Source organism: Streptomyces hokutonensis, assembly GCF_042751305.1.
Lineage (GTDB): Bacteria > Actinomycetota > Actinomycetes > Streptomycetales > Streptomycetaceae > Streptomyces > Streptomyces hokutonensis_A.
Genome location: NZ_JBHYWD010000030.1, coordinates 1 through 56980, shown reverse-complemented (window position 1 = coordinate 56980; position 56980 = coordinate 1). Strand labels below are relative to the sequence as shown.

The window sequence follows — 56980 nt, the reverse complement described above, 5'->3', positions numbered from 1 at the left end:
GAGGACCTCGACGACAGTGTCGCGTTCCACGCGTTCCGCTTCCGTTCCTAGCGCCAACGCCACTCAGGCGTGATGCCGGTGGGCGGGCCGGGCGTCCGGCCCGCCCACCGGCGCGGTGACGTGTTGCGTACAGCGCCCGGCGTGTTCTGTCAGAAAGGTTTCACGGCCCCGGTGGGAATTTATTTTCAGTTGTTCCAGCATCGACGTTTCGCTGGACTCTGTTCCGGTCAGATTGTTTCCCTCATTGGTGACGCGTTTTTTCCCATCATTGTTGTCGTGGCCGCGGCCAAGGCAGGAACACCCGCGGAGACCATCGGCGCGGTGTTCGCCGCGCGTTTCATCGCGCTGGGCGGTGTTGTCCTCTTCAGCGGTGCTCTCCTGGACCGATTCGACCCGGTGCGGGCCGCAGTCGCCGCGGACTCCACGCGCGTCGTCGCCCTCGCTGCACTCGCCTTTCTGTGGGACGGGCGGCTGGACGCCGTCGTTGTGGCCGTGGCCGTAGTCGTCGGCCTGTGCGAGGCGGTGAGCGAGCCCGCACTGCTGGTCATCGCGCCGCGTGTCCTCGACGAGACGGGACGGACGGCCGGAACCGGGCCCACCGAAGCTGCCGTGCCCGCCGACGACACCGAGGACGCCGAGGTCACCGCCGCCTACGGACTCCTGGAAGGCCTGCGCAACCTCTCGGGTATGGTCGGCCCGGCTTTGGCGGCTGCAGTGGTCGCCGGGCTCGGCTCGTCCGCCGGCGCCGTCCTCGCCGCGGCCACCTTCGGACTGTCCGCCGTCGCCACGCGCTGGGCGGGCGCGCACCTGGTCGCGGGTTCCCGGTCCGGTGTTCCGGCGCGGAAGCCGGACCCCACGCAGGATGAGCCGCAGACGTCCCGATCCGACGGAGACGGTCCTGGCGAGGAGGAGCCCTCCCTCCTGCGCTCCGCCCTGCGTGGGCTGACCGTACTGTGGGGTATCCCCTGGCTGCGCAGTGTGCAACTCCTCGCCGTCGTCCATGTGGTCTTCGCCGTCGGCCCGTGGATGGTCGCGCTGCCCGTCTTCCTGGTCGAGCGCGGTCACAGCGCCACCCTCTACGGATTCGTCCTGGGCGCCTTCGCCATCGGCAATGCCGTAGGAGCCCTGGTCGGCGGCAGGATCGGCGGCCCGCGCCGAGGCCTGTACGCACTCGCCCTGCTTGCCCTGTACGGCCTGACCGTGCTGGCGCCCGTGGCGAGCGGCTCGCTCGTACTGCTGACCGCCGCCTTCGTCGCGGGCGGTATCGGTCAGCAGGCCTTCGACGTGGCCAAGATGACGGGACTGCGCAGGGACGTACCGCAGGAACTGCACGGCCGCGCCTTCTCGGCGGACTTCTTCTTCTCCTTCGCCTCCCTGCCGCTCGGCCAGCTCCTCGGCGCCGCCCTGCTCCGCTTCGCCGACCCCCGCACCATCATGCTGTGGGGTGGCGCCCTCGTACTGGTCTCGACCGCCGCGGTGACCCTGCGCGCGGACGTCCGTCGCTTCTCCTCCGCGCCGGCCGGCGCATCCGTTCCGGCTGTGCCGACACCTCTCGTGGAACGGTGATCGGATGCCGGTGGACGTCGATCTCTTCGAAGAACACGGCGAGGTCGCGGCGCTCTGGCCGGACCGTCCCTACCACGGTCGTACGGTCGTTTGCTTCGACCGCCATCTCGACCTCAAGCCCCTGGCGCCTGGCGGCGAGAAGGCGCTGCGTGCCACCACGGACGGGAACGTCTCCCCGGCCGAACTGGTGCGCAGGCTCCCGGTCCGCGGGGTGCCCGGTGCCTTCGGCCTCGACGACTTCTGGTCCGCCGCCGCAGTCGTCGCCGGCCTCACCGACCTGGTGTGGGTGCCCAGTTGGCGGTCGTACGCGGGCTGGCAGGCGCACGCGGTGGATTCCGTGTCGCTCATCCGGACCGGTGGAACACCGACCGAACCCAGGACCGATGGGTGTTGCCTGACAGTCACCCTGTGCGGCGTCCGGCTGGCCGTCGTGCCGCCCGATCTCCTCTCCCGGCACCTGGACCGGCATGTGCACATGGACGTCGTGACGGACATCGACCTGGACTGGCTGGTCGATGAGCACGGCAGGTTCGAGCACACCGCACAGGACCTGGCCGGACTCGTCGGCGTCTGCGGCGGCGCACTGGCCGCGATGACCTGGTCGACCCGGTCCGGTTTCCTGCCCGCCGAGTACCGCACCGTGGGAACGGACGTCGCCGCCAGGCTCGGGCTGCGCGCGCGGGAGTCCTCCTTCCTGCCCACCACGCCCTGGCCGGAGGACCTGATGCTGCACGTCCACCGGGGCACCGCGGTCCCCGGACCCGGCCCGGCGGATAAGGAGGGGGGACCGGAGCAGGGCATCGCCGTCGCCCTGCACGGCCTGGCCCAGGCAGGTCTCAGTCCCGGCCGGGCAGAGGAGTGCTTCGAGCGCGCCGCCGGGTACGGCTACCGCTCCAGTTGGCTCGCCTACAAGATCGGCGCCGCCCGATACGCCCTCGGCGACCACCGCACGGCACGTGAGTACTTGAGGGAGGCCGTCCGCCTCGACCCGGAGGACACGCTCGGCGCACATGCCCGGATCATGGGCGCCCGAGCCACCCTGCGCCTGGAGGGACCGGCCGCCGCCCTGTCTGAATTCCGGGCCCTCGGGGCCGAGTTGCCGCTTCGCAGAGGGGTCTGGAAGACGGTACGGGTACTGGCCTCGGCCGAGGGGGACACGGACACGAGACGGGCCGCCGAGGGACAACTGCGGCTGCTGGACCGGCTGACCGGGCCCGGCGCCGCCGAACCGGATGCGGAGGGCGTGTGATCGACGTACTGCTCGTCATGCCGCCCGTGAGCGAAGCCGTGCAGTTTCCCTACCTGGCGCTGCCCCAGCTGACCGCCGCCTGGACCGCCCGGGGCCACACGGTGCGCGCCCTCGACCTCAACCTGGAGTACCGCGACGAGGTGCTGGTGCGCCGCGGGCCCTTTCGGGAGCGGCCGGACGACGCACCCGCGTCGACCACAGGGGACATCTACCGCAGCGTCAGCGAGCGCTACCGGTCGGATCACGGCACCCTGCTGCTCAGCACCGCCCGGGACCGCTCATCGGGTTTTGCCCAGGAGACGGCCATCCAGGCGAGCGGTCGCTATGTGGCCCAGCAGGCCGCCCGGGACGGCTGGACCATTTCCGGGACGCCCCGGCTCGGACAGCTCGACAAGCTGGTCGAGGCGGCCCGCGACACCTGGTCGGCGCGCTGGTGCACCAGCCGGCTGGAGGCAGTGCTCGATGAGGAGCGGCCGCAGGTCCTGGCCTTCTCCGTCCCCTTCTTCAGCCAAGTGGTCCCCACTCTGGTCCTGACTGGCCTGCTGAAAGTGCGCCGGCCGGACCTGAGGATCGCGCTCGGCGGACCGACCGTACAGATGTGGGCGGCCCTTCTGCAGCGCCGGACCGAAGCGGCCCGCTCCGTGGACCACTGGTGTCTCGGCCATGGCGAGGACTTCCTCACGGACATCGTGCCGCCCGGGCCCGGCAGCGCGGCGGAATCGGCCCGGGAACGGGGCCGACTGCCCGATCGGGCAGCGGACGGCCTGCGCGACGCCTTCGTGCTGAACGACCAGCAGATGCCGGACTTCGGCCAGTTCGACTTCGCCGATTACAGCAACCAGGCCCACCAGTTCCCTTACCGCCTCACCGTCGGCTGCTACTGGGGCAGATGCACTTTCTGCTCGTACGGCAACCGCTACCGCGATGCCCGGGCCTTCCAGCAGATCCATCCCGACATCGCCGCCGGCCACCTGATCGCGCTCTCCGCTCGACTGGGCATCACCGATGTGGCGGTGGCCGACGAGAACACGGGGCTACGGCACCTGCTGCGGGTCATGGAGGCGGCACGCCGACGGGGCGCCGAGCTGACCTTCCGGGCCCGGGCGCGGTTGGAGCCGGAGCTCGCCGACCCCGCCTTCTGCCGCCGCCTGCGGGAGGCGGGTTGTGTGCAGCTCTCGACGGGATTCGAGACCGCCCGCCAGGAGATCCTCGACTCACTGGGCAAGGGGCAGGACGCGGCTCACGCGGAACGAGCCGTACTGAACCTCACCCGCGCAGGCATCGTCACCAACCTGTCCTTCATGGACGGCTACGACCATCCCCACGCCGCCGACGGCTACCGCGACACCGTCGGTGTGATCCAGCGTCACCCGGCGGAGCTGGGCCTGGACACCATGCAGCTGCTGGTGGCCGAACCCGGGAGTTACCTCTGGGCGAACCGGGAGCGCCCCGACGACGAGCCCCTGGTGACCAACGAAGGACTGGCGTTCGCCGCCGGAAGGGTGGGTGGAGCGGTCATCGACGACACCGCGACCGCGGCTGCCAGACAGCGCCTGCTGCGGATGACCGTCGAGGCGGTCCCGGACGCCGAGCGGGCCGGTCGGCCGGACCTGCCGCGACGCACCGGCGGACCGCCGTCCGAGGACCGGCCCGCCGACCGTCGGCCCGCCCCGGGGCCGCCGCCGCCCGCCCGTCCGCGCTTCGCGGTCGCTCTGGAGCAGGTGGGCGGCCGCTGGTTCCTGGCGGATGTGGCCTGGCCGCGGATGGCGGTGGTCCCGCCCTCCTTGGCCCCCGACCGGGACGGCCGGTTCACGGCCGACGACCCGGCCGCCCACCACTGGCTGCACCGCATGCTCGACAAGCGCCTGCTGGTGCCGGATCCACCGGCACCCGATGACCCCGAAGGGAGGAGTGTGTGATGGAGAAACTCGGACTCGGACTGGGGATGGACCTGGTCTGGGGGGAGCGGATCGGCTTCGACAAGACCGGCTCCGGCCGTCCGACCGACCAAGTGGCCACCTTCCTCCAGCAGAACGCCCACGCCTATGACTACATGTTCGTCGCGTTCCAGCCCATCGACTACGGCCCGCTCGCCCCCGAGCGTTACGTCCCGGCGTACGACCGGCTCTTCGAGTTGTTCGGCGCACAGCGACCCCGCGCCTTCCACCACACCCTGCTCAACACCGGAAGCCCGGAGCATTACGAGCGGGCCGCGATCGCGCACTTCACCAACGCGCTGATCGACCGCTACGGATTCCGCTGGGTCATCGAGGACCTGGGCATCTGGTCCCTGGCCGGCCGCAGTCTGCCCTACCCCATGCCGCCGGTGCTCACTACGGAGGGCCTGCGGCGCTGTGTGACCGGCGTCGCCGACTGGGTGCGGCGGCTTCGCGCCCCGTTGTCCGTGGAGTTCCCCGGCTTCACCGAAGGAGGCAGCTTCCTCGTCGGCGAGCTGGACGCCTTCGCCTTCTACGACACGGTGATCCGCGAGACCGGTGCCCTGGCGACCATCGACATCGGTCACATCCTCGCCTACCAGTGGCTGATGGGACGCACGGGGGAGCGGATGTTCGAAGGGCTGGAGGCTCTGCCTCTGGACCGCTGCCACGAGGTCCATCTGTCCGGCTGCCAGATCGTCGACGGCCGCTTCCGCGACCTGCACCACGGCGTGCTGCTCGACGAACAGCTCACCCTGCTCGAGCATCTGCTGCCGCTGATGCCGAACCTGGCCGGAGTCACCTACGAGGACCCCAAGTTCACCGCCGAGGGAGAGCTGGTGCCCAAGTCGCGGCCCAACGCGGAGCGGCTGTTCACTCTCGTCCGTTCCTGGAAGGAGGACGGCGCCCGTGCCGCATGACGCCCTCAGGCACGACCGCATCCTGCAGGTGTTGGACCGCCTGCTGTACGACAAGGACTTCCGCACCGCGTTCGCCGAGGAGGGCCCCGCCGGGGACCGCGTCGCGCTCGACGAGGACATCCTCGACGCGTTCGGGCGGGTGGACGTGCATGAACTGGCACTCGTAGGACGCAACATCCGCTCCGAGGTGGTATCCGGCGGTACTGGCACGGGGCCCGGGCTCAAAGGGTCCTTCCCCCGGACGCTGGACGCGCTGCGAGAAGGGCGCGGCGTCCCGGTCAACCAGGTGGCCGAGGTATTCATCGCCTCGCCTGCTTTCCAGCGGTTCCGTGACGTCCCCTTCTCGCCGAGGGGCCGGGGGGCGACGCTGCCCGAGTGCTTCCACCTGTTCATGGCCGCGCGGCCGGAGCTCCTCGATCCGTCCGGCGAACTGGAGCCGCTCGTCCACTCCGAGGCCGCCGCAGCCGTCACCCGCGCGGTTGCCACCGGCGCCCACGCGACGTTCGACGTGGAGCTGCGTGACACGGCGTTCCACGGGGGAGTGCTGTGCGGGTTCCGGGAGTACGCCGAGGCACGCGCCGAGTGGCAGCTGAAACCGACGATGTTTCTGGCCGGAGCCGGGCGCTGCGTGATCGGTCCGGCCCGCCGCCCGCTGTTCGACGCCCTGACCACCCTCCTCGACGGCCGGCCCGACGCGCTCACGCCGTCCGTCCGGGCGTCACTGGAGGCCCGCCTGAGCTCATGGGGGCTGCGATGAACGAATCGACGCCGATCGCCGCCGTGACAGAGGCCCGGCAGCCCGACGAGATCGACCGGTTCGACCCGGAGCGCTTCTACCGCGACCACTGGCGCCGCCGCCCCTTCGTGCTGCGCGGCTGCGGCGGGAACCTCCTCGCCCCGGCCCTGGAGTGGTCCGACATCGCGGAGCTGGAGGCCCGGCTGGACGGCGACGTCTCGGAGGCCGGTGTGCATCGGCGGCCCGACGGCACGGTGCTCTTCGTCAACCAGGCCCAGCACACCATGCCCGAACTGGCCGAAGCCTGCGCACGATTGGCGGACCTGATGGGCTGGGACGAGTGCACGGCCGACCTGTCCGTCACCCGCGGCAGCGGTGCGGGGATCGGCTGCCACTTCGACCACAGTGACAACTTCGTCGTCCAGCAACAGGGTTCGAAGAGCTGGCTGGTCGGTCTTCCGGAACACACCGGCCGCGAGCGGCAGCGTAAACGCATGCTGGAGACCAAGGGGTTTGTCCCCTCCGGACGGTTCCCGGTGCCTCCCTGGCAGGTGGTGCTGCATCCCGGCGATGTCCTCTACCTGCCGCTGTTCGCCCCGCACGAGGGTGTCGAGGATCCGGACGGCTCGTCGGAGGGCTCCGTCAGCGTCTCCTTCTCGTACAACGCGCGCAGTGCGCTGGGCAGCCACCTCAAACCGCTGCTGCGCGCGCTGGCCGCGGAAGACGCCTGGTGGGAACCGCTGCCCCTGAACGGACCCGACCCGGATCGACTCGAGGAGGCACTGCTGCGGGCACTGCGCACCGCGGCCCGTTCCGTGAAGGGGGAGACATGAGGCTGAAGGAACTCGCGACCGACAGGTCCGCTGAAGGACTGCCCGACCTCGCGCTGATCGTCCTCGCCGAAGACGCCGAGGCTGTGGCCGCCAACGAACAGCTGCACCGGGTCGTCGCCCGGCAGTACCTCGTACGGCTGCTGCGCGGGATAAAGCGACTGCGCGAGGATCATCCTGACGCATCCCCACTGGTCCGGATGCTGGAGCTGGTCGACAACTGGGACGTCGACCAGGCCCTGGGCTGGGCCGTCCGACCCGATGTCACGGGCTGGACGTGGCGCAGCACCATGTCCGACGCGGACCCCGGTGAACTGCTCGACCAACTGGGCCGGTGCCTGGCCGCGGAACAGCCAAAGGTATCCGTCCACCTCGGCCCCGGGCGCACCGCAGCCCCGGTGATCACCACGGACGCCGGCGCCCGCTCCGCCCAGTTGTTCGCCTGGGCCTGCGAGGGTGACGAGGACCCGCTCGACTTCACCACCGAGCGGGCCCGAGCCTTCGCCGCGAGGGTGCAGGACGGAGCGGACGCCCTGGCTGCCGTGTGGCCCGAGGGCCGGGACATGGTCGCCATCGACATCCAGGCGTTCGCGGCACTCGGCAACCACCGCGGGCTGCGGCCGCTGAACTTCAGCATCCACGGTCTGCGCGGTCTGGTGTTGACCAGCGAGCGGCCCGCCTACATGCTCGCCCAAACGCTGGTCCACGAGGCCACCCACCAGCGCTTCAGCGGGGTCCTCGACTGCGTGGCGGTGGTGAGCAATCCGCAGGCCACACACCATTCGCCGTTCGTCGACGCGGAACGGCCGCTCGGGCACATCCTGCACGGGATCCTGTCCTTCATCAACGACGTCCGTGCCGCTGACCGCCATCTGGCGACCGAATCCGATCCGGTCGAACGAGCCCGTCTGGAGCGGTACTGCGCCCTGAAGACCGATCAGCTGCGCGTCGCCGAGAAGAATCTGCTCGAAGTGGCGGAGCCGACCGAGCACGGCGCCCGGCTCATCACGGGGTGCAGGGAAGCGATCAGCCGTCTGAACCATGCCTGACGGCACACCCCGTCGGCCCGCCTCCACACTCGACGCCGGGGAACAGGCCCTGCGCGAGGCACTTGACATGGCCCGCACCCGGCTCGGCCCCCGGGCACGGATCGTCCGGGACGAACCGGATGGGTTGTGCCGGGTGCGCATCACCCTCGGGCCCGCGCAGCACGGCGACACGCCGCAGTGGGGCGTCGCCGCTTACGACCGTACGTATCTGACGGACGAACTGCCCCTCGGCGTCAGGCAGTTGCTCGATGACCGTGCCTTGGTGGCTCGACGTCGCCCGCTGTCCGGACCGGTGTCGGGACCGACGCTGCTCACTCCGTCGGTGGCCGGGGTGCTGGTGCACGAGTGCTTCGGGCACACCAGCGAGGCCGACAACTACCTCGTCCACCGCAAGGCGCTCGGCCTGGAGCTCGGCGACGTGTGGACCCGGGCCCGGCTGACGGTACGGGACCGCCCGACGGCGCATCCCTACGCGGGCAGCTATGTCCGTGACGACGAGGGCACCACGCCCCGTACCGTCCCGCTAGTGCGTGACGGTCGCTGGACCGGGCTGCTCACCGACCGCGACACCCGCGCGCTGAGCTCGGGCCGCAGCACCGGTCACGGCAGGGGAGCGCCCGGAGCGATGGCGCCTCGGTGCAGCGTGCTCGAGGTGGATCCGGGAACACAGTCCGAAGCCGAGCTGCTCGGCGGGATCGGTGACGGCTGGGTCCTGGGCACCGCGATCGGCGGATTCTCCGTGCGCGAGCACCTGATCATCGAGGCACTGTGGGCGCGCCGAGTACGGGCAGGGCGCCCGACGGCGGAAGTCGTCGGGCCGGTGGCCGTCTGCGCGCCCAAGGCGGCGCTCGCCCGGCAGATCACGGCCGTGGGCCGCGAGGTACGGGTGCACAGCTCCCCGTACGCCTGCGTCAAGGACGGCCACGAGGTCGGCTCGACCTTGATCAGCCCCTCCTTGCTGCTGGGCCGTTGCATCCTCCGGCCGCTCGGGCAGGTGGAGCGTCTGGTCGCCCGGACGTCCCGCCCCGCGCACTGAAAGGCCCGTCTCGCAGGTCATTCGCATGCCGGATCGGGCTCCTGTGTTGCTCACCCACGAGGAAAGGGAAGCCGGCGCAAGAGTTCCCTGATCGACACGGACGAGATCAGCCACGAGGCCGACATCGTTTGGCCGGAAGACATCGACGACCTCGACAACGTCCGACAGAGCATCAACCGCCTACCCACCGCAAGGTCGGTCGCGCGATCCTCGGCCCCCACGACCGCGACAGTGAACCCGACGGCCCTGTACGCCGAAAGTGCCCCAGCCGAAGCCGTCGGCCCCCGCACCCTCGAATCCCGCGTCAAGGGTTGATTGCAAGGCCAACGTCCGAGGTGGCCCGATGAGTTGGGATGACGGGCGGGGTTTCGTGCGGGGCAGATTCAGACGGCGGTCCTGGGCGGGAGCGGACTCGGAGGAGCCGCTGACACCCGCTGGAAGCGATCGAGCTGGACGCCTTCCAGCGTCGGCACGAGCACGGCACGTAGCCAGTATCCCAACGGCGTAGGCACTTCCGCATACGCCCAGGCGTTCCGCCGTGCGGCGAACAAGGCGAACGACCCCTCATCGTGGCCTACGGCATCGGCAGCTCCAAGGAAACCGACCGCAAAACTGGTCCTGCCGGGCAACCCGCACGGATGCGCAGCGCTTCGCTGAGTGTCGTCGCCAGCCACAAGGCCCTGCCCGCCGACCGGCAGGACATCCAAGCGGCGCTGAACACCTCCACTGGCAACGAACATCACCGCCCACACCGCCGATGAACGCTGCTGTGAAGTAGCGCACCGGAACCAGTCGCCCTGGGGACGGCCACGGACGTGGACGCGGCGGTACGGGCCACCGCCGAGGCGTTCGAGACCTGGTAGCCATCGAGACCGGTGACACGTGGTACCCCTTCGGAACCGGGTTCGCCGAGTCGCTGGTCGCCTTCGCCTCCCGGCGCTGGGATTGGGACGAGGCAGGAGTCGACCGCGGTGTGATGTCGAGAACGCCGTTGGACGCATCGTTCGCCGATGAGCGGCAGGATGCGGTGTGTTCCGTAAGGACGATGACCCGGCGGGCGCGGTGAACCAGGTCCACCGCGCCCGTCCACGCCCTTGACCGTCTCACCGGGGGATCTTCCTGCGATGGCAGGACGGCGACCGTCTTCTTTCCCGTGTTGATGAGGTCCGGGTCGACTTCGCTCTCATGCGGGTACGGGCCGCAGTGGCCAGGATGCCGTTCTCCGAGTGCAGGACCACGTGCACGTCCGGCGGCGGGGGCTGCCATCCGGTTGCCGGTGGTTGCACGTCGCCTGGGCTCAACTCGCCCGGTTCCACGAGCTTTTCGACCTATCGGCCGTGGCGGCGAGTGGGTTGAGGTTGGCGGCCGACCTGTGCTGGACAGGGTTGCCGTGGCGGCCACCGCGCCAGGCCCGTACGAGGGCGAAGTCGGTGGTGATCCCGTGCTCCAGGACGTCACCTCACGGCGGATCCGCCCCGGGTTCGGCGTGAGCAGGGGTCAGAACGCTCCGGGCGTACGACCGAGGGTTCCGTCGGGGTCGCCGGGGTCGGTGCCCTTGACCTGGCCGAAGTAGAGCTCGACCTGGGAGCGGAAGCGCTCGACGGCGGCGCGGTCGCTCATGAACTTCGCGAAGGCGGCGGGGTCGGTGTTCTTGTACGAGGCCAGGGGTTTGAGGCCGGCCGGCGGGGCGACGTCGGTGCGGACGGACCAGGTCCAGGTGGCGATGGCGTTCTTCTGTACGGCCTGGGAGTCGAGCCAGCTGAGGAAGAGTTTGGCGCCGGCCTTGTGGGGTGCGTTCTTGAAGATGGTGCCGCGCTGGGCCCAGGAGTTGAAGTGCTCGGAGTCGGAGAAGACCTGGGTGCCGTTCGGGCGGGTGTCTCCGCCGACGGCGATGGAGGCGAGGTAGTCGCCGCTCGCCACTGCGGCGGCCGATCCCGGGACGCCACGGATCAACTTGGGGTTCTGCTTGGTCAGTTGGGCCAGGTAGTTCCAGCCGTACTTGTCGACGATCTGCTTGTAGCCGAAGAGCACGGCGTCGTCGTCGTTGGGGTAGGTCAGGATCAGCTTGTTCTTGAAGGCCGGCTTGAGGAGGTTGGTGGCCTTGAAGTCGCTTGCCTTCGTGGGGAGTTGCCGGGTGTTGACCAAGTAGGAGAAGGCGCCGTAGAAGACGCCGGTGTAGTAGCCGTCCTTGTCCTTGGCGTTGGGGAAGACCTTGTTCCAGCCGACGGGCTTGTACTTGAGCAGGTCGCCCTGCTTCTTCCAGCGGTCGAAGTCCTGGGTGGTCTGGAGGATCGCGGCGTCGGCGACGAGGTGGCCGGTGGCGAGCTGGTTGTCGATGCGGGCGTCGTGGTACTTGCTCAGGTCGGTGACCAGGTGCAGTCGGATGTCCGGGAACTGCTGGTGGAACGCGGCGGCCAGGCTGTCCCACTGGCCGGGGGCGTCGCCGCCCATGTAGACGGTGACCTTGCCGCCCTCGGCCACTGCCGACTTGTGGAGCGCGTTGAGCTGGTCCTGCTCGCTCGCGGTGGTGGGTCGGCGCGTGGTTGTGTCGGCCATGGCGGTCGTGGTGACCGCGGTGAGGGCCAGGGCGGTGGCGATGGCCGCGCCGATCAGCTTGTTCCGGTTCTGCATGGCGGTGTGCTGCCTTTCCTGTGCAGGCAATCGTTTGATGTTTCAAACGTTGCGATGTGCAGCACGCTACGCGCGTTTGTTTGAAGATTCAAACAGCGATCGGTAGGATGTGATCATGCCCACTACGCCACGCTGGCTGGACGCCGAGGAGCGGCGAGCCTGGCTCGCCTACGTCGAGTTCTCCACTCACCTGTCCGACCACCTGAACCGCCAGCTGCGGCGCGACGCGGGGCTGACGCACGCCGACTACACCCTGCTCGCGCACCTCTCCTCGCTCCCGGACCAGGCTCTGACCATGTCGGAACTGGCCGAGCGCCTGAGGATCACCCGCAGCCGGCTCACTCACGCGGTGACCCGCCTTCAGCAGGCCGGCTACGTGGACCGCCGCGACGACCCCGGGAACCGGCGCAACCAACTCGCCGTGCTCACCGACACAGGGCGCCGGCTTCTGGAGCGGGTGGCCCCTGGCCATGTCGAGGCCGTACGGCACGCGATCTTCGACGCGTTGACGCCGGATCAGGTCCGCCAGTTCGCGGAGATCGGCGAAGCGATCAACGCCGCGCTTCGACACGTGGACGCGGCCCAGGACGACGAAGAGGCGCTGCCCTGGCGTCGGCGGTAGGGGCGGATCGCGATACGGGCAGCGGGTTGGACGGTCATGGGGGTCGCCTGTGCCGGGAATTGTCGACGTGATCGGAAGCGTCCGACGGTCTGCATCACAGCCCCTGTCAGGTCTGTTCCGAAGCTGATCGCTGCGTTCGCGGCGCCTCACGGAGCTTCCGCATGTTCCGCCGTGTTCCGTGTGCTCGGTCCCGTGCGGCACTGGGGGCGCCAGGACTCCAGCCGTTGGACGATCATGGTCGTGAGAGGACCCGCCAACGGGAGAGAGAGGCCGTTGACCTGGCCTGCGCCCCGCCCTGACGTAGTCGTGATGGGTATCCGGATGCCCACTGCGCAGAGCGCGGATATGCTCCCCGAACTCACCGCGCGCGAGCGGGAGGTGGTCGCCGAGGTGGCGGGCGGACTGTCGAATGGGGCCTACCGGTCCGGCCTGGTCAGGGGCTCGCGCGAGTAGTCTGCCGGACGCTGATGAGGCGGGGGCGACACTGATGGAGAGTGGCAACGGTGACCATGCAGTCGAGGGGACGGCGGCGGCAGCAGGCACACGCCGTTTCCACTGTCCGTAACGGTGTGACGTCAATGGACCTGTTGGCCCGCGGTGCGCGTGGCCGTAGTCCTGCCGTTGAACACGAACAACCGGGTGGGCCGAGAATCCCGCACTGTGTGATTTTGCTGTTGGCCGTCGTGATCACGGCGTCCGAGCTGTCGTCGATGGCTCGCCGTCACGACGATTTGGGTTGATAACCTGCCCTGATGGACGAGGTGTTGGACGAGGGGCCCTTTTTTCATGGCACGAAGGCGGAGTTGTGGGTCGGAGATCACCTTACCGCTGGCTTCCGTTCCAACTATCGGCCCGACATCGTGATGAACCACATCTACTTCACCGCGTTGCGTGACGGCGCGGGACTTGCCGCCGAACTCGCCGCCGGTGACGGGGCTCCGCGTGTGTATGCCGTCGAACCGACCGGGGAGTTCGAGAACGACCCAAACGTCACCGACAAGAAGTTCCCTGGCAATCCCACCCGTTCCTATCGCAGCAGGGAACCGCTCCGGATCGTCGGCGAGGTCACCGACTGGACGCGACTGACGCCCGAGGCTCTCCAGATGTGGCGAGACCGGCTGGCCGCAATCCGTGTGGATGATCGCGCCGAAATCATCAACTAAAGGGTGCCGCGCGCAAGACCGTGAGGCTTTTCAAAATCGAGTCTGAGCAGGCGGCTCTGGCTACCGGCTTATTCGAAGGGCTGCGTACTGTCGCGCCGACAGCGAGAACGGCGACCACATCGACAACCCCTGCGAGGACGCGCTGTTCATGCTGATCGACGACCTCGACGGCTCTGACAACACCTTCGTGGTTATCCAGCCAGACGAGGACGACCCTCCTGGTTCACCTCCGTTGCGGCCCTGGACGAAGGCGGCTGCGAAGCGATCTGGATGGCCGCCCGCGACTTCCCCGGACGGCCCACCCAACACACCAGAAACCTCTAAAACACTGCCTAGTCCGCCCAGGGGAAGACTCCGGCGACGCAGATCACGTAGGTCAGCCCGTTCGGCGCGGCGCTCCGCAGGTCGGGCAGTTGGAACGACGTCGTTCCATTGCCGCCGTACATCGTGCCGAGCAGTGAGAACAGCGCCGGATACTCGCTGATGGGCAGCAGTTGCCCCATTGCCGGGACCCCGCCCGCCCGGGCCCCGGCCGCCAGCCACACCGTGCCCATCGTGCAGTCCGTCCCGCGTCCCGATGCCGCCGACGTGGTCTCGGTCCCGAACCGCGAGTCCGGCCCCGGGTCGCCCTTGTCCCCCTTCGGTCCGGCGGGCCCGACGGCACCGGTCGGCCCGGTGGCGCCAACGGGCCCGGTCGCTCCGGTGGCTCCCTTGTCGCCCTGTGCGCCGGCGGGGCCCGTGGCGCCGGTCGCGCCCGTGGCCCCGGTGGGCCCGGCCGGGCCGGTGCGCCCCGTCGCGCCGACGGGGCCGGCGGCACCGGTTGCACCGGCCGCACCGGCCGGGCCGGTGGCTCCCTTGGCGCCCGCAGCGCCCTTGGCTCCCTGCGGTCCGGTGATGTTCCAGGAGACGACGCGTTCGGCCCTGGTGCAGGACTGGTGGCGGGCGGGCTCGATGATCCGCACGGTCAGCTGTGTCTTGTTGACGCACGCGTGGACCTTGTTGTCCGAGGCCGCCACCGTGGCTATGGGCGACGCCGCGACAGCGGTTCCGGAAAGGGCGACGACGAGGGCGGCGCCGAGCACGGCGGTTCTGCGCGTCATGGGCACGGAAAGTTTCAGCGGGGCCTCACAGACAGATCGGGGTGTGTGCCCCCGATGGTGGACTCGTGAAGGAACGGTGATGATGATGCAGCGTCAGCTCAGCCGGCACAAGTTGCGGAACAGCGAACACGCCTACCTGCGCAAACGCCGTATCAAGGCGGCCGTCCCGGAAGAGAGGAACCAGGCTGCCAAGCGCAAAGAGAAGGGCAGCCGGGACGGCCGTCCCGTCACTCGCGACGCCGGTCCTGACCGTGATCGCATCATCGCCTGCCGCCGTACTCAAGTCCGAGATCGGTACCACCGCCTGGCCGACCCGGACGCAGGCATGGCAGGACGTATTCGGATGGATCGCGCAGTACGACAACCGAGAGTGGATCCACTCGACCATCGGATAGCTCACCGGCATCAGGCACGGACCCGCTGTCGGAAACGGCTCGACCTCGCGGCATGAAACGGAAGTGTCGGACCTCAGGGGGACTCCCACGGGAACGTCCGTTCTGTGTCCGACCAGCGAACACGCAGTCCTCAAGTCCGGAATGACAACAGGTTCGGAGCCAACACACACCTCGCCGCCCCACCCGGCCCACTGCGCCGCACCACACAGCCAACCCAGCCCACCGATCCACCGGCGCCGGACACACGTCTCCGCGTGAAACCTCACCCACGGAACAGACCCACCGCTCCTGCTCCAGCTGCGCAGACGGCCGGCGAGCGGGCTGGACCCGAGCGTGCTTCGGGTGCGCTCCGGCGTATGGTCGATTCAGTGACAGTTCATCAGAAAAATCCCTTCTTCGATCCGAGCACCCTTCCGTACGGATTACCGCCGTTCTCGGAGATCCGCGAAGCGCACTATCTCCCCGCGTTCGAGCGCGGGATGGTAATGGGGGGCTCTTGCCAGTGCATTGGGGATGCGTGCGCTAGCGGTGGGATCTTGGTCGGCTTCGGTGGCCTCGGAGCCGGAGGGGGTGACGGGCGCGCCTGGGCGCGTCGGTGTTGTTGGCGGCGGCTCGGGTGATGTTGCGGGCCATGCCGCCGAAGACGAGTGCGTGGAAGGGCGAGACGGACCACCAGTAGACGTGGCCGAGCAGACCGCGGGGGTGGAACAGGGCGCGCTGACGGTAACGGGTGTGGCCCTCGGTATCCGTCTCGGAGTACATCTCCAGCCAGGCCAGGCCCGGCAGCCGCATCTCCGCCCGCAGCCGTAGGAGCCGTCCGCGCTCGATCTCCTCGACCCGCCAGAAGTCCAGCGAGTCGCCGACCCGAAGGCGCTGGGCGTCGCGCCGGCCGCGGCGCAGGCCGACCCCGCCGACGAAGCGGTCCATCCAGCCGCGGACCGCCCAGGCCAGGGGGAAGGAGTACCAGCCGTTGTCGCCGCCGATGCCTTCGATCACTCTCCACAACGCCTGCTGCGATGCGTCGACCGGCGCCTGCCGTTCGTCCTCGTAGAGGCTGCCGCCTGCCCAGTCCGGGTCGGTGGGCAGCGGGTCACTGGGGGCGCCCGGCACGGAGGCCGACGACCAGCGGGTGACCACCTGTGCCTGCCGTACGCGCTGGACCGCGAGGGCGAGTGCCTGGTCGAAGGGCAGTGGCCGGCCGGGCTGGTCGGGCAGGTGGCGGGCGATGTCGTGCTCGTGGCAGATGACCTCGTGGCGCAGGGATTCCGTGAGGGGTCGGGCGATGGAGGCGGGCACGGGCGTGATGAGACCGACCCAGTGGCTGGACAGCCTGGGCGTCAGGATCGGAACGGGCACGATGAGCCGTGGGCGCAGTCCGGCGACGAGGGCGTAGCGTTGCATCATCTCGCGGTAGGTGAGGACGTCCGGCCCGCCGATGTCGAACGTGCGGTTGACGTCGTCCGGCATGGTCGCGGAGCCGACGAGGTAGCGCAGCACGTCCCGCACCCCGATGGGCTGGGTGCGGGTGTGCACCCAGCTCGGGGTGACCATCACCGGCAGTCGCTCGGTCAGGTAGCGCAGCATCTCGAAGGACGCCGATCCGGAGCCGATGACGACCGCTGCCCGCAGTACGGTGGCTGGCACCTGCGACTCCAGGAAGATCCGTCCCACCTCTGCCCGGGATCGCAAGTGGGGGGACAGGGAGCTTTCGGGCACGCCCTTCGGGGTGAGTCCGCCGAGATAGACGATCCGGCGTACACCGGCGGCCCGTGCCTGCTCGGCGAAGACGTGCGCGGCGCGGCGATCGGTGTCCTCGAACGCGGCGCCGGATCCGAGGGCGTGCACCAGGTAGTAGGCGACGTCGATGCCGCGCATGGCTGCGGCGACCGACTCGGGGTCCGTGACGTCCCCGCGAACCGTCTCGGCGTCGTCGCTCCAGGGATGGTCTCGGAGTCTGTCCGGTGAACGGGCCAGACAGCGTACCGGGTGGCCGGCCTTCAGCAGCTCCGGTACCAGGCGTCCGCCGATGTAGCCGGACGCTCCGGTGACCAGGCAGTGCAGCCGCTCGGGCCCGCGCCCGCCGGGTCCGTTCGCGGCGTCGGTCGCGTTCCGCTGTCCGTCCGCGCTCACGATCTTGCCTCCACGCGCTTGCTCCGACGCTGTTGCCCCGTCGTCCGATCATCTCCGCAACGAGGTGACCGTGCCCGTCGGGGCGTCGCGGCCCGAGGGGCCGACGAAGCCTGCGCTGTCCGGTTCCGCCGCCCCTCGGCCACGGCCCGCACGCGGTATTCGCGAGTGGCTTTCCGCGCAGCCGGGGGCCTCCCGGCGCGAACACCCTGACCTGCACCAGCTCTGATTATCCGTCGACGCCGCGATGACACGCCGCCTACGCTCCCTCACATGCGCAGCATTGTCGTGTTCCCCGCAGGGGATCGAGCTGGGACGGTCGCCCTACTCGATCAGCGCCTGCCTCAGCAGCGGGATCCGTGGACTCTGGGCGGCAACCTCTACATAAACATCGACGACGAGCAGAACGGCTACCTCTTCGCCGACTGGGATTCCGACGACGTCGCGGTCCTCGAAGCGGCCGTCGGACATCACCCGCGCTGGGCAGTGCAGATCGATGTCTCCGGGCGGATCGACGGCACTGCAGAGGTTCACCAACTGGTCGCGCTGCTGCTTGAGCATGGAGGGGTGGCCGTCGACGACTACTCCGCCCATCCCTGGACTCTGCAGGAAATCCAGTCCGAAACCGTGATCGACGGCCTGCGCTTCTTCGACTTCCGTACCTACCACGAACTCCACCGCGAGGACTGAGACGACGGACTCGATCATCGCTCAGGCAAGTTCAGAGGAGGGCTCAAGGGTCGGTGAGCAGTCCCGCGTCGTGTGCGAGGACAGCGGCCTGCACGCGATTGGTGCAGCCGGTCCGGGTGAGGATCCGGCTGATGTGGGCTTTGACCGTGCCGGCGCTCGGATACAGCTGATCGGCAATCTCCGCGTTCGAAAGGCTCGTGCCGAGCAGGTCCAGGACATCGCGCTCGGCCGGGGTCAGTTGGCCGGTTCTGCGCACGGCGGCCTCGGTGTCTTGGCCGGGTCGTACGTGTCGTTCCGGCAGCTGTCGGGTGATCCGCTTCGAGCACACGTCCGTGAGCCGAACCCAGGAGGGCAGGACAGTGTTGGCCGCAGGTGATCCGCCGGATGGGAAGAGGCGCCTGACAGACGCTCTGACGCCGGCTTTTCCCGGGGTTGTCGGTGACGGCGGCCGTGCGGTCAGAGATCGAGGACCGCGCGAAGTGCGTTGTCGACGATTTCTTGCTGCTCGGGGCCGATGTTTCCGTGCGGTGTGCCGGTTTCGAAGCGGAGCGTGGAGAGCTGCAGGAGATCGACGGCGACGGCGGAGGCATCGACGGGGGTGGTCAGACGAACGCTCATCGCTGTGTCCGGGTGCTGTGCCGGGGCATGCAGGACCAGGACGACGACAGCGCCGTACGCCTCGGCGAGTCCGTCGAGGCTGACGACGAGAACGGTGCGCGTGCCTTTGCCGGTGTCGACGTCCCAGACGTCGCCCTTGCGGATGATCACAGGGCGTCGCCTTCGCCTGCCAGGTCGAGGGGGGCGATGGAGGCGAGCTTGCGCGCGGCATCGAGGGTCATCTGACGTCGTACGGCTCGCACGATGTATTCGTTGAGGGAGGGGGCGCCGGCGGCGGCGTCGCGCAGTTGTTTGTCCATGGCGTCGGGAATCCGCAAGGTGATGGCAGTCATGGTGCCAGTTCTGGTGGCAAGAGTGCCATCACCTGCAGCACGCTCGGCCGGCCGGCCTCGGCCGAGCGTCTGTCCGCACTGCCCGCGGCCTGATCAACCGGCCGCGGTGCCGGCGACGATTCCTCGAACCCGGCGGAGCGGTGCGAGGGCTTCAGGAATTCTGCAGGTATGCCGCCAGCTTGCCGATGAGCCGGGCGGCGTCGTCCAGGCCGCGGGCCGTCTCGCCCAGGTCGCCGGCGAGGAGGTTCTGCAAGGCGTGCCCTGTTTCCTGGCCGTCCTGCCCGCTGGGGGTGTCGGACCAGGGGCCGGGGACGGTCGTACCCCGGTATCCCTCGGGGTCGCCCCCGAGGGAGGTGCGGTAGCCCGTGAAGTCGGCGGCGCCCTGTGCCGGTCCGGCGGCGGATTCGGCGGCCAGGAACTGGATCCGGGAAAGCTGGGTCTGTTCGGAGCCGTGGTTGTCGGTGATGCTCAGACGGTAGTGGGCGTAGGACGCGGGGGAGACGACGGCGTACTCCTTCGTCTCGTAGCGCTGCCTGAAGTGTTCGCGGGTGCGGGAGTCCACGGTCGTCCAGTGGCCGCCGTCGTGCGATCCCTGGAGTTCCCACTCCTCGGGATCCCGCTCGGGGGCGTCGTTCGCCGAGGTCAGCCGGTAGACGGTGACGGCGGCAGGGTGCGCAAGGGTGAAGTCGAGCACGGCGGAGTCGCCGTCCCCGAGCCATTTGCTCCGGGACTTGCTGAGCAGGTTCTCCGCGATCTCGCCCGCCGCGTCGAACTCGTCGCTCGCTTCGATGCCGACCACCGTACGCGTGATGTCCCGCAGTTCACCGGTGGGTTTCCGCACGTCGGGCCGGTCGGCGGAGCTCAGCACGACCGAGGCGGTGGTGCCTCGCCGGTCGGTCCAGGACACGCGCTCCACGGGCGCCGCCCCTCCGTCGTCGAGCAGCAACCGCAGCTCGCCGGAGGGGGACCAGGTGCTGTCATGCCCCTCCTCGGTGGAGAACCGGTGCAGCCGGGCCGCGGTCGTGCCCTCGGGGTAGGCCCAGCGGTCGGCGAGCGAGCCGCGGTACTCGGTGACCGCGCCGTCGGCAGTCCTGCGGTGTCCCAGGAAACCGGTCAGATCCGTGCGCAGCCCGATCGCCGCCTCCGAGCCGTCCGCCCCGCGCCACGCGAGGTGCGCGGGCATGGCGCGCTCGCCCATGTCGATGTGGACGAGAAGTCGGGGCGCCGGCTGCCAGGCGGTGGCGCCGGGGGAACGGACCTCGGCACTGAAGGCGATGACGGACCGGTTGGCCGCCCGGGCCGCCCTGGCGCGCTCCGCCTCGTCACGTTCGCGTGCGGGGACCACGGTGACGCCGCGCAGCCTCAGCAGTGTGTCCGAGCCCTCCGGGCTGCGGACCTCGAGAACGTTGGCACCGCTGGCCAGGAGTTCCCCCGGTGCGCTGAGGACGATGTCCTGCGGGTCGCTGTGCGCCCCGTCCGCCGGTATCGCCAACTGTTCCGCGAGGGCCTTGCCGTTGAGCAGGACGTCCATCGGAGCGCTCGTACCGAGAACGGTCACCGTGACGACGGCCTCGTCGTTCTCCTCCCGCCCGTCGACCGTGAAGTCCACCTTGATGTGACCGCCGGCACCCAGCGCGAGGTGTGAGGGAGCGATGCCGCAGCGGTGGTGGGTGACCACGGCGTTCGTGAGCTGGGCCGGGTTGGTGGAGAAATCGGCGAATACGGGTTCCATGCGTGTCCCTACGTCGTTCGGGGCGTACCGGGGTTACCGGTCGAGCTGTGCGTGGCGCGGCCTTGCGGCCCGCGACGCCTGCAAAACGTACCGGCAACCACTGACAACAGCCCTGGCGCGCCTACGAGTTGTGCCGCAACGGTCACCAACAGGACAGTGAGGCAAGGTACTTGGCGAGTTGCGGTGGGCGTCGATCTACGGGCACGGTCTCACCCTCCCCGCTCTCGTATTGGTCAAGTGCCCCCTGGTGCGAGGACATGGGCAGGCGCAGACTGCCCGGGCATCGGGTGAGGAGCGTGAGGTCTGTTCCGCGTCACAGTTCCTACGTCGTGGCAGCGACGGCAACTTGTTACCCGGGCGTAGCGGGTGGACATCTGCCCCCTCTAGGCTCTGCGCGACCACGGGGCAGTGCGCGAAAGGATCTGGCATGGGCATGATCCATCGATGGCTGAGGGGTGCACTTCTGTCCGTCCCGGCCCCCTTGCTCAATGCGGTGGCGTTGCCCGCCGCGCAGGCCGACGACGTCAATGGGCGGACGCCGGCGGGCGTGTCCGGAACCGGCAATAGCAACCAGAACCGCGACAGTTGCCAGAACGGCTTCTACGGCACCCTCGGCATGAAACCGACCGAGTGCGACGGCTACGTCAACGCGTATCCCGGCAGCGTCCTCTGCACGCCTGCCGACCTGCTCACCAAGAGCGACGGCACGCGGCACTCGGACCTAGACACCGCCGCCAAGACCAACAACCGGGCGAACTACGGCTGGCCCGCGGGCCGGGCGATCGTGGAGATCATCCCCGGCACCTTCGAGCAGGCGGTCGGCCCAGCCTCCTCGTGGTCGGACGTCGTCTACGCCCAGGCCGTCGACCCGCGCACCCGCTACAGCGACACCACGCCGCGCCCCTGGTCCGTGGTCTCCGACGCGGACGCGACCGCCCGGATCACTGACGGAGACACCGAGTGGTACGCCACCAACCACTGTCCGACTGTCGTCACTGACGCCTACGACGTCCCGCCCGCGCTCAGTTCCTCCGCCCCGTCGCCGGCCGATGCCAAGGCACGGGTCGCCCAACTCGCCGCGGACGGAGCCTCGTACATCTCCAGCGACTGGATCACCGCCCCGACCGACGGTGTGCTCGGCGAGGTGCTCACCCGTGGCTGACGCCCTGCGCCCCCGCGCGCTCCTGCGTGTCCTGGCCGTCGGGGCCGCGACGCTGGCGCTCGCCGTGTCCGGCTAGCCGGCCGGTACGGCACGGGCGGCAGCCGGAACCGATCCCGTGGCACGGGTCAACCCCTACATCGGCACCGGTGGCAACGGCGACTTCAGCGCCGGGAACACCTTCCCCGGCGCCGACGTGCCGCACGGCATGCTCCAGTGGTCTCCCGACACCACGTCACGTCCGAAGGGCGGCGGCTACAACTACTCCGACTCGGCCGTCTCGGGTTTCAGCCTCACCCATGTCTCCGGCGTCGGCTGCGACGCGGCCGGGGACCTGCCGCTCCTGCCCGTGGTCGGCTCGCTCGGCTCGGACCCGGCGTCCACGACGGAGTCCTTCTCGCACTCCAACGAGACGGCGTCGCCCGGCACTTACTCGGTCGGCCTGGGCAACAGCACGACCGTGGCGCTGACGACCACCACGCACGCCGGGATCGGCCAGTTCACCTTCCCGTCCTCCACCCAGGCGAGCCTGCTCCTCAAGGTGCAGGACACCCAGACGCCCTACGCCTCCTCGACGCTCGGCCTGTCCGGCGGCGACACGGTGACCGGGTCGATCACCAGCACCGGCTTCTGCGAGGACACCACCCCGGTCACGCTCTACTACGCGATCACCTTCGACCACCCCTTCACCGCCACCGGCACCTTCACCGGCGGTGAGTACCTGACGTTCGACACCACGAGCAGCAGGACGGTGGAGGCCCGGGTCGGTATCTCTTACACCTCGGTGGCGGAGGCCTCGGCCAACCGGGACGCCGAAGTGACCGGAAAGACCTTCGTGGCCGTCAAGTCGGCGGCGTCTGCGGCGTGGAGCGCCGAGCTGTCGAAGATCGCCGTCACCGGCGGCACCTCGGACCAGCAGAACGTCTTCTACACCGCGCTCTACCACGCCTCGCTCTTCCCGTCCGTCATCAGCGACGCGGACGGCTCCTACCGCGGCTTCGACGGAGCCGTGCACACGGTGAGCAGCGGCCACGCGGCGAAGTACGCCGACTTCTCCACCTGGGACACCTATCGTTCGCAGGCCCAACTCACCGCGCTGCTCGACCCGTCGGCCGCCTCCGACATGGCGCAGTCGGTCGTCGACGACTACCAGCAGGGCGGCACGCTCACCAAGTGGGGCATGGAGACCGCCGAGACGCACATCATGGTGGGCGACTCCGCCGTACCGCTGCTTGCCGGTTACTACGCCTTCGGCGCACGGAACTTCGACACGTCGACGGCCCTGTCCGCCATGGTCAAGGAGCAGACGACGAACACGGACGTCACCCCCGGCGTGACCTACCTGGACTCCTTCGGCTACCTGCCCACCAACTCGCTATACGGCTGCTGCCACGAGTACGCCACGACGTCCACCCAACTCGAGTACGACACCGACGACTTCGCGCTCTCGGCGTTCGCGGGCGCGCTCGGCGACACCGCCACGCAGAAGAGGTTCCAGGACCGGGCGCAGGACTGGGAGAACATCTACAACTCGTCCTCCGGCTACATCCAGCCCCGGCACTCCAACGGCCGCTGGATGGACGGCTTCAACGCCAAGCTGATCACTGGCACGTCGAGCAACGACTTCGCCGAGGGCGACGCCTTCACCTACACGCCGATGATCCCCTTCAACCTCGCCAAGCTGGCGTCCTTGGAGGGCGGCTCCTCGTCCCTGGCGTCCTACCTGGACAGCGTGCTCGGCGGTTTCCAGGGCCTGGGCAGCGTCATCGGCACCCAGTCCAACATGGGCAACGAACCGAGTATCGGGCTGCCCTGGGAGTACGACTGGGTGGGGGAGCCGTACAGGACACAGTCCACCGTGCGCGCGGTCCAGGACCAGCTGTGGACCAACACCGCAGGCGGTCTGCCCGGCAACGACGACCTCGGTGAGATGAGCGCCTGGTACGTGTGGTCTGCCCTCGGCCTCTACCCGGAGATCCCGGGCACCGCCGACCTGGCCATCGGCAGCCCGATGTTCACCTCCGCGGTCGTCACGGCAGGCGGACACACGCTCACGGTCAACGCCCCGGCGGCGGCGGACGGTTCGCCGTACGTCCAGTCGCTGAGCCTCAACGGCGGCTCCTGGAACAAGGCGTACGTACCGGCCTCGTACATCGGCGGCTCGGTTGAGCTGGACTTCGCCCTCTCCTCGTCCGCCAACACGTCCTGGGCCGCGACCAGTTCGGCCGCACCGCCGTCCTACGACGGCACCCCGGGCACCGGAGTGGCCCAGCCCAGCGGGCCGCTGACCGAGACCGCCACCGGCAAGTGCGTCGACGACGCGGGCTCGGGCACCTCGAACGGCACCGCCATCCAGATCTACACCTGCAACGGCACCACCGCGCAGACCTGGAAGGTCGCCCCGGACAACACACTCCAGGTGCTCAACGAGTGCATGGACGTGACCGGCGGCGCGACAATCTCCGGTACGAAGGTCCAACTGCACACCTGCAACGGCACCCAGGCCGAGCAGTGGCAGACGAACTCGTCCGGCGAGATCGTCAACCCGGTCTCCGGCCTGTGCCTGACCGATGCGAGCAACGGCGCCACGAACAAGACTCGGTTGACCATCGCCACCTGTACGGGCAGCACCGGCCAGCGTTGGACGCCTCCCACGTCCGCGTGACGAACGTTGAAGAAGTGGCGGCTTCGGAGTGCCGCGGCTGGTACGGCATCGCCCCCGGCGCAAGCCCCGAAGGTGCGGGTGTGACAGCTCCTGGAAGTCGGTGGGGATGCCGCAGGAACATGACAGATCGTCAGATGAGTCGGTTCCTGCGGCATCGGAAATGCGTCACTCACTCACGGCGGGCTCAGCTGAAGACGAAGGGTCCGGGCGACTGTGCGGCGTTCGACGTACAGGTGACGGAGATGCCGAAGATCACCATCTTCAGAGAGCCCTGGTAGAAGTCCAGGCTGTCGCCGACGGCCACGGTGCCGGGCAGCGGGCCGACCTTGACCGCACCGCCCGCGGGTATGGCCGGGTTTACGGTCCCGCTGAACACCCGGTTGGCGCCGGTGGAGTTGGTCATGGTGAGCGTGGAGCTGATGGAGTTCGCCGACAGGGCGAGCGGCGTGGTGATGGCGGTGGAACTGAGGGTGATGGTGGCTGAAGTACTGCTGACCTGCGTCGCGGTCAACGTGGCCGTACCGCCGCCGAAGATTCCGCAGGAGGCGGTGATGGTGGCGGAGCTTGGGGTGACGGCGGCGGACGCGGAGGGCGCGAAGGCCAGCGTCGTAGCGGCGATGACACCAGCTGTGAGTGCCGCACCGGTGACTAAGCGGTTCATGGGGATCGTGTTCCCTTCCCGTTGGTGGGAGTGCCATGTATGGGATGGCGACCCCGGGCCGGGTGGGTGCGGGCACACTGCGGGGGATCGAATGTGACGGTCCGTCAGAACTTACGATCCCCATTGATACGCCAGTAACACGGGACGACACAGTTGAAATTTGGCCGACTGTGCACGAGGGGCTGCAGATCCGATCAGTGACGTGGGTTGCCCGGTGCGCGAGAGGATCCCTCCACACCGGACTGGCTCCCTCGGCATGCACGTGACGCTTGTTCCGGATCGACCTCCTCGACCCGGCGACCTGGTGAAGGCCGCACGCGATACCCAGCGGGACGCCCAGGATCGCGCCGACGTACTTCTCGTAGGGAACGCCTGTTGCACCGGCCGACGCCGATCTGCCGCCTGCGCTCTCGTACGCGTTCCACCCTCCCTCAGCCCAGGGATGCGCTTCCCGCAGAACACGTGCCGCTGGACGCGCTGCTCGGGGGGCACGCGCACGCGGGTCCTGCCGTGTGTCCCGCGGACGGGCTGACCACGGGAGAGCTCGCGCAGGTCGTGGGGGTCTCGCTGTCCGCCGCCGGCCGGCACGCCTCGGTCCTCCGCGATGCCGAACTGACGACCGGCCGGCAGATCGGCCCGACGGTCCCGCGTACGCTGACCCCGCTCGGGGCCGCGCTGCTTCGGCAGGCGCATGGCGTGGGGCGCGAGAACGGTGATACCCCTCCGAGCCCGCCCCCGTCGTGAGAGGCATCGGACAGTACGACCGCGACCGCGACTGCGGCCGATACCGCACCGGGCACGGGAGATGAGGAATGCGGTGAGCGAGCCGAAGAAGGCCGCGCCGCTGGTGACCTGCGCAGATGATGAAGCCGGTCCGGGGGCCGGCTACGGCGACTTCTTCCGGTCCCAGCGAGGCGATTGCAGAGAGCCCCGAAATCGACGAGTTCCACTGAGCACGGGGCAGGGCCGGCTCCCGACGCCCGGAACTCGCGGGTCCAGCGTCAGCGGGGTGCGTCGGGCAGTGCGACGAGCAACTGCTTGTCCGTCACCACGGCCAGCGACAGTGTGCGATAGCCGACCGACTTGAACAAGATGGTGATCTTGCCGTCGCCCTCGCTCATGACCTCACCCTGGCCCCACTGGTCATGCTGCACGCGGACGCCCGGCAGGAAGGCGTGCTCGTCCCCGGTGGGACGCGCGGTCGTCTCCGCCGCCCGGACGGCACCTGCGGAGGCGCCCGCGCGCGTACCGGCCCGGGGCCACCGGCGCCGCCGTGCGGCCGCCTTGTTCGGATGTCCGGCGTCCCCGGACCGTCCACGCCTCAGCCCGCCCACAGGCTTGACCACCGCCGCCGTGCAGTTGTCGCACGCCGCGCACGGGACGGGGACGGAGTCGCCGAAGTATCCAAGGAGGAACCGCCGTCGGCAGTCGGTCGTCTCGGCGTACCCGCGCATCATGTCGACCCGGGACTGTTCGAGCTTGAGGTGCGTGGCGTGGACGGCGAGTGCGCTCTGCACCGCGGCGTCGACGTCGTCCTCCGCGGAGGCGCCGAGCGCGCCGGTGAAGCGGCTGCCGTCCCGTCCGGTACGGACGGCGCCGGCTTCCTCCAGCAGGTTCAGCACGGCGGACAGTGCCGTCGCACTGAGTTCGCAGTCGGCTCGGAGCCCGGTTGCGCTCACGGCGCCCCCGTCGCCGCGCAGGCGCTCGGCGACGCGGCGCAGTGCGTCGGCGTCGGGAGCGCCGGAGGCGAAGAAGCGTTGCAGACCCAGGTCCTGCGGGCGGTAGGCGAGGATCGCCCTGGCCGGTGCGCCGTCGCGGCCCGCCCGGCCTATCTCCTGGTAGTAGGCGTCGAGAGAACCGGGGACGGACGCGTGCAGCACGAACCGTACGTTCGCCTTGTCGATACCCATCCCGAACGCCGAGGTCGCCACGACCACGTCGAGTTCACCGGAGCTGAACCGGTCCTGGGTCTGGCGGCGTTCGGTGGGGGAGAGGCCCGCGTGGTAGCCGGCCGCGGACAGCCCGAGGCTGCTCAACTGCTCCGCGTAGCTGTCCGCCGCCTTCCGTGTCCCCGCGTACAGGATTCCCGGCTTCTCCTCGACGGCCGCCCGCTCCACGACGAACCGCTCCTTGGCGGCTGCGTCCTGAAAGGCGGACACGTCCAGGTGGATGTTGGGACGGTCGAAGCCGGCCACTATCTCCACCGGGTCGTTCATGCCGAGACGTTCGGCGATGTCGCGTCGTACCGGGGCCGCCGCGTTCGCGGTCAGGGCTAGCACCGGCGGATTGCCGAGCCGCTCCCGCGCGTGCCGCAGCCGCAGGTAGTCCGGCCGGAAATCGTGCCCCCAGGACGACACGCAGTGTGCTTCGTCCACCACCAGCAGCTTGGGACGGACGGCGGCGAGCCGGTCGGTGACATCCGGCTTGGCGAGCTGCTCAGGAGCGAGGAAGATCACGTCGACCGAGGAGGAGCTGATGCGGGCCCATGCCGTCTCGTTGTCGCTCTGGCGCTGCGCGGAGTTGATGGCGGCGGTGCGCAGCGCGCCGGATCCGAGCAGGCTCTGCATCTGGTCCCGCTGAAGCGCGATCAGCGGCGAGACGACCACGACGGGACCGCCGAGCAGGACCGCGGGCACCTGGTACACGGCGGACTTGCCCGCGCCGGTCGGCATGACGGCGAGTACGTCCCGCCCCTTCATCACGGCCTTCATCGCGGTCAGTTGGGCCGGACGCAACTGCTGCCAGCCGAAGACCCGACGCGCGGTGCCGCGCAGACGCCGGGACGTGAGTGTGAGCATCGTTCTCCTTGAAGCGTGAGCGTCCAACCGCTGGGTGTCTGGCGGCTACCCCGGTTCGCCGGGATATCGCCTCGCGTGATCCGGTCGCCCTTGTCGAGATCACCGCGGTACGCCCACAGCGCCCGGTGACCGACCGTAGAGATGAGTAGTCAGCCGCGTGCTGGCAGTACCGTGTCCGACGGATCCAGACCGAGATGATGGTGGAGCCTGGCTCGCAGTGCCGCGGCATCCGGGTGATCGAGTTCCTCGAAGAGCGCGAGGGACAGGGTCCAGGCTTCGCGGGCGGCTTCGGGATTCCGGGCCGCGTGGTGGGTGTCGCCGAGGTGGGCGAGGATGTCCGCCTCGTAGTAACGGTCTCCGATGTCGTGGAAGAGCGCCACGGCTCTTTCGTAGCAGGTGGCCGCCTCGCTGTGTTCGCCGAGGTGGTGGTGGGCGTATCCGAGGGTGTCCCAGGTGTGAGCCTCTCCGGAGACGTGGCCGGTGTCTTTCACCAGGATCAGCGCCTGCTCGCAGTAGGTGATGGCATGCCGGTATTCGCCCATCACCGCGTGGTCCCAGCCGACGTTGTTCAGGGCCAGTGCCTCCCAGGCACGGTCTCCGGCGGCGTGGAATCCCTGCGCGGCCTGACGTGAGTGTTCCAGTCCCTCGGTGTGGCGACCCTGTTGGGCCGAGACTTTGCCCAGTGCGAGCTGGGTGTGCGCTGTGCCTGACGGCTCACCGAGTTGTCGATACAGGTCCGCGGCGCGTTCGAGGTGGGCGCGGGCTTCTGCGGGACGGCCGAGGGCCGATGCGGCGTTGCCCATGTTGCGGTGGGCGCAGGCCTCCGCCGCTCCGTCGGCCAGTCGGCGACCGGCGGCCAGCCCGGCCGTGTGGGTGGCGGCCCAGTCGGACCAGAGCACCTGCCGCTGGTGGTAGGGCGTAAGCGCCGCCGCGAGCTGCCAGACGTGGGTGTCGAAGCCGCTCTGGACTGCCTGTTGGAGGGCGGCGAGCAGCACCGGATGCTCGGCGGTGAACCACGCCATGGCCTCCTCGCGGTCGGTCGGTTCCTCGGGGGCGACGCCGGGCTGGGCCGGGGAGGGGACAATCCGGTCCGCCGGTGGTCCGAGAAGGCTTTGCGCCCGGAGCGCGGTGTGCAGGTAGTGGTCGAGTACGCGGTACGTGGCCTGGTGGCGGTCGGTGTCGCTGTCCTCGGTGCGGGCGAGTTCGCCGGCGTAGGCGCGGAGCAGGTCGTGCATGGAATAGCGGCCCGGCAGGTGTTCGGTGAGCAGATGAGTGCGGGTCAGTTCGGCGAGCAGGATGCGAATCCGGGTGGGTGCCACGGCGGCCAGGCTCGCGGCGGCCTGGGCCGAGATGTCGGGTCCGGGATGCAGCCCGAGCTGTCGGTAGAGCCGTGCGGCACCGGGGCTGAGGGCGTCGTAGGACCAGGAGAACACGGCCCGTACCCGCGTGGCTGGATCACCGCCGTCGAGTGCGTCCAGACGGCTGCCGGTCTCGCGCAGTTCGTCGGCGAGCGTGGAGAGCGGGATGTGGGGCTCGGCGGCGGCCCGAGCGGCAAGGACGGCGAGTGCCAGCGGCAGGCCCGCGCAACGGGCCACGATCTCCGCCACGGCGGCGGGTTCGGCGGCGAGACGGTCGGCGTCGAGCCGGTCGGCCAGCAGGGACCGGGACTCGTCCGGGGACAACACATCTATGGCGAGCAGATGAGCGCCCTCGGCGGCGGCCAGGCTGGTGAGCCGGTTACGGCTGGTGACCACGACCAGGCAGCCGGGTGCACCGGGCAGCAGCGGCCGGACCTGCTCGGCATCCCTCGCGTTGTCGAGCACGATCAGCATCTGCCGGTCGGCCAGCAGACTCCGGTAGAGCGCCGCCTGGGCCTCCAGCCCTGGAGGGATGCGGGCGGGCGGTACAGCAAAGGCGTCCAGGAAGCCGCGCACCGCCTCCGCCGGGTCACCGACCGCTCCTCCGGGATCGAAGCCGTGAAGGTTGACATAGAGCTGACCGTCGGGGAAGAACTCCCGTACCCGGTGCGCCCAGTGCACTGCCAGCGTGGTCTTTCCGACGCCCGCGCTGCCCGACACGGCTGAGATCACCACAGGTGCCGAGGGCTGCGCAGTCGCGAGGAACCCGTCCAGCCTCGCGAGTTCCTCGTGGCGGCCGGTGAAACCGCGTACTGCGACGGGCAGTTGTGCGGGCGCCACTCCCCGCGGTGGCCTGGAACGTTCCGGCGGCGCGGGTTGCGGGGGAGTGGCGGGTTCTGGCAGGTTCCCGCGCAGGATCGCCTGGTGAACTCTGCGCAGCGCCGTACCGGGGTCCGTACCGAGTTCCTCCGTCAGGCGCCGTTGCATGGAGGCGTAGCACAGCAGGGCCTCGGCGTCCCGGCCGGTGGCGTGCAGGGCCCGCATCAGTTCCTCGGCCAGCGGCTCGACCAGGGGGAAATCGTCGAGGAGCGCGGACAACGGCCCGATCGTCGCAGCGGAAGCACCGAGCCGTGCCTGGACCCGGGCCCACTCGATGGTCGCGTCCACCCGTTCACGCCGCCATGCCTGCCGCATCTGTTCGGCCCACGGGCCGTCCAGCCCACTCAGCGGCTCGCCGCGCCACAGACCAAGTGCCTCGCGGAGAAGGGACTCCCGTTCGGTGTCCGGCACGCCGACGTCGTGGGCCCGGCCGACCAGGTGGTGGAAGTGGTGCACATCGACCTGATGCCGGTCGGCCTCCAGGACGTATCCGTCCGACCGGCGACCGAGCCGCAGTCCTTCGCCGGACGCGTCATCGAGCCGGGCACAGACATGACGAATCCGGGTGATGTGCGCATGGACCGAACGCCGGGCACCTTCCGGGGGGTTGGGTCCCCAGACCCGGCTGATCAGGACGTCGGTCCCCACCGGACGCCCCGCGTCCACGGCCAACGCGGCGAGCACGGTGCGTCGTTGGGGCGGACCGGTGTCCGCCCTCCCTTCGGTCAGGGAGATCTCGACTGGGCCGAGTAATCGCAGCTGCACCATGGTGTCCCTTCGAAACCTGCACTGCTTCTACGGATTTTGCTCATATCCGTGCGCTCGGCACAGCCGGAAGGGCAAAGCGTGACCACTTGTCGGCTCTGTATCGGACATCCGAGGTCGACGGTGGCGGAGATCTCGAATGGCTCCTCCCGCTCGACGATCTCGCGAGAGCGGCCGGGCAGCCGATCGGGTGTTGGGCTCGGGTGTGAGCCGGGCCGGCGCAGCTGCTGCGGTGAGGTAGTTCGGTGGAGTTTCCGAGCCCAGGAGGAGACCGGCGACGGTCGCGAATGGCCGGTTTCGGATCATCACCGATGGATGAGACCGGGGCGGCGCAGGCGATGTTCTTGTCGAACGTCGCGATGGCGGGGGTGAGTTGGGTGGTGGCCGCGCTCTGGGCCGCCTCGGTCGCCTGGGCGGCGGTCAAACGCGTCCACTCCTACTCGTTCTGCCAGTCCCTCCAGAGCGACGGCTCGTCCGGTGCGGGCCGGGGCGGCGGGAACGGCGGCGGAGGCTCCGGCGGTTCCGGCAGCGGCACGTGCTACTCCTGCGGGGGAGGCGGCGTCAGCCCCGCTGACGCGGCCGCGGCGGCGGCGAGGGCCGCGGCAGCGGCGGCGGCTGCGGCGGCAGCCCGCCGCGCGGCGATCCGCGCCCACGCCATCAAGATCACCGCGTCCATCGGCAAGGGCACCCTCACGGTCCATTCGATCTCGTCGGCTGCTCAGCCGCCTACTGTCAAGATCAATATCGGTAACTCGGTGCGCAACGCCGCCTCGGCAATAGCCGCCGGCCTTACGACGGCCGCCGTCTGCGTGGTGGCTGGCGCCTGCGCCCCACGGGACGACGAGTCGTCCACCTGCGCGGCGAACGGAGACGGGTGGGTCGACTACCAGGGCACCGACGCGTCACACGGCAACCGAGCCCAAGGCGTTGCGGCGTGCCTGACCCCGCAGTATCTGAACGATCACGCGGGATCGGCAGTGACCAAGGACATCCGTCCGCCCGGCTACACCTGGGCTCAGAGTTACGCCCGGCACCTTGGTGCCATACCCAAGACATCGGTGAACAACTGCCACCTTCTCGGCAATCAGCTCTCCGGCTCCGGGACCGACCTGAGGAACCTGTCGACGTGCGGACGGGACGCCAATGCCTTCCCGGAGCGGGGTGGGCTGGGAGCCATGGACAACATGGTTCAGTTCGAGAACCAGGTGCAAGCTCAACTGGAGAAGGGCGAGACGGTCCTGTACTCCGTACACCCCACGTATCTGGGCAATCGAGTTACCCCGGAGGCGTACGAGATGACTGCCACAACGTGGGATCAGGATGGCAACTTGGTGGGAACCACGACACGTAGCGTACGGAATCTGATGAACACGCCACGGGGCTGGCGCAATCTGGGCACGGTGGTGGACAGCCGCACCGGTGCGGACGTCCCCACGCGATGACCAATGACCAACGGATCTGATCGGTACGAGGACGCCATGCACTGGGCTGTGGAAGAACTGAGCCGCGTCATGCAGCCGCCCGCGGAAGGCGGCGACACGGTCGACTGGGGCGAGTTGCGCGCCGACACCGGGTGGGAACTCCCGGCCGACTACCGCGACTTCGTCGCTGTCTACGGGATGGGTTCGATCAGCGACTCGATCGGCATCCGCACGCCGCGCTTCGAGGATTACCCGTACGAGGACCATCTGCTCTTCCGTGCTCAGTGGCCGCCGGCGGACGGGACGCTGACCTGGGGGTCGAACGAGGCCGGTGACGACTTCCTGTGGCGGTGCACCGGAGGGCCGGACGAGTGGCGGGTCGTATTCCGACCCAGGGACCGTCGTCGGGACCACGAATACGACATGGGGATGGCCGAGTTCCTGCTGCGTCTGATGGGCGGAGTCATCCGCCCTCCGCTGGGCGCCGAGCTGGAGCTGCCAGCCACGTTCGAATCGTGGCGCGAGGAAGAAGGGCGCCTGCTCGACGAGGACGGCGATCTTGAAGGTTTCTGATGGTTGCCACCGCCCGTCTCGTCGGCGGCTGTGGGTCGTTTTCGGTGCGGGCGCTATGGCGCTTCTCGTCATAGCCGGTGCCGTAGCGCTGCTCATGCGCCCGGATGCCGGCGACGGTGCGACGCCGCCCGTCCCGGTCTCGCACGTCGACACTGCCGTCCGAGCCTGTCTCCTGACGTCCACGGACTCGGATGCGACGGGATGCCATGACCCCAACTATCCCTCCGGTCAGGGTCTCCACAGTAGGAGGGGAACCTCAGATGCCCGTAGTAGCGCCTGCTCAACGCGTCCGTCACCGTGCGCGCCGTGCGCAGGGCGCCCTCCTCTTGCGCCGAGGTCACCGCGATGTGTTGCACGAAGCGTTCGAACCTGCTGGCAGTGCTCATCGTCCTCCGATCGGACAGGCGCAGAGGAGCGTACAACCGAGAGCCACATGCTCGTGTTCAGTTCCACTCGCCGATGGAGCTCTATCAACGGGCCCGGCTCAGGTGAAGGCGTGTGAGCGGAATGCGTTGCGTACCTGCGTGAGTGGCTCGCGGTCACGGGTGAAGTAGAGCTTGTTGGTGAGTAGAGCCGCCCAACGGTCCTTGCCAGGGGAGATCCACATGCCCGTGCCCGTGAAGCCGTAGTGGACCCAGACGTCGTCGGTCTGGGCTGTGGTGCCCGGGGCCGGGTGCCAGAACAGGCCACGGGGCGGGGTGAGTTCACCTGTGTGGAGCCGCAGGGATTCTTTGACCCAGTCCGGCCCGAATCCGGGTGACTGGCTCACTCGGGCCGGGGCCAAGAGGTAGCGCAAGAACGCGGCAAGGTCGTCGAGGACGGAGAACATGCCCGCGATGCCGCACACTCCGCCCAGCAAGCGCGCGGAGAAGTCGTGTGCAGACCCCTTGAGATGGGTCTTCGTGTTGTCGTCGAGCTCGGTTGGTGCACAGCGGGCAGCGACACCAGCCGGCAACGGACCGAAGCGGGTCTGTGTCATGCCAAGGGGTTGCCACACGCGGTCGGCTGCGAGTGCGTCAAGGCTCTGGCCGGAGAGGTGTTCGGCGAGATAGCCCAGGATGAGGGCGGCGCGGTCGGTGTACTCCACGGCCTCGCCGGGCGGCCGGTGCAGGGCTTCGCGCAGGACGCCGTCGCGGACGTCCTGGGGATCGGTGCCGTAGAGGTTCCTGAGGTTGGCCCGGAGGGGGGCGCCGGCGGTGTGGGTGAGCAGGTGACGTGCGGTCACCTGACCCAAAGGACGTCCGCTCACCTCGGACCAGAAGTCGCCCAGCGGTGTGTCGAGTTGGAGCTTTCCGTCCTCGACGAGACAGCCGATGGTCGACCACACAGCGAGGATCTTGGTGAGGCTGGCGACGTCGAAGACCGTGTCGTGCCGCATCGGTTCGTGCGGCTGATCGGGATCCAGGACGCCTGCGGTGCCGCTGGCCAGGATCCCGTGGCTGTTGCCCATCGCCCAGACGGCGCCGGGGTAGACCCTGTCGCGGACCCCGTCATGGAGGAGCTGGTGGATGGGGTCGGTGTCGAGGTCGAGCGCCATAGTCTCCCGATCGATCGTGGGCCGTGTGATGTCCCGTGGGTCAGCGTAGTAAGGCGCGGCTACGGATCTGACTGCGGCGCGGGCAAGTCAGATGAGCTGTTTGCCCAGGTCGGTGAGGGCGGCTGCGGTAGCGGTGAGGGGATAGCGGGCCGCGTTAGCGTGGCCTGCGGCCTGGAGTGCCGGGAGCAGGCCAGGTGTGGTGCGGAGCCGGGTGAGGTCATGAGCGAGGACCGCCGGGTTGGTGAAGTCGGTGCTGTGGCCACTCGCGGCAAGGACGTCGCTCAGTCCGGGGACGGGCTGGTAGATGACCGGCAGTCCGCAGGCTTGCGCTTCAAGGGCGACGAGCCCCATGGCTTCGAGCGTGGTCGACGGCATGACTAGGGCGTCGTGGTCGGCGAAGGTGTTCCACAGTTGTGGGCGGTTCAGCCAGCCGAGATATCGGACGTGGACCTTGAGCAGGCGCAGGAGCGGGGTCAAGGCGTGGAACTGGTGGGGCGGTGCGGCGATGCTCAGTTCGACTGCCTCGATCGCGGGCAATGCGCGCATGAGGGTCTCCATGCCCTTCTCGGACGTGAGACGACCGGCGTAGAGCAGCCGTAAATGTCCGGCTGGACGTCGCCCGGGACGGGGCGGCGGGTTGGTCAGCAGGCGGTCAGGGACGCCCCACGGAATGTTCGTGATCTTCCGTCGATTGGTGGTCGGTACGAGCTTCAGCAGTCGATCAGCCATGGCGCCGGTGGGGACGACGATGGCGTCGGCGGCGCGGGTGCTCTCCCGCAGGACTCGGAGTTGGTCGTTTCGGACTTCGGCGAAGAGCAGGTCGGTGCCGTGGACGAGCGCGATGCGTGGCCGGGTGGGCAGCGCGCGGATCAGGGCCGGTGTGCCGCCGAAGGTGAGGTGCTGGAGGTGGAGCACATCGATGTCCGCCGGATCGATGAGCTGGGACAAAGCCCTGCGCAGAGCGTTGACGTACAGGGCGAACGGCGGCCCGGACAGGCACTTGCCCGGCACGTCCATCAACTCCAGTCCCGCAGGCAGACGTGGTGGACCAGGCCGCGGGGCGAGCATGAAAGCGCGGGCAGGGAGGAGAGGGTTCTCGCCGGTATAGAGGTCGAGGAAGAGCTCGACACTTCCGCCGGCGCTGCCGAAGGGCAGGTCGAGGGCGGTCGCGATCAGCGGGCTCATGTCGTACCCCCGGCGAGTTCTTCGTAGAGGCGGGAGATGTCGATGCCTGCGGTCGCGGTGTATTTGAGGCCGTGCAGTTGGTAGCTGGCCGGGGTGCCGAGGCAGTGGAGGAAGACGAGCTTGCCGAAGGTCATCCGGGGATGGACCCGGACGGGTCTGGCGGCGCGGATCTCCAAGGTCCAGTGGATGGCATGGCCTTGGTGACCGAGTGGGGCGGAGACATGGACCCAGATGCCGAGCCCGCCGACGGTGCGGTCGCCATTGAGGAACTGGGCGTACGTCTCTGATCCGGTCCGTTCGTGGGTGACGCCGAGGTAGAGCACCCCGGGCTGCAGGACCAGCCCGGACGCGGGGATTGTGGTCTCGGCGTACGGGGTGGGGGTCGCGGCGTCCAGGTCGGTGTCGCAGATGCGCAGCGTGTCGCCGAGTCGCCAGTCGTAGGCGTTAGGGGAGAGGCGGGCCGGTTCGTACGGCTCGATGGTGATCTCACCTGCGGCTCGGGCGGCGGCGATGCCGGGTCCCGTGAGGATCACGAGGCCACCGTCCGAAGTTTTGTCACGTCGCGCCAGTAGCCGGAGGGCTGCGGACCGTCTGCTGCCTGGTACTTGCCGCGGTACAGGGCGATCGGGCCGAGGGAGGCGAAGAACATGATCTGCCCGATCCTCATGCCCGTGTAGATACGCAGGGGACGGATCGGTGTGAGCATCAGGGTCCACTGGCCGTGGAAGCCGATGTCTCCGATGGGGGCGGTGATCTCGACGAACAGGCCGAGTCGTCCAACCGAGGAACGGCCGAAGAGCAGAGGGACGATCGTGTCGGAGCCGACCTCTTCGAGGGTGTGACCCAGGTACAGCTCGCCGGGCTGGAGGACGTATCCGTCCGGGCCGATCGTGAACTCACGGGTGGGGTTGGGCTGATGGGCGTCCAGGACGTCCGCGGTATAGGTGAGCAGAGTGGGGCCGAGGCGCACGTTGTAGCTGTTCGGGTTGACCTGGTCGGGGGCGAAGGGGGCGATGCGAAGGCGGCCGTCCTGGGCGGCTGCGGTGATCTCGGGGCCCGTGAGAATCATCGAGTGCCTCCCTGGGCCGGCGCGGTGAGGACGTGCTTGACGGCTTGGCTGAGCAGCAGCCCTGCGGCGTGGGCGCGGCCGGCGAGGCAGGTGCCGGCGAGGTAGTCAGTGGTCAATACGCTGGTGATGCCGTCCGGCAGGGGATCCGGTGCGGTCACGAGTGGGCCGGCCTGTTCGGTGAGATGAGCCAGCAGGCCATCAAGGTTCTTGCGGAAGTCCTCCGGGATGTTCGCGTGGACCAGTTGATTGTCGAAGGGCTCGATAGCGAGCAGGTCGCCCAGGGTGAGGGTGCCGCCGAGCGGGACAGGACGCAGCACCGTTTCGTTGAGGATGACCGCGTCGATGCCGAGTCCTGTGCGCAGGCGTGCTGCGAGGTCGACGAGCAGGCCGTAGCGATCGGGAGTCCGGTGCCGATATGCCTTGGTCACGGGGCCGAGGACGGCGGTCAGTTGCTGCCTGAGTCCGCCGATCTTTGCTTCCAGCGGCGCTAGTTCGGCCGGGACACGAGCCGGAGCCCGGTCCGGGAAGCGAGTGGTGCCGGCGCCCCAGCCTTGTCCGACGGGTGTGCCGATGGCGTACCCGTCGGCGAGTTCCCGGCCCTTGACGATGAGGGTGTCGCCGACGCGGACAGGGCCGTACTGGTTGCTGTGGCAGTGCCCGGCGAAGATCACGTCGAGGAAGGGGCAGGCGGCTGCCAGCTTGAGGTCCTCGTCGAAGCCAGAGTGGCTGAGCAGGATCCAGTCGTCTACCTCGTGGTGGTGGGTGAGCATCACCTCGCGCAGGGCTTGGACGGGGTCGGTCACGCGGTGATCGGTCCGATGCTCGGCAGGGATGGCGTTGAACGCCTGCTGTCCGATCACGGCCGTGATCGCGACCTGTCGTCCTGCGATGCGGGTGGTGTGCAGGCGGCGGAAGAGCGCTTGGCCGGTGGCGTCGACGGCGTTGGCGCAGACGGTGAGTTGGTGCAGGTCGGGTTCGAAGTGATGAGGCCAGCCGTGGTTGCCGGGCGCGAGTACGTCGTAGAGCTTGAGCAGGATGTCGCGTTCGACGCTGCCATGGGCGAGGCGGTAGTAGCCGCTGCCCTCGAAGAAGTCTCCGCAGTCCACGATGAGTGACGTGGGGCGGAGGGTATGGAGATGGCTCAGGAAGGGGGCGGTGTTGTCGAAGGAGGAGTGCACGTCCGTGGTGGCCACGATCTGCCGCACGGTGCGATGACGCGTCATGGAGTGACCTCGCAGATGTCGGCACCGAGGGCGCGCAGCTTGCCGGGAAGGTCGGCGTGACCGCGGCGGAGCTGGTCGAGGCCGCCGACGGTGGTGACCCCTTGGGCGGTGAGGCCGGCGACCATGAGAGCGGAGCCGGTACGGATGTCGGTGGCCTCCACGCCTGTCCCAGTGAGCTGTTGGGGTCCGGTCAGGCGGCACTCGGTGGGGGAGAGCTCCTCGAAGTCGGCTCCGAGGCGGGCCAGTTGGGGCAGCAGGTTGCTGTGGCGGCCGGGGTTTATGGCGTCGGCGAACAGATGGGTGCCGGGAAGGCTGAGGGCGAGTGCCATCAGGGGCGGTTCGAAGTCGGCGTCCAGCCCGCCGGGGCTGAGGGACGCGATGGCCCGCAGACCACGACTCGTCGGTCGCGCGTCTCGGGCACGGACGGAGAGAATGCCGGCGTCGGCGCCGACAGGGATGCCCAGCCGTCGCAGGGCAGCGATGAGCGGGTTCACGTCCCTGCCGTGCACGCCCTCGATGCGGGCTGTACCGCGGGTTGCCGCGATCGCGCACGCCAGTGTGCCTGCCTCGATCTTGTCGCCGGGAACTTGCCAGGCGATGCCGTCGATCAGGGCTGAGGACGGTGGCGTGAGGATGAGGAGGTGCTCGCTCGTCCGGATCTCCCAGCCCACTGTCTCCAGGGCGTCGAGCACGCACAGGACCTCCGGGGAGAGGTTGGGCGAGCCCAGCCGCAACGGGCGGCTGGTCGTGACTGCCCGGAGTACGGCGGCCACAGTCGCCCCGCGCGAGCGGAACGGCAACACCAGTGAGACGGTGCCGGTGCGCGGCGTGACAGCTTCGACGCGGTAGCCGGAGTCGTCGAATGCGGTGCGGTCGCCGAATGCCTCGTACACCGTGAAGTGCAGGTCCATCCCACGTGCGCCGATTCGACAGCCTCCCGGCCACGGCAGCCGGGCCTCCCCGTGGCGGGCGAGTAGGGCGGGCACCAGGTAGTAGGAGGCACGGATGTGGGCGGCTTGGGGAAGCTCGGCGTGCGTGCGTCGGCTCTGGGTCGGAAGGATCACCGCAGCGGTCGGCTCGCCTACGGGCTGCGCTACGTGCCAACCTGCCTGTTGCAGGAGAGCGAGCATGATCTGCACGTCTGTGTTGGCCGGGACGTTGGTCAGCCGCACCGGGCGACCGAGCGCTGCCGCGGCGGCCAGCAACGGCAGGGCGGCGTTCTTGGAGCCGTCGACGGTGACGGTGCCGGCGAGCGGAGGTCCTGGGCGTACAGCGATCACCTCTGCGGCCCGGGTCGGGGTGGAGGCGGTGGTTGTCACGGTCAACTCCTCTGCAGGGGAAGGGAGATGGCGTCTTTCTGGTTCGAGCTGGTGGACAGGTCGATCTCGGCCCAGCACCGCTTGCCCGTCGGCGTAGGCTCGGCGCCGTACCGGTCGGCCAGCGCTGCGACGAGGAACAGACCGCGGCCGTTCTCGCTGCACTCGTCCGGGAAACTGAGCTGGGGCAGCGCGGGGCTGGAGTCGCTGACCTCGACGCGTAGGACGGCTTCTACGAGCCGCACGGTCATCGAGATCTGGCCGGGGCCGGCGTGGCGGACCGCGTTGGTGACCAACTCGCTGATCAGCAGCTCGACGGTGTGCATCAGCTCGTCGTCCAGCTCCGCCTCCCAGCCTGTTATCGCGTTCATCGCCTGGTGCCGGACGGCGGTGACCGCGGTTGGTGTGGTGGGTACGGACAGGGTGAGCTGGTGCGCTGCCATGAGCGGCCTCCCGGGGTAGGTGCGGCCACATCACGCAACCAGCCCGTGGCGGTGGGTGGTTAGCCCAGGTGCCGGCGCTGCATCGGTTATGCAGGAGCTGCATGACGGTGAAGTGCGCCTGATCTACGCTCGGTTGGGCAGGCAGGATCGGCGACGGCGGAAGGGGCCGTGGCAGATGCCCGAAGGACATGGCGAAACGAGACGGATCGGCGAAGTGATCCGTCAGGCACGGGTGTTACAGCGGCGCTCGCAGAAGGACGTCGCCGCCGTGCTGGGCTACCACCAGTCCAAGGTGAGCCGCCTGGAGAGCGGACGCGGCACGGAGGACATCCGCGTCCTGCGCGCTGTTGCTCAGGAACTCAACATTCCGCCCCAGCAGTTGGGTCTTGCTGCGGCCCCTGATCCCTCTACCGCCGACCCCGAAACCGAAGACATGCACCGCCGCACTTTCCTTGCCGCGAGCATCGCCGCACTCGCGACCCCGGCCACTTCGGCCGCCGCCCACGATGACCTCGTACAAGCGCTCCTGCCGGGTCTGTACCCGGCGAGCACCGGCGTCCCCTTGGCCACGGCAGTCCTCCGTGAGCAGGTCGGCGCGGCCCGCAGGCTCTTCTACACTTGCGACTACACGGAACTCGAACGCACCCTGCCCGGGCTGATCGCCAACCTGCGGCTCGCCTCCAGCGGCGCGACGGACAGCGACACGTTGTCCGCGCTTCTGGCCACCGCGTACCAGACCTCGACCAGCCTGCTGCTCAAACAGCACGACCAGGGCAACGCCTGGCTGGCGGTCGGCCGCGCGATGGCCGAGGCCGAACGCTCCGGCGACCCGGTGGTCCTCGCCTCCAGCGTCCGCGTGCAGGCCCACGTCCTGGCCCGCGAGAAGCACACCGCCCAGGCCGTCACCCTCGTTAGGCACACGGCCGACCAACTCGTCGGCTCCTACGACCGTCGCTCCCCGAAATACCTTGCCGCAGTCGGGCTGCTGTTGCTGCGCGGGGTGACCGCGGCCAGTGGCGGAGGCGACCGCGCGGCAACCGAGGAGTTTCTCGCCGAGGCCAAAGAAGTGGCCCGGTACGTCTCCCTCGACCGTCCCGACGCCTGGGCCAACTTCAGCCCCACCAACGTCGCCCTCCACGAACTCAGCTCCCTGGTGGCCTTCGGCGACGCGGGTCTCGCCCTGCAAGCGGCCCGGCCCCTGATGCGTCGGCACATCCCGGTCCCCGAACGCCGGGCGGCCCTGTGGGTGGAGACGGCCCGCGCCTACAGCCAGCAGGGCCGCCTCTCCGACGGCTACCAGGCAGTGCGGATCGCCGAGACCTGCGCCGCCCAGGATGTCCGCCGCCCCGCCGTGCGCGACCTGGTCGCCGACATGGCCTCCCGCGACCGCCGTCGTACGCTGCCCGAACTGCACAACTTCAGCCGCCAACTGGGAGTCCCCGCGTGACCGAGCCGAACGCCCCGGACAAGAAGCCCTTCCTGTACGTCGTCGTCTGCGCGTGCGGTATCGCCGGCGACGTCGGCAAACTGATCACCGCAGCGCAGGAACGGCATTGGGACGTCGGTGTCGTCGCCACCCCGCAGGGCCTGGGCTTCCTCGACACCGAGGCGATCGAGACCCAGACCGGCTATCCCATCCGCTCCGCCTGGCGCACGCCCGGCGAAGCCCGCCCCCTGCCGCCTGCGGACGCCATCGTCGTCGCGCCGGCCACCTTCAACACGGTCAACAAATGGGCCGCAGGAATCTCCGACACCCTCGCCCTGGGCATCCTGTGCGAGGCGTACGGCATGGGTATCCCCACCGCCGTACTGCCGTACCTGAACGCGGCACAGGCCGCCCACCCCGCTTACGAGCAGAGCCTGACACGGCTGCGGGGGATGGGAGTGCTGGTCGGATCGTACGAACCACACAAGCCCAAAGCGGGCGGTGGCGCCGACCGCTTCCAATGGGAGGAGGCGCTGGAACTCCTGGCCCCTGAGCCGTCGGCACGGACGTGATCGGCGGCGCTGCAGGCGTCGTTGGTGCTGTCAGGCCAACTGGAACTCTGCGTGGGGTGTTGCCCGCGCCCATACGGCGTCGAAGGCCGACTCGCAGAGCTTGGCGACCGCCGGGTCGTCGGTGAGTTCCACCTGCATGTTTTCGCCTTCACCGTCGAAGTGATTGACGAGAACGAGGTTGGAGTCGAAGAGCCAGAAGTCGTTGCCTGGGAGTGCGAGGGCCGTTGCGTTTCGCCGGGAGAGCCAGCGGACGTCTTCGCCGGCGGCGATGTTGAGTCCGTGCGTCACGTCGTACTCGAAGCGGATGTACTCGCTGACGGGGGTCGAGACGACGCGGGCCCGGTGGACCTCGACGCTTCGCGAGGTCGCCTCCGTGACGATGCCGTGCCAGTCGCTCCAGCGCTCGGCCGGGTCGAGCGTGATGCCGGCCTTCCAGTCGATGAAGGCCGGGTCCGACTTCATGTAGGCGTCGCGCAGCTCCAGATGGACGGCCGTCCGCTGGCAGTCGCGGAACAGCTCCTCAAACGTCGGGGTCCTCGTCAACCTTCTGCACCTCCAGGAAGAACTGCACGCCACACGGGGGATCTCCGCCACCGACTCGTGGTCGGAGATGTCCATCTGCCTGAGGCGCTCGATGTCCTCCGCCTTCGATCTCTCTGCCAGAGCTTGCCCGCGGCTGTGCCATGGAGCTGGGAACTTGCCGAAACTACCCAGATGTGCCTGGAAGTTGACCTTACGTGGCCAAAGCCGGGGCGACGAGCAGTGGGCCGACTGGGGCACTCAGGGATGGCTGGATCCGATAGCTGGCGGCCCTGATCCACCAGTTTGTCCTTTGCCATCCAATCGAGGCGTTTGATAACGAACCCAGTCGTTTCGGCTTTTTTGACAGTGAACCTAGTCGTGCGGGGCGCGCCCGCCGCGGGCCGTTGGCGACATTCGTACAAGACCGGCAGCCGCCGCCCCCGCACTATCGCTCTATGAACGCCCACGACGCACAGCACGCGAAGCCGATGCATGTGGACCGTGACGGACCGCGGGACGCGCCGCCACTGCTGCTCATCCACGGGTCTGGAGCCTCGGGCGCCTCCTGGGGGCCGGTGGTTCCGGCCCTCGCCGCCCGTCATCATGTCGTCCGGATAGACCTCCCGGGCTGCGGCCGGTCCCCGCGCGCCACGTCCTACGACGTTCCGGCGCAGGCGGGCCGCGTGGCGGCGCTGCTCGACGAACTCGGGCTGCGCGCCGTCACCGTGGCCGGCCACTCCAGCGGCGGATACGTCGCCACCGCGCTCGCGGAGCAGCGCCCCGACCTGGTGGGTTCGCTGGCGATGATCAGTACCGGCCCGCGCCTCGACGCACTCCTGCCGCAGCCGGCCGTCCTGCGCGTGATGCTGGCACCGCCCTTCGGGCCGCTGCTGTGGTGGCGGCGTTCGGATGCGATGATCCGCAAAGGCATCGGCGCCACGCTCGCCGGGCCTGCGCCCATTCCGCCCGGCATGGTCGCCGACGTGCGGAGCACCACGTACCGCGCGTTCCGCAAGGTGCTGCGCGAGAACACCGCGTACCTCGCCGAGCAGTCCGTGCCCGAGCGGCTCGCCGCCCTCGGGCTCTCGGTGCTGGTGGTCTTCGGCGCCGCCGATCCCCGGTGGGATCCGGCGTCGGCGCGCCAGTACGACGTCGTGCCGGGCGTGCAGGTCGAGATGCTGCCGGGCGTTGGGCACATGCCCATGCTGGAAGCGCCCGAGCCGGTGGGCCGGCTGCTGCTGGACTTCGCGACCCTGTGCGCCGGAACCCCGCCGGCAGGCCCGGCCTAGACTGGCGCCGTGTTGTCGCAGGGCGTGCCACCCGCGTGGTCGGGCGTTGACATCGCAGTACCGGAGCCCTCGGACCGGCTGCCGGGCATCAGCATGGCCGGATTCCGCCACCGTGTCCCCGCGCCCGTCGACATCGCGATGGTCGCGCATCCGTCCGTCACCTTGCTCATCGATCTGAGCGACGATGACGGCCTGGTCTACGACACGCAGGGGCGGCACGGACGCGGCAGTGTCGTGATCGGCCTGGTCCCCGGGGAGCTGCGGGTGTCCGGCCTGGTGGGCGAGTGCCTGCAGATCCGGTTGCAGCCGGGTGTGGCGGCTGCAGTGCTCGGCTCGTCGGCCGGGGGCAGCGGGAGCGTGGAGTCCTTGGCGGACGTCTGGGGCCGCGGCGCCGGGCGCTTCGAGGAGCGGCTGCGTACAGCCGGATCGTGGGACGAGCGGTTCGCGATGGCGGCGGACGCCGTCCGCCGGCGGATCGGGGACGGCTTGCGGATCGATCCGGAGGTCGCCCACATCTGGAGGCGGACGGTCACCAGCAGGGGGCGAATGCGTATCGACGGCCTGGCGGACGACGTCGGCTGGAGCCGCAAGCGTCTGTGGGCGCGTTTCCGGGCGCAGCTCGGCGTCACCCCCAAGCGGGCCGCCCAGCTGGTGCGGTTCGACCATGCGGCCCATCTGCTCGCGGCGGGTGTCCCTCCCGCCGGTGTCGCGGCCGAGAGCGGTTACGTCGACCAGTCCCATCTGCACCGCGAAGTGAAGGCGTTTACGGGGCTCACGCCGACTGCCGTCGCCGCCGCGCCGTGGCTGGCGATCGACGACGTCGCGTGGCCGGCCTCCTGGCGGGCAGGGAGGCCCGTGACAGGTGGCGCACGCGGTTCCGGCAAGCGCTGAACCGCCCAGCCGCAGCCCTCACATTGCTCCCGACCGACAACTGTCCTTTGACATCCAACCTAGTCGCCCCAGGTCAGGGCATCGCACCGGACTAACTTGGCTGTCAAAGGACACAGTTGTCCCGTCTCGATTCATCTGGTTCGGAGTCTGGGCTGTGACCTGTAGCGACCAGATCACTTGAGATGGTGAACTCCCTTGAATCTCATATGATCTGGTCCGCCGCCCGCGGATGGTGTCCGTCGTCTCAATCGTTGTGGTCCGCCGGCGGCGTTTCGAAGTGACTGCAGGACTTCATGTCGAGCCAGGTCTGGCTACCCGCCCGCGAAACGCGCTGCCAGGTTCATGGCCTCCTGGGTGAGTTTGATGTGCAGGCCGGCGTCGTCCTGGGTGGCGACCTGGGTAAAGCTGCCCTCGTGCCACCAGAACACCGAGGGGCTCAGCGCGCCCGGTGACTGCTCGAAGCCCATGGCGGCGAACCGGGCCATGGCGTGCAGCGAGGAGGCCACGTTCCTGTCGCGGACGACGTGGAAGGCGAGTTGGTGCCGGTGCGGCAGCGCGACCAGGATTCCGTCCGGCGCCGGTGCGTCCTTGGTGTAGCGGAGTAGGACCTCATCCAGAACCAGGGCGAGGCTCGCGATGAAGTACGAGCCGCCCATCAGCACGTCGAAGTGGGAGCCGTCCTTATCCCTGACCACCTTGTGTTTGTCAACGCGGACGGCTCGTAGGTTCTGGAACGCACGGTCCCGAAGGGCCGTGATGTCACCCAGGTTGGAGAGGGAGTCCGCGGTCAGCATGTCGACGGTTTCCGGCAGGTCGAGCGCCAGCACCTCCAACAGCCCCGGAACCGATTGGGGACCGTACCCGAAAGCCTTCAGGAGCGCGGGATCGCTGGGAATGAAGCGGGGGTAGAGCTGGGCCAGGAGCTGTTCGCGCGGCAGGGCCTTGAGAGCCTGAGGTCCATCCATCGACCGGATGACCCGGTCAACATGTTCGTCTACGAGCGCCCGCCAGCACCGGGGGCCGCGGCTGTCGTTGTGGCACACGGCCGCAAGATTGGAAAGGCCGAAGCGCCAACCCGAGCCCGTGGTCACGCGGCCCGGTTCGACCGTTACCTCGATGCCGCGCTCCGCGAATGCCTCGCGGACGAAAGTACGCAACCGGGCAGCCTCCGCCTCGGACAGGAACGCGAACTCCCCGTCGCGCGGCAGGCCCACCCCATCACGACGCTCTCCGCGCCGAAATATCCCCACCAGGTCCCCAATCGCTCGAAGATGCGGATCATAGCCGCGACCGGCACAGGGGCCTTCTTCAGGTATGCAACTCCGGCATCCGGTCGAAGTTCATCCCGTAGATCGTGCCGACCAGCGTGGGCGCGAACAGAATCGCCGCCCACGACGAGATCTTCTTGAAGCCGTCTACCGGGTGGTGCTGACCTGCGGCGATGCTGCTGGGAACCTCTCTGGCCCGGGCCGATCCGGGCGGTCTCGTGGGCGGGGGTTTCGTGGACGCGTTCGGTGCACAGGGTCTGCGACTCGTGGATGGCGTGGGTCGTGTGGTCCGACCGGGTCCGTTCCCTGTCAAGTGCTGCGTGTTGAGGTGCTGTTGGACTACGCCGCTGGCTTTGGCGGCGGTTCGTGACCCACTGGGCAATCCGGGTTGGGGCCACCGGTGTTGACGGCAGGGGGTGTGAGGGAGTTTTGGCTCCAGCGTCGACTCTGCTACTCAATTCGGCCGTGCAGCAGAATCCGGCGGGGGAGACCGTAGTGATCGCCTCGGCATCGCGGTCGGGGTCATTGCGGCGGAGGTATCTCGGAATTGCGCAGCAGCGTCACCGCGTACAGCAAAACATCGATGCGGACAGGGACACCAGGAAGAAGAACCGGACGGAATACCGGAAGTTTTACCGGAACAAACCAAGAGCGCAGGCCCCCATGCTCCTGGTCACGTGCCATCGACCGCGATCAGACTGCGGGATCCTTGTGCATATTTCGGTCGGAACGCGCAAATCAAAGGGTGACCACGGCTGAAGGACCGAATTTGACGTCAGGATTCGGCGCAGGGTAAGACTCCTGACGATTCGAGGGATTGACGTTGAGGGGCAGTTATGTGGTTGCTATTCGTGTTATTGCCGCTAGCCGGCCTGCTGGCCGTCGATATCGGCGCCTTCTTGTGGTGGTCACGCCGGAGTCAGCTGCTGAACAGCGGCGTGCCCACGACCGGCGAGGTCGTGCGGATCAACATCACGGTGACCCATCACGTGGACACGGCCACGCGGTTGAGCTCGTCCTCCACCACGATTCGCCCGGTGGTGCGTTTCACCACGCAGACCGGTGAGCTGATCACCGCCTCACCGATGCGCAGCGCGGTCGACAAACTCCTGATCCCCGGCGATCCGGTCAAGATCCGCTACAGCGCGGGGAACCCGATGCGCTGCGTGGTGGACCAACGCGGAGCCAAGCAAGGCACCGTGCCCATGCTGGCGGGCCTGGTCTTCTTGAACATCTTCCTGATCGGCTTCGCCTCCTTGGGCGGGCGCATCGCCGGGGAGTTGCAGAGCTACGACCAGCCGCTTACACCACCGCCCATCGCCCAGGGGCTCGGCCAGCCGGCCGGTTCCGGGACCGGAAGCCGGACGATGTCCGCCACACCGCTCCCCGCCGCGACGGCCACCGGCGCGTGGTCCGCCGCAGACGGCGCCCTGACCGTGACCGTCGTCAAGGTCGTCAACGCCGGCGGGAACGTCAGTCTGACGGTCAGCGCGCACGACGGCGCCACCGCATCGGTGACCCTGCCGATTTTTTCCAACTTCACCGCGACCGATGGTCAAGGCAACTCCTACACGGCCCGCCCGCTCGCACCGATCAGCGTGCCGGCCGGCGGCACCGTCTCCGACACGTTGACGCTGGATCAGACCGTCCCGACATCGGCGCGGAGCCTGAAGGTCGCGTGGACCCATGTCTTCTCGCAGGATCCGGCACTGAACGGCTCGATCACCGTCACGGGAGTTCCGCTGCCACATCACTCAGATTGAACGTACGTCCAGCAGCCCGAGGCACCGGGCGAGAAAGGAGGTCTGGTGCACCGGATGCCAGCGGCGTGCTGATCGGTACGGGCGATGTTCGTGCAGGTGGGGACGGACTGGTCGAGGCTGAGGGTGTCCTTGTAGGGGAGTTCTGCGAACGGCTGGGCGGAGCCCACACGGACGCTGTCCCGGCCATGCCCGAGACCGTCCGCAGTGATGACGGTCGTGGAAGGCGTCCTGTGGGGCTTGGGAGCCGAGTCCCCCTCACCAGCAGAACATCGACACCGACACGAGTACCGGGAAGAAGCAGAGGACGGACTACCGGAAGATCCACCGGAGCGAATCGGGAGCGTGAGCCAGAAGCGCACACCTCCGGCGACGTCCGGTTCCAGGCTCCCCGGCAACCGTGACATCCAGGTCCTGGGCAAGCCGACTGGGGTGTGGCGGGAAGCCCGCTGTCGAGCCCCGCGGTACCTAACGGGCGTGGCCGGCTCCCGCCAGGCGTACCAGTTCCGACCGGTTGGTCACCCCCAGTTTGCGGCCCACTCGCTCCACCAGGCCTGTCACGTCCTGCGGAGTCAGCAGCAGGGCCTGGGCGACCTGACGGTCGCTGTAGTCGGCGCCTACCAGCTCCAGCACCCGGTGCTCGGTCAGTGACAGACTCGAGGCGACTGTCGGCGCGGCTCTCGGGCGTACCCCCAGCTCGGCCAGCGCGCGGCGTACCCGGCCGGACAGGAGGAGACTGCCGCAGGCATCGGCGAGGTCCAGCGCCTGGGTGAGAACCTGGCCGCTCTGGTGGGTCTCTCCTCTGCGTGACAGCACGATGCCCAGCTCGTACCGGGCGCGGGCCAGTTCCAGGCGGGCCGGAGACCGCTCCAGCAGGGCCACGGCCTCGCGCAGGAGGGCCTCCCCTTCGGAACCGCCCATGACGACACCCAGGCAGCGCGACGCCAGGCCGATCACCCGCTCGGTGCCCCAGCGGTGAGCCAGCTCCAGTTCCTCGGTGGCCAGTTGAAGCGCGTCGGTCCGCTGTCCGAGCGCCAGGTGCAGCAGTGCCGCCCGCGACCGCCAGGGCGCCCCGGTCAGGTTCGTGACCCCTGTCCGCTTCTCCTGGGCACCGTACTCCAGCAGGACCGTGAGGGCGGCGGCCCGATTGCCCCGCGCGGCGTGCACTCGGCTGCGGGCGAGGAGCATCGGCCCCTGCCACACCCAGCCGCCCCGGTCGGTGCCGGCGTCCGGCACCAGCAGCCGTGCGGCCGAGGCCAGGTCGCCCCGCTCGATCAGCGATTCGCCCACCTGGGCCATCAGCGCCAGCCGTGCCCGCGGCTCCAGCCCCTCGCCGTCTGTGACGGCGGGGTGTCCGAAGTCCGTGGTGAGCGCGAGCTGTTGGCCCCGGCGCGCGCGGACCCTGAGCTGCCATATCATCGCCGTCGACACCATGAGGAACACGCCCCACCGCGCACCGATGTCGGCGATCTGCTCGAACCGGGCGGCGGCGTCGTCGAGACGGTCCGTGGTCAGGAAGACCGTCCCGGCCAGGCTCACGAGCATCTGCGACTGGTCCATGGCTGCCAACCCGCCGCGCAGGGCCCGGTCCAGAAGGCTGTTGGCGACCTCGGCGCTGGCGTCCCCGGCGACGGCCGAGGCGGCCAGCCCGGCCAGGACCGCGCACTCACCCGGGGTGTCACCGGCCAGCTTGTGATCCCACAGTCGGCTTGCGAGTTGCCGGGCCGCGGGGAGAGTGGACAGCTGGTCATAGCCGATCAGGAGCATCTGGGCCTGCAGAAACCATTGCACCTCACGGGCCGCCCCGATGCTGTCGTCGGTTTGCCGCAGGTCCTCCACCGCGCGGGCGAGCACCTCGACGGCGTCCGCGTGCTCATGCCCGAGGAACAGCGCGTTGGCGAGCAGATAGGCCGCCTGAGCGCGGGAGTACGGGTCCGTCAACACCGCGGATGCCTGCGTCAGATGATGTCGCGCGGCACCGACATCGAGCTGCAACTCGTCGCCGCCCAACTCCAGCAGCAGCGGACCGCGTTCTTTGCCGGACATGGGCTCCCGCAGGGCTCGGCGCAGATAGGCCGCGGTGACCTCCGGGGCGCCTCGGCCGCGCGTGGCCCGCGCGGCCTGGCGCAGGGCGTCGACCCGCCAGGGCTCGCCGCTCGGTTCGGCCAGCAGTAGGTGGGCGGCCACCCGGTCGCCGGCCGCCCCCTCGTGCCGCAGCAGTTCGGCCGCCCGCGCGTGTCCGGCGGCCAGCTCCACCGGTCCGACGGTCTCGGCGATCGCAGCACGGACCAGAGGATGATCGAACCGCACCGGCTCACCAAGTGCCAGCACACCGATTCGCCGCAACCGGCGCCCGTGCTCACGGGCCTGCGCCTCGCCCAACCCTGACAGTTCGGCCGCCAGATGCCAGTCAGTTCCGTCCCCCAGCACCACCAGGGCCTCGGCCAGACGCCGGGTCGGCTCAGGCTGGCCGGTCAGCCGCTTGACCACGGTGTCCGCCAGGATCCGGCCGCGGAACTCCGCGACCAGCCGTGCTCGGTCATCGACAGGCCTGACACCCTTGCTGGCAAGGGTGCGGAGCAACTCGCGCAGCAGCAGGGGGTTGCCCTGGGTCGCCTCGGCGCAGGTGGCGACGAACCGAGGTTCGGCGTCCTGGCCCAGACTCTCCCGCACCAGCCGGGCCACGCTGTCGACGCCCAGCGCCGGCAGCCCGACCCGCAGGCAGTGCGGCTGGGCGGCGATCCGCTCCAGCAGCGGCTCGGCCCCGGTTCCGCTGTCCGGCCGTGCCGTCAGCACCAGCAGCAACGGCAGGCCGCGCAGCCGCCGCGTCAGGTACTCCAGCCACCGTAGGGACGGGCCGTCCGCCCAGTGCGCGTCGTCGACCACCAGAGCGACCGGCCCGTCGTCCGTGACATGCACCATCAGCCAGTACAGGCTGTGCAGCAGGCCCTGAGACGCCTCCGACGACAGGCCTCCGGCGTCACCGAGTCCAGCCACACGCAGGGCGTGCGACGCCGAGTCCGCCGGACCCGAGAGCAGCCGTTCCCGCCCGTCCCGACCGGCTTGAGCCAGCAACGGCTCGGCCAACTGCCGTAGTACCGCGAAGGCGAAGTCCTGCTCCAGCTCTCCCCCGCTGCCCCGCACCACCCTGATCCCCCGCAGCTGCTCGGCCTCAGCCCAGGCGTTCACCAGGGAGGTCTTCCCCATCCCCGCGCCCGCCCGCACCAGCACCACCGCACCCCGACCGGCCCGGGCCTCACCGGCCGCGCGGTCAAGGACCGCCAGTTGACGGCGACGATCGAGCAGACCTGATTTGGTAGCGCCGTCATCGGCCGGAGGACCGCCCTGCCGACCAGAACGGTCGGCGTCAAGCAGCGCGACGGCGTCGGCGTCGGTCAGTCTCAACGCCGTCACCAGCAGCTCCAGCGTGCGGCGCCGGGGCCGCTGCCGACGGCCCCGCTCCAGATCCCTGATCGACCTGGCCGTCAGCCCGGCGGCCTCGGCGAGCTCCTCCTGCGTCAGCCCTGAAGCCCGGCGCAGATCCCGCAACTTCTCACCGAACGTCATCACACGCCCCCACAGCCAGCCCAGAACGCCGACCACCGAGAAGACGTGACGGTATGTGGTCGTGCCAATAGTGATCATCAACGTCTGGGCAGAACCCTACCGGGGGGATCACGAGGCCTGCGAGCACGACGTCCGGTGTCCAGGATCCACCAGCGGTGCTCGGTGAACTTTCCCTCCCTGTATACCAGTTGCTCTCGCAGGTCAGACCGTCCAAGGCGTCGATGACGTGGTGAGTGCGGGCCGCACTGATGTCGTTACAGGTTCCGAAGTGCGATTACCCTCCGTGAGGCGCGGCTGTCTGCCGTTGGTGTTGATGCCACACGTTTCGGCAAGACCGTTGGCCCGAGGCGGGAGAACCGGCCGACATGGAGTACATCTCGTTCTCCCCGTACTTGCCACTGCGCTTCGCCGTCCAGGACATGTGGTCCCGAGCGGAGGTTGTGGCGGAAGTTGTCAGTTGTCCGCAGTGCCGCGAGCTGGAGTGCAACGGCGCCCCAGCGGTCTCGCGTGGAAGGCTGAGCCACTCCTGGCCGCCTTGCATCGGTGGCCGATGCTGCCGCTGCTCCGCAAAAGATGCCGCAGATCGACTCGTGTGGCTCGTGGGTCAGTCGGGTGTTTCGGCCGGGTCGGCGGGCTGGGTCTCGTTGGCCGGCGCGGACCGCTCGATGTCGTTGTTGGTGGCGGCCCAGCTGGCCAGCAGGTTGAGGGCGTCGTGGGTGGGTGAGTGGGGCTCGGGGGTGTAGGTGAGGAGGAACTGGCTGGGGCCGTCGGGGAGCGGGAACGTTTCGAAGGGCAGGTCGAGGTCGCCGACGACCGGGTGGTGGAGGAGTTTCACGCCGGTGGTGTGCATGCGGACGTTGTGGGCGGCCCAGCGGTGGCGGAATTCCTCGCTGCGGGTGGACAGTTCGCCGATGAGGTCTGTGAGCCGTCGGTCGTAGAGGTCGCGGCCGGCCTCGGCGCGGAGCATGGCGACGGTGTCGCCTGCGACTTCGTCCCAGTGGCGGAAGAACTCGGTCGCGTGGGGGCTGAGGAAGACGAAGCGGGCGTTGTTCGGGGGCCGTGCCGGGTCGGCGTAGACGGGGGAGAACAGGGCGCGTCCGAGGTGGTTGGCGGCGAGGATGTCCCCGCGTCCGCTGAGGATGAACGCGGGTGTGCCGGCCATGGAGTCGAGGACGCGCTGCACCGCGGGCCGCACGCGCTGCTGGGCCGGGCGGCGGCGTGGCGGGCGGGTGGTGCCGGCGCCGCGCAGGAGGTCGAGCAGGTGGGTGCGTTCGGCCTCGTCGAGCTGGAGTGCCTGTGCGATGCCGTCGATGACGCTCTCGGAAACGCCGGTGGCGTTGCCGCGCTCCAGCCGGGTGTAGTACTCGCTGGAGATGCCCGCGAGGAGGGCGACCTCCTCGCGGCGCAGTCCGGTGACGCGTCGGCGCTCCCCGCCGTAGAGGGGCAGTCCGGCCTGTTCGGGGGTGACCCTGGCCCGTCGCGTGCCCAGGAATTCCCGGATCTCCGCACGGAAATCGTCGCGGATGTCGCGGTTGGTGCCTTGTGGGTCGTTTCTGCCTGCCATGCGCATCACTCTACGAGCGCTCCGGCCGGGTTGGGGGTCCCTGTCAGTGACCCCCTCATCAGGGACTCCCACACTCCCGTGACAAGCGGTTTTGTTGGTGGTGCACCAACCACGGCGGTGTGAACCGTCCGGAGGGCCGGCGCTTGTGCCGCCGGTCCCGACCCCCTGTGCGGCGCTGTCGGCGCCGCATGCGTCACCCCCCCCCCGCACACAGCGGGTGCCGGTCACGGCGCCTGAAAGGAACCCCCCCATGAGCAAGGTCATCTTCGTCACCGGTGCCGGACGCGGTCTTGGCACGGACATCGCCCGCGAGGCCCTCGCCGCCGGCCACCAGGTCGTCGCCACCGGCCGCCGCCCCGAGGAGGTCGAGAAGACCCTCGGCGGGCCGCAGGACAACCTGCTGGTCACCCGGCTCGACGTCACGAGCATCGAGGACTCCGAGGCCGCAGTACAGGTCGCCGTCGACGGCTTCGGCCGTATCGACGTCCTGATCAACAACGCCGGGAACCTCTTCACCGGGTACTTCGAGGAGATCTCGCCCGCGCAGATGCGCCGGCAGTTCGAGACCAACCTCTTCGGCCCGATGAACGTCACCCGCGCCGTCCTGCCGATCCTGCGCAAGCAGCGCGCCGGGCACGTCATCACCATCACCTCGACCGCCGGGCTGGTCGGCATGGAGTTCACCTCCGCCTACGCCGCCTCCAAGTTCGCCGAGGAAGGCTGGATGGAGTCCCTGCGCCACGACGTCGAGCCGTACAACATCCACACCACGATCGTGGAGCCCGGCTACTTCCGCACCGAACTCCTCGTGGACGGCTCCACCAACTGGCCCGAGCTGTCCATCGACGACTACGCCCCGCGCACCGCCCCGCGGATCGAGGGCATGAAGAGCATGAACGGCCAGCAGCCCGGCGACCCCGCCAAGCTCGCCCGCGCCCTGCTCACCATCGTTGACCAGGACAAGCCGCTGCTGCGTTTCGTCGCCGGTGCGGACGCCATCGAGGCCGCCGAGGCCAAGGCGAAGGAACTCCTCGCCCAGGCCGAGGCATCCCGCGAACTGGGCGACAGCCTGGCCTACGACGACGCCCACGTCTGAGGAGGAACGACATGCCCCTCAAAGGCGAGTACGAGCCGAGCAAGGCGCAGTTCGTCCGTGACCAGGTGGAGCTGTACGAGAGCTCCGGCGGTACGCAGGGAACGACGCTGAGTGTCCTGGTCGCACGGGCCGAGGACGAGAGGCTCCGGGACCTGCCCGTCGTCATCCTGACCACCCTGGGCGCGAAGACCGGCAAGATCCGCAAGACCCCGGTCATGCGGGTGGAGCACGAGGGTGCCTACGCCGTCGTCGCCTCCATGGCAGGAGCCCCCACTCACCCGGTCTGGTACCACAACGCGGCGGCCGACCCCCGGGTGGAGCTGCAGGACGGCCCGGTGCGCCGGGACATGCTGGCGCGCGAGGTGACCGGGGAGGAGAAGGCCGTGTGGTGGGCCCGGGCCGTCGAGGCGTTCCCCGACTACGCCGAGTATCAGAAGAACACCACCCGTGAGATCCCGGTCCTCTTGCTGGAGCCGGCCGACCAGGAGCACTGACGGGCGCAGCCGGTTCAGCCTGCGGATGCCATGGCTGGTCAGCGTGCGGATGGCCGCCCGGATGAAGCACATCACGACGACCGCAGTCTCACTGTCCTCGGCCGCCTGAACCACGACGGCACCGATGCCCGAGCACCCTTCCCGGCCGAAGCCGGAAGCCGTCGGGCGCACCTACGGCCCTGACCCGCTACCGGGCCACGGCGCCCGCGTAGACAACGCGTGGACCACCCAGGCACGGCCCGCCATGTGATGGCCAAACCCACTGATCACGACCACCGACCGGGCCTGACGGCCGTCACGAAAGGAACACCCCATGAAGCACGTATCACTGGGCGGGCTCGATGTCTCCCGCATCGGCCTGGGAGCCATGACCATGGCCGGCACCTACACCACGGGCGGAGGGCTCGACGACGCCGAGTCGATCCGCACCATCCACCGGGCACTGGACCTCGGGGTCACCCACATCGACACCGCCGAGATCTACGGCCCCTTCCACAGCGAGGAACTCGTCGGCAAGGCCATCAAGGGACGGCGCGACGACGTCGTCGTCGCGACGAAGTTCGGGCTCGTCTCCCACGCCGGCGACGGCCCCGGCGTCATTGACAGCAGCGCCGCCAACGTGAAGGCCGCGGTCGAGGGCTCGCTCCTGCGGCTCGGCACCGACCACATCGACCTCTACTACCAGCACCGCGTCGACCCGAACACGCCCATCGAGGAGACCGTCGGCGCGCTGGCCGACCTGGTCGCCGAGGGCAAGGTGCGCCACATCGGCCTCTCGGAAGCCGGACCCGAGACGATCCGCCGGGCACACGCCGTGCACCCGGTGACCGCGCTGCAGACCGAGTACTCGCTGTGGACCCGCGACGTCGAGGCCGAAATCCTCCCGCTGCTGCGCGAGTTGGGCATCGGATTCGTGCCCTACTCCCCGCTCGGGCACGGCCTGCTGACCGGGCGGATCCGCACCGTCGACGACTTCACCGACGACGACTGGCGCAAGACCAACCCGCGCTTCACCGGCGAGAACTTCCAGCGCAACCTGCGCATCGTCGACGAAGTGCAGGCCATCGGTGCCGAGATCGGCGCCACTCCGGCCCAGACGGCGCTGGCGTGGCTGCTGACCCGGGGCGACGACATCGCCCCCATCCCCGGCACGCGACGGGTCGCACGCGTCGAGGAGAACTCCGCCGCCGACGCCATCTCACTCAGCGCCGCTCAGCTCGAGCGTCTCAACAACCTCACGCCGGCCGCGGGTGAGCGCCACGACGAGGCGAACATGGCCAGCATCGACCGGTGATCCGACGCCCTGGCGACCCGCTGACCCGTCTCCCCCGATCCACCTGAACCCGTTCACCCATTTCACTGATCACTGAAGAGGTTTTCTCATCATGTCCAAGGTTCTCCTTGTCGTAGGTCACCCCGACCTGTCCCTGTCGACGGCCAACAAGGCCCTGGTGGACGCCGTCCGCGAGCTGGCCCATGTCACCGTGCACGACCTCTACGCCGCCTACCCCGACTTCCAGATCGACGTCGCCGCCGAGCAGGCACTGCTGGCCGAGCACGATGTGATCGTCTTCCAGCACCCGGTGTTCTGGTACAACACCACCCCGCTGTTCAAGCAGTGGCAGGACAAGGTCCTCACCCTCGGCTGGGCCTTCACCATGGACGGCTCCGCCTCCCAGCTGGCCGGCAAGAGGGCCGTCGTCGCCGTCACCGCCGGCGTCCCCGCCGACCACTACACTCCCGAAGGCTCGAACCAGGCCACCATCGAGACCCTCCTCAGCAACTGGCACGCCACCCTGAGGCTGTGCCAGTTCGACATCCAGCCGATGGTCAAGCTGTACGGGACCGCCTTCGGCCTCTCCGACGAAGATCTGGACACCGCCGCCAAGCAGTACAACGAACTGCTCGCCTCCTTCGCCGCCTGACCCCATTCACGACAACGGCCGCCCTCGCCGATCACGACGCAGCGGCGAGGGGTCTGCAAGTCTCCGGTCGCTCTTCACCGAATCGACCCCAAGCGACCGGAGACCTCGCTGCACACGTATGCGAATTCCGGCCAAGCGGCACGAGGTTCGAGGCTCAACACCTGCGCCGTTGTGCAGCCTGCCGAGCGGAACGCGGGGACTCGACACTAATACGTATGTGAACGATCCCGATGTAGCTTCCGTCCTGGCTGGATGACAGAACATAGCCATCCCGGCATGCAGGAAATCTCCAATGGTGGACGTAGACATTGGGGATCGCGGGGGTTAATCTCTTGCCTGTAGCCAGGAAGTCGGGAAGGCGCGGCAGACACGAACTGCCGTGCATGTAGGACGCAGGTAGTGGCACGGCAGTGGAGTGGCGGGGCCGGAAGGTTCTCGGGGTCCTCTCGCTGGCTGCCGGGCCGGGCGGCTCAATGGCGCCGTCGCAGTACGCACGATTGCAGGGATGAACAGACGGATCAGAAGGAAGCGAAGGAGGCAGACGCCATCAGGATCGCCCGGGCAGAGACAGCCGGCCCGGGTACCGCAGGCCCCGGAACGGAAGGTGGTCCCACGGTCACGCAGACGCGATCCCCGCACGCATCCCCCTCTCACGGGAGCGCGAGCGGAAAGACAACGCCGGCATCGCAGTAAGCCGGCAGATGGTGTTGAAAATCCCTCGGGGCGGGGGGGGGGGGCGGGCGCGCCGCCGCCCCCACCGGTGCGTCTGGCCTAGGGTGCGGTGATCCGGACGGGGACTGCGGCGGGAGCTTCGACTCTCG

At 69.1% G+C, this 56980-nt stretch carries 48 protein-coding genes and 5 pseudogenes (1 of these 53 cut by a window edge); 29 read left to right on the top strand and 24 right to left on the bottom strand.

The annotated features are described in order from the left end of the window. From ACFXC1_RS45400 to ACFXC1_RS45350, 11 genes are all read left to right on the top strand, one after another. Positions 1–51, top strand: partial view of a hypothetical protein gene (locus ACFXC1_RS45400; RefSeq protein WP_267884975.1) — the 3' end only. It extends 75 nt beyond the left edge of the window; 51 of the gene's 126 nt are visible here — the last part of the coding sequence; the start codon falls outside the window, past its left edge; its stop codon occupies positions 49–51. 21 nt (positions 52–72) lie between these two features. Beyond that, a complete protein-coding gene (locus tag ACFXC1_RS45395) occupies positions 73–1566 on the top strand; it encodes an MFS transporter (protein ID WP_381254753.1) in 1494 nt (497 codons plus the stop codon). Positions 1567–1570: 4 nt separating this feature from the next. After that, complete coding sequence (locus ACFXC1_RS45390) at positions 1571–2815, top strand: tetratricopeptide repeat protein (RefSeq protein ID WP_381254752.1); 1245 nt, start codon at positions 1571–1573, stop codon at positions 2813–2815. Beyond that, positions 2812–4734, top strand: a complete 1923-nt coding sequence (locus ACFXC1_RS45385; RefSeq protein WP_381254749.1) for a B12-binding domain-containing radical SAM protein — start codon at positions 2812–2814, stop codon at positions 4732–4734. Before ACFXC1_RS45390 ends, ACFXC1_RS45385 begins: the two co-directional genes overlap by 4 nt. Continuing rightward, entirely contained in the window at positions 4734–5672 is a 939-nt protein-coding gene (locus ACFXC1_RS45380) for a multinuclear nonheme iron-dependent oxidase (RefSeq protein WP_381254747.1), read from the top strand. Before ACFXC1_RS45385 ends, ACFXC1_RS45380 begins: the two co-directional genes overlap by 1 nt. After that, the gene (locus ACFXC1_RS45375; protein WP_381254746.1) at positions 5662–6429 is read left to right on the top strand and encodes a hypothetical protein; all 768 of its coding nucleotides are present in this window, start codon (positions 5662–5664) and stop codon (positions 6427–6429) included. The genes ACFXC1_RS45380 and ACFXC1_RS45375 overlap by 11 nt, the downstream gene beginning before the upstream one ends. Further along, positions 6426–7241, top strand: a complete 816-nt coding sequence (locus ACFXC1_RS45370) for a JmjC domain-containing protein (RefSeq protein WP_381254743.1) — start codon at positions 6426–6428, stop codon at positions 7239–7241. The genes ACFXC1_RS45375 and ACFXC1_RS45370 overlap by 4 nt, the downstream gene beginning before the upstream one ends. Continuing rightward, positions 7238–8287, top strand: coding sequence for an aKG-HExxH-type peptide beta-hydroxylase (locus ACFXC1_RS45365; RefSeq protein WP_381254741.1), 1050 nt, complete (start codon positions 7238–7240; stop codon positions 8285–8287). The genes ACFXC1_RS45370 and ACFXC1_RS45365 overlap by 4 nt, the downstream gene beginning before the upstream one ends. Further along, positions 8280–9323, top strand: coding sequence for a metallopeptidase TldD-related protein (locus tag ACFXC1_RS45360; RefSeq protein ID WP_381254738.1), 1044 nt, complete (start codon positions 8280–8282; stop codon positions 9321–9323). The genes ACFXC1_RS45365 and ACFXC1_RS45360 overlap by 8 nt, the downstream gene beginning before the upstream one ends. Positions 9324–9410: 87 nt before the next feature. Next, entirely contained in the window at positions 9411–9638 is a 228-nt protein-coding gene (locus tag ACFXC1_RS45355; protein WP_381254858.1) for a DUF6009 family protein, read from the top strand. Between the two features lie 254 nt (positions 9639–9892). Continuing rightward, positions 9893–10084, top strand: coding sequence for a hypothetical protein (locus tag ACFXC1_RS45350; protein ID WP_381254866.1), 192 nt, complete (start codon positions 9893–9895; stop codon positions 10082–10084). Positions 10085–10448: 364 nt separating this feature from the next. Here ACFXC1_RS45350 and ACFXC1_RS45345 read toward each other — a convergent pair. The 3 genes and pseudogenes from ACFXC1_RS45345 to ACFXC1_RS45335 all read right to left on the bottom strand — a co-directional run. Further along, positions 10449–10576 (bottom strand): annotated as a pseudogene (locus ACFXC1_RS45345) (succinyl-CoA--3-ketoacid-CoA transferase); the annotation flags it as partial. Between the two features lie 21 nt (positions 10577–10597). Further along, positions 10598–10776: pseudogene (locus tag ACFXC1_RS45340) on the bottom strand (CoA-transferase); the annotation flags it as partial. Positions 10777–10820: 44 nt separating this feature from the next. Beyond that, positions 10821–11954 (bottom strand): ABC transporter substrate-binding protein, encoded by a 1134-nt coding sequence (locus tag ACFXC1_RS45335; protein WP_381254736.1) that lies wholly within the window; start codon positions 11952–11954, stop codon positions 10821–10823. A 115-nt stretch (positions 11955–12069) separates the two neighbouring features. On the opposite strand from ACFXC1_RS45335, the gene ACFXC1_RS45330 reads away from it, so the two are divergent. The 4 genes and pseudogenes from ACFXC1_RS45330 (at position 12070) to ACFXC1_RS45315 (ending at position 14063) form a co-directional block, all read left to right on the top strand. Next, positions 12070–12576 carry a MarR family winged helix-turn-helix transcriptional regulator gene (locus ACFXC1_RS45330; protein WP_381254734.1) on the top strand — a complete coding sequence of 169 codons (507 nt, stop codon included), beginning with the start codon at positions 12070–12072 and terminating at the stop codon, positions 12574–12576. A gap of 321 nt (positions 12577–12897) precedes the next feature. Beyond that, on the top strand, positions 12898–13029 hold the full coding sequence (locus ACFXC1_RS45325; protein ID WP_381254732.1) for a hypothetical protein: 132 nt from the start codon (positions 12898–12900) through the stop codon (positions 13027–13029). A gap of 299 nt (positions 13030–13328) precedes the next feature. Further along, positions 13329–13739 carry an NAD(+)--rifampin ADP-ribosyltransferase gene (gene arr, locus ACFXC1_RS45320; RefSeq protein ID WP_381254729.1) on the top strand — a complete coding sequence of 137 codons (411 nt, stop codon included), beginning with the start codon at positions 13329–13331 and terminating at the stop codon, positions 13737–13739. A 70-nt stretch (positions 13740–13809) separates the two neighbouring features. Then, positions 13810–14063 (top strand): annotated as a pseudogene (locus tag ACFXC1_RS45315) (hypothetical protein). 8 nt (positions 14064–14071) lie between these two features. On the opposite strand, the gene ACFXC1_RS45310 reads toward ACFXC1_RS45315, so the two are convergent. Next, entirely contained in the window at positions 14072–14839 is a 768-nt protein-coding gene (locus ACFXC1_RS45310; RefSeq protein ID WP_381254727.1) for a phage tail protein, read from the bottom strand. Between the two features lie 917 nt (positions 14840–15756). Next, positions 15757–17364, bottom strand: coding sequence for an SDR family oxidoreductase (locus ACFXC1_RS45305; protein ID WP_381254724.1), 1608 nt, complete (start codon positions 17362–17364; stop codon positions 15757–15759). Positions 17365–17634: 270 nt separating this feature from the next. Between ACFXC1_RS45305 and ACFXC1_RS45300 the strand changes: the two genes are divergently transcribed. Then, complete coding sequence (locus tag ACFXC1_RS45300) at positions 17635–18051, top strand: hypothetical protein (RefSeq protein ID WP_381254722.1); 417 nt, start codon at positions 17635–17637, stop codon at positions 18049–18051. Between the two features lie 43 nt (positions 18052–18094). Here the strand turns inward: ACFXC1_RS45300 and ACFXC1_RS45295 are convergent, their stop codons facing one another. The 4 genes from ACFXC1_RS45295 to ACFXC1_RS45280 all read right to left on the bottom strand — a co-directional run bounded on the left by ACFXC1_RS45295 (position 18095) and on the right by ACFXC1_RS45280 (position 20733). Continuing rightward, on the bottom strand, positions 18095–18307 hold the full coding sequence (locus ACFXC1_RS45295) for a response regulator transcription factor (RefSeq protein WP_381254721.1): 213 nt from the start codon (positions 18305–18307) through the stop codon (positions 18095–18097). A gap of 200 nt (positions 18308–18507) precedes the next feature. After that, positions 18508–18819 (bottom strand): type II toxin-antitoxin system PemK/MazF family toxin, encoded by a 312-nt coding sequence (locus tag ACFXC1_RS45290; RefSeq protein ID WP_381254719.1) that lies wholly within the window; start codon positions 18817–18819, stop codon positions 18508–18510. Beyond that, entirely contained in the window at positions 18816–19001 is a 186-nt protein-coding gene (locus ACFXC1_RS45285; protein ID WP_381254717.1) for a hypothetical protein, read from the bottom strand. The genes ACFXC1_RS45290 and ACFXC1_RS45285 overlap by 4 nt, the downstream gene beginning before the upstream one ends. A gap of 151 nt (positions 19002–19152) precedes the next feature. Continuing rightward, a complete protein-coding gene (locus tag ACFXC1_RS45280) occupies positions 19153–20733 on the bottom strand; it encodes an alpha-1,2-mannosidase (RefSeq protein ID WP_381254715.1) in 1581 nt (526 codons plus the stop codon). Between the two features lie 427 nt (positions 20734–21160). On the opposite strand from ACFXC1_RS45280, the gene ACFXC1_RS45275 reads away from it, so the two are divergent. Together ACFXC1_RS45275 and ACFXC1_RS45270 are read left to right on the top strand one after the other, a co-directional pair. Then, positions 21161–21895, top strand: a complete 735-nt coding sequence (locus tag ACFXC1_RS45275) for a PI-PLC domain-containing protein (protein ID WP_381254712.1) — start codon at positions 21161–21163, stop codon at positions 21893–21895. A gap of 106 nt (positions 21896–22001) precedes the next feature. Continuing rightward, a pseudogene (locus ACFXC1_RS45270) lies at positions 22002–24557 on the top strand (lectin); the annotation flags it as partial. 184 nt (positions 24558–24741) lie between these two features. Here ACFXC1_RS45270 and ACFXC1_RS45265 read toward each other — a convergent pair. From ACFXC1_RS45265 to ACFXC1_RS45255, 3 genes are all read right to left on the bottom strand, one after another. Then, complete coding sequence (locus ACFXC1_RS45265; RefSeq protein ID WP_381254711.1) at positions 24742–25218, bottom strand: hypothetical protein; 477 nt, start codon at positions 25216–25218, stop codon at positions 24742–24744. Positions 25219–26219: 1001 nt separating this feature from the next. After that, a complete protein-coding gene (locus ACFXC1_RS45260) occupies positions 26220–28016 on the bottom strand; it encodes a RecQ family ATP-dependent DNA helicase (protein ID WP_381254708.1) in 1797 nt (598 codons plus the stop codon). Between the two features lie 149 nt (positions 28017–28165). Next, positions 28166–31021 (bottom strand): AfsR/SARP family transcriptional regulator, encoded by a 2856-nt coding sequence (locus ACFXC1_RS45255; protein ID WP_381254706.1) that lies wholly within the window; start codon positions 31019–31021, stop codon positions 28166–28168. 308 nt (positions 31022–31329) lie between these two features. Between ACFXC1_RS45255 and ACFXC1_RS45250 the strand changes: the two genes are divergently transcribed. Beyond that, entirely contained in the window at positions 31330–32460 is a 1131-nt protein-coding gene (locus ACFXC1_RS45250; RefSeq protein ID WP_381254704.1) for a DNA/RNA non-specific endonuclease, read from the top strand. A 3-nt stretch (positions 32461–32463) separates the two neighbouring features. After that, positions 32464–33012 (top strand): hypothetical protein, encoded by a 549-nt coding sequence (locus ACFXC1_RS45245; RefSeq protein ID WP_381254702.1) that lies wholly within the window; start codon positions 32464–32466, stop codon positions 33010–33012. Positions 33013–33496: 484 nt separating this feature from the next. On the opposite strand, the gene ACFXC1_RS45240 is transcribed toward ACFXC1_RS45245, so the two are convergent. The 7 genes from ACFXC1_RS45240 to ACFXC1_RS45210 form a co-directional block, all read right to left on the bottom strand. Further along, positions 33497–34549 (bottom strand): serine hydrolase domain-containing protein, encoded by a 1053-nt coding sequence (locus ACFXC1_RS45240; protein WP_381254700.1) that lies wholly within the window; start codon positions 34547–34549, stop codon positions 33497–33499. 87 nt (positions 34550–34636) lie between these two features. Beyond that, positions 34637–35734 carry a glycosyltransferase family 4 protein gene (locus ACFXC1_RS45235; RefSeq protein ID WP_381254699.1) on the bottom strand — a complete coding sequence of 366 codons (1098 nt, stop codon included), beginning with the start codon at positions 35732–35734 and terminating at the stop codon, positions 34637–34639. Next, the gene (locus tag ACFXC1_RS45230) at positions 35731–36267 is read right to left on the bottom strand and encodes a dCTP deaminase (protein WP_381254696.1); all 537 of its coding nucleotides are present in this window, start codon (positions 36265–36267) and stop codon (positions 35731–35733) included. The genes ACFXC1_RS45235 and ACFXC1_RS45230 overlap by 4 nt, the downstream gene beginning before the upstream one ends. Then, complete coding sequence (dcd, locus tag ACFXC1_RS45225; protein WP_381254694.1) at positions 36264–36803, bottom strand: dCTP deaminase; 540 nt, start codon at positions 36801–36803, stop codon at positions 36264–36266. The genes ACFXC1_RS45230 and dcd overlap by 4 nt, the downstream gene beginning before the upstream one ends. Continuing rightward, entirely contained in the window at positions 36800–38026 is a 1227-nt protein-coding gene (locus tag ACFXC1_RS45220; RefSeq protein ID WP_381254692.1) for a metallophosphoesterase, read from the bottom strand. The genes dcd and ACFXC1_RS45220 overlap by 4 nt, the downstream gene beginning before the upstream one ends. After that, positions 38023–39306 (bottom strand): UDP-N-acetylglucosamine 1-carboxyvinyltransferase, encoded by a 1284-nt coding sequence (locus tag ACFXC1_RS45215; RefSeq protein ID WP_381254856.1) that lies wholly within the window; start codon positions 39304–39306, stop codon positions 38023–38025. The genes ACFXC1_RS45220 and ACFXC1_RS45215 overlap by 4 nt, the downstream gene beginning before the upstream one ends. A gap of 41 nt (positions 39307–39347) precedes the next feature. Continuing rightward, positions 39348–39785 carry an ATP-binding protein gene (locus tag ACFXC1_RS45210; RefSeq protein WP_381254689.1) on the bottom strand — a complete coding sequence of 146 codons (438 nt, stop codon included), beginning with the start codon at positions 39783–39785 and terminating at the stop codon, positions 39348–39350. Between the two features lie 175 nt (positions 39786–39960). On the opposite strand from ACFXC1_RS45210, the gene ACFXC1_RS45205 reads away from it, so the two are divergent. Both ACFXC1_RS45205 and ACFXC1_RS45200 read left to right on the top strand, forming a co-directional pair. Next, a complete protein-coding gene (locus tag ACFXC1_RS45205; protein ID WP_381254687.1) occupies positions 39961–41232 on the top strand; it encodes a helix-turn-helix domain-containing protein in 1272 nt (423 codons plus the stop codon). Further along, positions 41229–41783: a flavoprotein gene (locus ACFXC1_RS45200; protein ID WP_381254684.1), complete on the top strand. Its 555-nt coding sequence runs from the start codon at positions 41229–41231 to the stop codon at positions 41781–41783. Before ACFXC1_RS45205 ends, ACFXC1_RS45200 begins: the two co-directional genes overlap by 4 nt. A 30-nt stretch (positions 41784–41813) precedes the next feature. Here the strand turns inward: ACFXC1_RS45200 and ACFXC1_RS45195 are convergent, their stop codons facing one another. Then, positions 41814–42326, bottom strand: coding sequence for a DUF6879 family protein (locus tag ACFXC1_RS45195; RefSeq protein ID WP_381254681.1), 513 nt, complete (start codon positions 42324–42326; stop codon positions 41814–41816). 434 nt (positions 42327–42760) lie between these two features. Between ACFXC1_RS45195 and ACFXC1_RS45190 the strand changes: the two genes are divergently transcribed. Both ACFXC1_RS45190 and ACFXC1_RS45185 read left to right on the top strand, forming a co-directional pair. Further along, positions 42761–43594, top strand: a complete 834-nt coding sequence (locus tag ACFXC1_RS45190) for an alpha/beta fold hydrolase (protein WP_381254678.1) — start codon at positions 42761–42763, stop codon at positions 43592–43594. Between the two features lie 9 nt (positions 43595–43603). Continuing rightward, positions 43604–44485: a helix-turn-helix domain-containing protein gene (locus ACFXC1_RS45185; protein ID WP_381254676.1), complete on the top strand. Its 882-nt coding sequence runs from the start codon at positions 43604–43606 to the stop codon at positions 44483–44485. 311 nt (positions 44486–44796) lie between these two features. On the opposite strand, the gene ACFXC1_RS45180 is transcribed toward ACFXC1_RS45185, so the two are convergent. Together ACFXC1_RS45180 and ACFXC1_RS45175 are read right to left on the bottom strand one after the other, a co-directional pair. Then, positions 44797–45699 carry an HAD family hydrolase gene (locus ACFXC1_RS45180; RefSeq protein WP_381254675.1) on the bottom strand — a complete coding sequence of 301 codons (903 nt, stop codon included), beginning with the start codon at positions 45697–45699 and terminating at the stop codon, positions 44797–44799. 100 nt (positions 45700–45799) lie between these two features. Continuing rightward, positions 45800–45892 (bottom strand): annotated as a pseudogene (locus ACFXC1_RS45175) (CorA family divalent cation transporter); the annotation flags it as partial. A gap of 697 nt (positions 45893–46589) precedes the next feature. Here ACFXC1_RS45175 and ACFXC1_RS45170 point away from each other — a divergent pair. Further along, the gene (locus ACFXC1_RS45170; protein ID WP_381254673.1) at positions 46590–47516 is read left to right on the top strand and encodes a DUF3592 domain-containing protein; all 927 of its coding nucleotides are present in this window, start codon (positions 46590–46592) and stop codon (positions 47514–47516) included. A 465-nt stretch (positions 47517–47981) separates the two neighbouring features. On the opposite strand, the gene ACFXC1_RS45165 is transcribed toward ACFXC1_RS45170, so the two are convergent. Next, positions 47982–51158: an ATP-binding protein gene (locus ACFXC1_RS45165; protein ID WP_381254671.1), complete on the bottom strand. Its 3177-nt coding sequence runs from the start codon at positions 51156–51158 to the stop codon at positions 47982–47984. A 526-nt stretch (positions 51159–51684) separates the two neighbouring features. Further along, entirely contained in the window at positions 51685–52644 is a 960-nt protein-coding gene (locus ACFXC1_RS45160) for a helix-turn-helix domain-containing protein (protein WP_381254669.1), read from the bottom strand. A 250-nt stretch (positions 52645–52894) separates the two neighbouring features. Here ACFXC1_RS45160 and ACFXC1_RS45155 point away from each other — a divergent pair, with 250 nt between their 5' ends. The 4 genes from ACFXC1_RS45155 to ACFXC1_RS45140 all read left to right on the top strand — a co-directional run bounded on the left by ACFXC1_RS45155 (position 52895) and on the right by ACFXC1_RS45140 (position 56159). Beyond that, complete coding sequence (locus tag ACFXC1_RS45155) at positions 52895–53740, top strand: SDR family oxidoreductase (RefSeq protein WP_381254667.1); 846 nt, start codon at positions 52895–52897, stop codon at positions 53738–53740. 11 nt (positions 53741–53751) lie between these two features. Further along, positions 53752–54234, top strand: a complete 483-nt coding sequence (locus ACFXC1_RS45150; RefSeq protein ID WP_381254664.1) for a nitroreductase family deazaflavin-dependent oxidoreductase — start codon at positions 53752–53754, stop codon at positions 54232–54234. Positions 54235–54547: 313 nt separating this feature from the next. After that, complete coding sequence (locus tag ACFXC1_RS45145) at positions 54548–55528, top strand: aldo/keto reductase (protein ID WP_381254661.1); 981 nt, start codon at positions 54548–54550, stop codon at positions 55526–55528. 91 nt (positions 55529–55619) lie between these two features. Then, a complete protein-coding gene (locus tag ACFXC1_RS45140) occupies positions 55620–56159 on the top strand; it encodes an NAD(P)H-dependent oxidoreductase (protein WP_381254658.1) in 540 nt (179 codons plus the stop codon). Positions 56160–56980 lie beyond the last annotated feature (821 nt).

Bases quoted from the DNA above. Each gene is read 5' to 3' on its own strand.
- ACFXC1_RS45310 (WP_381254727.1), bottom strand. From the start codon at position 14,839: ATGACGCGCAGAACCGCCGTGCTCGGCGCCGCCCTCGTCGTCGCCCTT.
- ACFXC1_RS45170 (WP_381254673.1), top strand. From the start codon at position 46,590: ATGTGGTTGCTATTCGTGTTATTGCCGCTAGCCGGCCTGCTGGCCGTC.
- ACFXC1_RS45255 (WP_381254706.1), bottom strand. From the start codon at position 31,021: ATGGTGCAGCTGCGATTACTCGGCCCAGTCGAGATCTCCCTGACCGAA.
- ACFXC1_RS45155 (WP_381254667.1), top strand. From the start codon at position 52,895: ATGAGCAAGGTCATCTTCGTCACCGGTGCCGGACGCGGTCTTGGCACG.
- ACFXC1_RS45240 (WP_381254700.1), bottom strand. From the start codon at position 34,549: ATGGCGCTCGACCTCGACACCGACCCCATCCACCAGCTCCTCCATGAC.
- ACFXC1_RS45330 (WP_381254734.1), top strand. From the start codon at position 12,070: ATGCCCACTACGCCACGCTGGCTGGACGCCGAGGAGCGGCGAGCCTGG.
- ACFXC1_RS45190 (WP_381254678.1), top strand. From the start codon at position 42,761: ATGAACGCCCACGACGCACAGCACGCGAAGCCGATGCATGTGGACCGT.
- ACFXC1_RS45160 (WP_381254669.1), bottom strand. From the start codon at position 52,644: ATGGCAGGCAGAAACGACCCACAAGGCACCAACCGCGACATCCGCGAC.
- ACFXC1_RS45165 (WP_381254671.1), bottom strand. From the start codon at position 51,158: ATGATCACTATTGGCACGACCACATACCGTCACGTCTTCTCGGTGGTC.
- ACFXC1_RS45145 (WP_381254661.1), top strand. From the start codon at position 54,548: ATGAAGCACGTATCACTGGGCGGGCTCGATGTCTCCCGCATCGGCCTG.
- dcd (WP_381254694.1), bottom strand. From the start codon at position 36,803: ATGATTCTCACGGGCCCCGAGATCACCGCAGCCGCCCAGGACGGCCGC.
- ACFXC1_RS45335 (WP_381254736.1), bottom strand. From the start codon at position 11,954: ATGCAGAACCGGAACAAGCTGATCGGCGCGGCCATCGCCACCGCCCTG.
- ACFXC1_RS45380 (WP_381254747.1), top strand. From the start codon at position 4,734: ATGGAGAAACTCGGACTCGGACTGGGGATGGACCTGGTCTGGGGGGAG.
- ACFXC1_RS45260 (WP_381254708.1), bottom strand. From the start codon at position 28,016: ATGCTCACACTCACGTCCCGGCGTCTGCGCGGCACCGCGCGTCGGGTC.
- ACFXC1_RS45245 (WP_381254702.1), top strand. From the start codon at position 32,464: ATGACCAACGGATCTGATCGGTACGAGGACGCCATGCACTGGGCTGTG.
- ACFXC1_RS45250 (WP_381254704.1), top strand. From the start codon at position 31,330: ATGGATGAGACCGGGGCGGCGCAGGCGATGTTCTTGTCGAACGTCGCG.
- ACFXC1_RS45390 (WP_381254752.1), top strand. From the start codon at position 1,571: ATGCCGGTGGACGTCGATCTCTTCGAAGAACACGGCGAGGTCGCGGCG.
- ACFXC1_RS45395 (WP_381254753.1), top strand. From the start codon at position 73: ATGCCGGTGGGCGGGCCGGGCGTCCGGCCCGCCCACCGGCGCGGTGAC.
- ACFXC1_RS45150 (WP_381254664.1), top strand. From the start codon at position 53,752: ATGCCCCTCAAAGGCGAGTACGAGCCGAGCAAGGCGCAGTTCGTCCGT.
- ACFXC1_RS45265 (WP_381254711.1), bottom strand. From the start codon at position 25,218: ATGAACCGCTTAGTCACCGGTGCGGCACTCACAGCTGGTGTCATCGCC.
- ACFXC1_RS45235 (WP_381254699.1), bottom strand. From the start codon at position 35,734: ATGAGCCCGCTGATCGCGACCGCCCTCGACCTGCCCTTCGGCAGCGCC.
- ACFXC1_RS45360 (WP_381254738.1), top strand. From the start codon at position 8,280: ATGCCTGACGGCACACCCCGTCGGCCCGCCTCCACACTCGACGCCGGG.
- ACFXC1_RS45140 (WP_381254658.1), top strand. From the start codon at position 55,620: ATGTCCAAGGTTCTCCTTGTCGTAGGTCACCCCGACCTGTCCCTGTCG.
- ACFXC1_RS45275 (WP_381254712.1), top strand. From the start codon at position 21,161: ATGGGCATGATCCATCGATGGCTGAGGGGTGCACTTCTGTCCGTCCCG.
- ACFXC1_RS45280 (WP_381254715.1), bottom strand. From the start codon at position 20,733: ATGGAACCCGTATTCGCCGATTTCTCCACCAACCCGGCCCAGCTCACG.
- ACFXC1_RS45220 (WP_381254692.1), bottom strand. From the start codon at position 38,026: ATGACGCGTCATCGCACCGTGCGGCAGATCGTGGCCACCACGGACGTG.
- ACFXC1_RS45325 (WP_381254732.1), top strand. From the start codon at position 12,898: ATGCCCACTGCGCAGAGCGCGGATATGCTCCCCGAACTCACCGCGCGC.
- ACFXC1_RS45370 (WP_381254743.1), top strand. From the start codon at position 6,426: ATGAACGAATCGACGCCGATCGCCGCCGTGACAGAGGCCCGGCAGCCC.
- ACFXC1_RS45365 (WP_381254741.1), top strand. From the start codon at position 7,238: ATGAGGCTGAAGGAACTCGCGACCGACAGGTCCGCTGAAGGACTGCCC.
- ACFXC1_RS45210 (WP_381254689.1), bottom strand. From the start codon at position 39,785: ATGGCAGCGCACCAGCTCACCCTGTCCGTACCCACCACACCAACCGCG.
- ACFXC1_RS45205 (WP_381254687.1), top strand. From the start codon at position 39,961: ATGCCCGAAGGACATGGCGAAACGAGACGGATCGGCGAAGTGATCCGT.
- arr (WP_381254729.1), top strand. From the start codon at position 13,329: ATGGACGAGGTGTTGGACGAGGGGCCCTTTTTTCATGGCACGAAGGCG.
- ACFXC1_RS45300 (WP_381254722.1), top strand. From the start codon at position 17,635: ATGCGCAGCATTGTCGTGTTCCCCGCAGGGGATCGAGCTGGGACGGTC.
- ACFXC1_RS45285 (WP_381254717.1), bottom strand. From the start codon at position 19,001: ATGACTGCCATCACCTTGCGGATTCCCGACGCCATGGACAAACAACTG.